This is a genomic window from Hoeflea sp. TYP-13 (genome assembly GCF_040932035.1).
Taxonomy (GTDB): Bacteria; Pseudomonadota; Alphaproteobacteria; order Rhizobiales; family Rhizobiaceae; genus Hoeflea_A.
In genome coordinates, this window is sequence record NZ_JBFRBB010000001.1 from 799,498 (window position 1) to 856,949 (window position 57,452).

The following is a 57,452-nucleotide window of genomic DNA, read 5'->3' on the forward strand; positions in this document are numbered from 1 at the left end:
AGTGCGTGAGCGGCACGGTCGGCACTTGGCTTGGTGGGACGGCAGTCTCAGCGGAGCCGCGGCACGGCTGACTTTGTTGCCTGACGCAAAGGCAGGCGTTGTGGTGCTATCGAATCTGGCAAATAACGAGGCCTCGTCTGTCGCGGGGAGACGGATCTTGGATGCATTGGTGCAGCCGCCATCCGTCTCTGTCTATGAACCCTTGGCGGAGGACCTGAACGGTTTGGCCGGCCTGTACCGTCCGCTTGACTTTGTCGATCCGGAGTACTGGTACTTGAACTACCTGATGGCATTTGAAATCAAGCGTCGGGGCGACAGGTTGGTACAGAAATCGCTCATCACTGGAGAGCGCACACTGTCACCTATCGGGCCCAACCGCTTTAGGATAACGGGCTCTATGTTCGACGACTCAACGGTTTTGTTCGACGGCGATACGATGTTTCTGGGTTACCTTAGCGCCAAGCGCATCCCAGTCTGGCAGTCGCCCATCGCGCTCGTTATTTATGCCGTTTTTGTCGTTCTGACGGTTTTTAGCTTGCTTGGTTGGTGGGCGTGGCGAGCGGTACGGCGGCCGCGGCAATCGCGCGCAGCAATACATCAATCGTAGTCTTATGAATATCCCGAAAGGTTCTGTGAAGCAGTCGCGGTTTCGGTTGTGGCGGCTCCGTCGAACCATTGTTTGGGCCGGGTGAAGAGCCAATCGGGCCGCAAGTTGGCAGAGGCGCTTTTTTCGACGTCGTCCAGTGCAGATTCGACGCAAAAAAATCTTGTACTAAACGGTACAAGAGATTATCTTATACCGATTGGTACAAGATAAAGGCAAAAAATCAGATGTCGTCAACATCCATACGAAATCCTCTGCCAATTGCTGCGGCCATTTTGGCGGTAACGTCGGTTGGAGCCGGTCTATCCCTCAGCATGCCACTCCTCTCGATGCTTTTTGAGCAGCGCGGCATTTCCGGTCACTGGATTGGTGTTAACACTGCGACGGCCGGTCTGGCGGCTATTGTCGCCGGGCCGACCATTACACCGATGGCCCAGAAATTCGGCGTTGTCCGATCGCTGACCACGCTTCTTGTCACTGCATCTGTCAGTCTTGTTAGCATCTACCTTGTGGACAGCTTTCTTGCGACATTTCCATTGCGATTTGTTTTCCATGCCGCCATTACCGGCATCATCATCCTGAGTGAATTCTGGATCAATGCCGAAGCACCGCCAGAGCGGCGGGGATTTTTCCTCGGGCTCTACACTACAATGCTGAGCATTGGCTTCGTGATCGGCCCCGTGATCCTGCAGGCGACTGGCATTGAGGGGCCGGTACCATTTGTGATCGGTGCGGCGGTGATTTTGGCGGCTGCGGTTCCTGTTCTCGCAGCTGCTTCCCATGCGCCACAACTTGGTGATGAACCGGAGGCCGCGTGGTGGAGGTTCATTTTCCTTTCACCCCTGGCAATGGGGGCGGTACTTGTTTTCGGAGTTGCCGAGAGCGGTCTATTGTCGCTCTTCCCGGTTTATGGATTGCGGCTCGGTTACACGCCGGAAATCGTCGCGACCTTCCTGATTGCGATGGGAGCAGGCAACGTTCTGTTCCAGATTCCGATCGGTCTGTTGATAGACCGGGCATCCAAGCGTGCGCTGATAGTTCTGTTTTCGCTGGCCGGTCTTGCCGGAGCTATCGCATTGCCGATTGCTACCGATAGCGTGACGGCGATGTATGCCGTGATCTTCTTCTGGGGAGGCGTCATTCCGGGCCTCTACACGCTAGGCTTGGCTCAGCTCGGAACACAGTATTCCGGTGCCAATCTCGCCGCAGCAAATGCAGCTTTTGTGATGGTCTATTCATTCGGGAATCTGGTCGGGCCGCCGTCGATCGGCACAGGTATGGAGATCTGGAATCCGCACGGTGCCATGTGGGTTATTGCCGCAGGTTTCGGATTGTTGAGCGTCTTTGCCATCGGGACTTCCGGGCAAAGAGCCTTGTCTCGGCGAACACGGGAGACCGCTTAGTATAAGGTCAGGGTAGACAGCAAAAGTCATCAGTTCAAATTTGAAACTGGAGCTCCCTCATCAAGAACGGTTGTTTTCCTGTTACCAACGAGCTGGGCCACATATCCGATTCACGGGTGTAACGGATTCTGAGACAAGCCCAGACGACAATCTACTGGCGCAGCGACGGGGTGTTGCACTTGCCACATCCCGCGCCGTTCCGGTCGCATCGATTTACAGCCCTTGACCTTACCCCAGCTGGAAGCCCTATCTTATTGAAATACCGAAGATAGAAAAGCTCAAGGCTTGCTTCTTGTTCGCAGGTTTCATGAGCAGCCCGGATTTCAGCAACGGTGCAGTCCATTCCGTCGACGGGCACACAACGGCCGGGCGGAATACAATAAGGAAGTGCCATGGCCAGTCACTCAGGGCATAACATGGCTCGGATGGGCGCCAAAACGCGCGCGTTGAAAATCTCGGCCTGGCTTACCGGGATTTATTTCCTCATCGAGATGGCCATCGGGATCTACACGGGGTCGATCGCCGTCATCTCTGATGCGTTTCACACATTCTCGGCGGTCGGCGGTGTCATATTGGCGCTTGTTGCGGCGCGAATTGCCCGGCGGCCAGCCGATGCGGCGCGCACTTATGGCTCATTGAGAGCTGAAATCATCGGCGCCCTGCTCAACGGTGTGTTCCTGTTCGCGATGGCAATCGTTGTTCTGGTGATGGGCTATATGCGGCTTCAGAATCCAATCGACCTTCCGACAACGCCGATGTTGATCGCGGCTTTCGGTGGCCTGATCACGGAAATCATATCGCTATGGCTGCTCTTTGGTGGCCAGAAGGGCGACCTCAATGTCAAAGGCGCATTTTGGCATGTAGTGCAGACCTTTGTGGGAAGCCTGTTGATTATCGTCACGGCGCTGGTTATCCGCTTCACCGGCTATTTGCCGATCGATCCGATACTCGGCATGACCTTCGGCCTCGTCCTGCTCTACGCGTCTTGGGGAATAATGGCCGAGACCGTGAATATTCTGATGGAGGGAACGCCGCCGGATATCGATCTCATGCGAGCGGTCGGGCGGTTGGAAACATTGCCGGGTGTCGTCGATGTTCATCACGTTCACGCTTGGACACTGACTTCCAATACGCACGTCTTTTCGGCGCACCTTCGTGCCGCAAGCAATGATGTCGCTCCGGCTGTGCTCAAGCAGGCACACGAGCTTCTGCGCAACGAATTCGGTTTCTATCTTTCGACATTGCAGGTCGAGACGATTTGCCTCGATGAAGATCGGGCAATGGCGGTTGATTTTTTGAACATCGGCTCAATGACGAAGGAGGCCTAGGGCAAAAAAGCGGGCATTCGATAACAAACATCGCCAAGACCGAACGCGGGGCATTGAATGCGGGCGCTCACGTCAGACTGGACAGCAGAACGGATGGCGCTTCGCAACCCAATCGAAAAGGAGCATGAAAATGATAGCGAGATTTGTGGGAACGGCCCTGATCACCGCCGGAGCCGTGCCATTGATGCAAACAATCGCGTTCGCTCAGCAGACGGACAGATATGATTTTGGTCCACACATGATGGGTTGGGGCGGAGGTTGGTTCGGTATGATTTTTGGTCCGATATTCATGATATTGGTTCTTGCGGTGGTGATCGCTGTGGCAGTTTTGATCGTTCGTTGGATCGGCGGGCCTTGGCAAAGCTCACATGGAACGCACCAACCAATGCGCACTCCGCTCGATATTCTGAAGGAACGCTACGCTCGCGGTGAAATAGACAAAGAAGAATATGAGGAACGGCGCCGTGTGATCGGGGACTAACATTTGATGGACGGGCCCGGCACGTTTGGTGACCGGGAAGCGGGTGAGCCTCAATAAAAATATCCAAAAATACGATCATAAGGTTCGAATACCGGTAAAGTGGCGAATTCCATACGATTTTGCAGAGCAACACTACCGGGGAGGGTAGGTTGGAAATGGATCATTGCGGCAGCGAACATCACTCGCCTGCCACGTCACACAGTACAATCGCATTTGTGGATCTGGCCGGATTCAGCGCGATAGCCGATGTTTTTGGCGACGCCCTGGCGATAGATATTCTGGATCGGTTCGAGGAATTGGTCAGGGCGTCGCTGGGAGACGAAGGCAGATTGGTCAAATGGATCGGTGACGAGGCGTTGCTTGAATTTGCCGGTCCCGACGCCGCAGTTCGGGTATTCGGGCGGCTGTTGCCGGCTTGTCGATCCGAAAGAAGAATTCCATTGACCAGATCAGGAATCAACCACGGCCCCATAATTCGCCGGGCGAATGACGTTTTTGGATCGACGGTCAATATCGCCTCGCGGATCACATCTCTTGCGGCGCCCGGTCAGTTCCTGGCGACTCGGTCCGTGGCGGAAGCAGCTGCCGCGCAGGGGGTTGCGTTCGAGGTGCTTGGCCCTCATTCGCTGCGTTCGGTCGCTGACAAGGTTCAGCTCTTCGAGATTAAGTTAACACCGTCAGCGGATCCTGCATGGATTGATCCGGTTTGCAAAATGTATGCGCCTGATTCAGTCGATCGCAGAGAACGCCCAAAAGCCCATTGGTTTTGCTCCAGCGGTTGCGAGAACGCTTTCTGGAAATCGCCCGAGACCTATTCGATCAGGATTAATAAATAGAAACCCAGGAAGCACCGGTCCATCAAACAGGACCGCCCCAGCATGCGATGTCTGATCGAATTCGTCGATTTACGAGAATTTCTCGAAAGCAATTGACACATATAGTTGGTTTCATTGCCAGTTAATGTTCTCCGTTCAAGGCCGGGGATAAGCTGTCGCGGAGATCCGACGGTCTTTGCGATGCGTTCAGGGACCTGCGAAAATCGTTGTTCAGGCGGTTCCGCGCCAGATGCGCCAAGTTTTACCGTCCGCCAGATCGAGCTGCGGCGCTGCGTTTCTGATTGCAGCGAAGAAATCGGCCGGTGCTGCCGACAGAATGCCCGTTTCGGCTTCGTTGAAGAACGACAGTACGGTTTGCTCCACATCGGCGAGCCGCACGCCCCGCAGGGCGGCCTCCAGATCAAAGACTGTGCGCGGCGGCGTGACGAAGAAATCCCCGGTAATGACCACCTCGCGGATGCGGTCCTGTTTCGGCCCTTCGAGACGGATATGGGCGGCGATGGTTCCCCCTTGTCCGGTGCAGCTTCCGGAAAGAACGCCGGCGCTCGCCTGCGGATCGTCGATCTCGTGAACGAATTCGTCGCTGCCGATTTCACTGTCGAAGATTGCCCGCGCCGTATCTTCCTCCATCGCGAGGATCCCGCCGGGTTCGGGAAGAATCCCCAATCGCTCCGAGAACCCCTCAAGCAAGGCGTCCTTCACCTCGTCGACCGGCGGCGGCAAACCGTCGAAGAGTTCCGTCAGGGTGACAATCCGCTGCGCACCGCTGGTCTGGTTGCGCTTTGCCAGTTTGGCCGCCGGGATGTTCAACAGCGCCGCCATTTTTTCGGCATCCATGTCCACCAGCGTCGTGCCCTGATAGAAGATGGTCGTGCCGTCGAAAAAGCCGCCGGTACCCGAAATCTTGCGTCCGTCGACCTCGATATCGTTGCGGGGACGGTAACGTGCGTCGATGCCCAGCAGCGATAGGCCTCGGGCTGCCGCCGAGCACAGTTCCTTCGCCAGATCGCCGAGATTGCGGATGCCCAGCGTGTCGCGGTGGAAGACCAGTTCCCAACCGAACTGGCCCTCGTCGAGATAGAGCGCGCCGCCGCCGGTGATTCGCCGGCCGATACCGACCCCGGCCTTGCGGCAGGCGGCAAGATGGAGTTCCTGGGAAAGCGCCTGATGCCGGCCGACGAGCACTGAAGGCGGGAATTGCAGGAAGCGGACCGTATCGGGGATTTTGCCGGCCCTGTGGTTGTCGATCAGCGCCTGGTCGAAAGCGATCTGCTCACGGCAATGGCGGATGCCTGTGTCGATGACGCGAAACTGTTTTCCCATCAGACCAACCTCAGTTCTCAGTCGTCGAACAGATCGAATTCGTCACCGGGCTCATAACGCTCGCCGGGCCGGTCCATCGACAACTGGCTACGTACCTTGCGAATATCGACATCCTTCAGCGCGAACGGATAGCTGGCGATGTCGGAAGGCGGCGAATCGCCGTAAGGCCGGTCGCAGGCGGAAATGTCTTCCGCGAACTTGCCGGGGCACCCGGATGTCCTGAAAGCGATGCCGGAATCGATCACTGCATCGAGTTCTGCCGACGGTATGCCGAAATCGATGACGCGCCCGGCTTCGTCGAACCGCATATGGTCGGCCCGCACGTCGCAGTAATCGATCAGATAGCGCGCCAGTTGAACCCGTCGCCACTGGTCGCGCGGCGTGGCCGGCAAATGATCCATCAGCGAGCCTTTTTCCGGGAAGAAGCAGAACATGTGCGAGTGGCCGCCGAGGTCGACGATCTCCTGAACAAGGTTCAGGACCTCCCATTCGGTCTCGCCCATGCCGACGATGATATGGGCGCCGAATTTTCGGCTCCCGAAGATGTCCTTCGCGTCGAGCAGGATCTCCCAGTATTTTTTCCAGTTGTGCGGCGATTGCACGCCCTTGCCGCGCGTACGGTCGAAAATCTCCGGCGTCGCTGCGTCGAGCGCGACGGTAAAGATGTCGGAACCCATATCATGCAGCCGCGCGACATCGCCGCGTGTCATCGTCGTCGGATTGGACAGGATGGATATGGGGATGGCCGACGGATCGATCCGGTCGGTCCAGCGCTTCAATACCGTAACGGTATCCTCGTCCGAATTGGGGTGGGTGATCATCGATATGCACATGCGGTGGAAGGGCGAGGCCTCGCCGTCGCGGGCGACGATATCGACCACTTCCTCCATCGGCACGGCGGGCCAGTCGACGCGGATGAAATTGCGGTCGGCATAGTCGCGTTCGGCTTCGCGATGGCGGGCAAGTCCGCAATAGGCGCAGTTGGCGCGGCAGCCCTCCGGATAGGTCAGCAACAGGTTCAGGCACCGGGTACAGCCGCAGCGATGCATTTTGCCGGGGACCAGGCCCAGGGTGATCGCCGCCGCTGTCGACATCTGCACATAGTCGGGCGAGCGCATGTTCGGCGTCATGATGTTGTATTTCGGCCAGTAGAGCCCGTCCGGCGCGACATCATTCGCCTTGACCGGCCCGCCGTTGCGTGCTGCGGCGGGTGTCGCACCGGGTTCGCGCGGCTGCATGCGGGAGAATTCGTTGTAGTCAAGTTCGCCGATGCCGGCCTTTGCGGGTTGGATGCCTTCCGGCTTCAAACAGGTCATACCATCTCCCTCGCCTTGTCGCTTTTCGCTGCTGCGCCCGACTGCTGCCAGTATTGCGGAAAGGCAATCCAGCCGTCCCGCAAATCGCGGTCTTCCGGCAGGCCGTTGTCATAAAGTCGCATCAATTCACGCCGCTTTCGTACCGAATGGGCAATCGACCGCGCGAACAGGCTTTCGACCTCGGCGCGATAATCATCCGCCGCGTCCGCGTCGCCAGCAGCCATTCGGCCGGCCGCTTCACCCGCAAGGCGCCCCGAGACAACCGCTGAGTTGATACCGGCGCCGGTCACGGCATTGGTCAGCCCGGCGGCATCGCCGCAAATGAGCGCCGGCGCGGCTCCGATCTTGCCGGTAAGGCCGGAAATGCCGCCGACCGGGATGAGACCTCCGGTGCTTTTGTGGATCTCCGCACCCACGCGGCCTTCGCCCACAAGCTGCCGGTGCAGCTTCTCAAGCAACGGTTTCAGATGGTGCTTGTAAGCCGGATCGACTCCCAAACCGACATTGCAGACGTCGCCCTTGGGAAAGAGCCAGGCATAGCCGCCGGCGATCTTGCGATGCAGGAAGATATCCGTGGCGTTGTGCGGCACGCGCAGGTCGACGGTGATCTGCCGCGTTTCGACGAAATCGCGGTTGCCCAAGCCGGCCGCCAGGGCAACCGGCGAACGCGGTCCATCGGCGCCGATGATCACTTTGCAGCGGATGGCCATATCCGGTCCCGCGTTTGTGGTGCCGTTGTCGCCGATGCCCCGCAGCGGCGCGGCGAAATGGCACCGGGCGCCAGCCTGCATCGCGCTCTCGATCAATCTCTGATCGAACAGCGCACGATTGATGATATGGCCGCGAAAATCCGGCATCGTTTTGGCGTTTTCACCGCCGACGAATGTGCGCATTTCACGGATGTCCTGGACACTGGACTTGCTGACGTCCGGCAGTTCCGAGCCGAGCATCATCGGTACGAATTCGGCGCATTGCACCGGCAGGCCGGGGCGGGCATTGCGTTCGATGGCGATCACGCTGGCGCCGGATTGCGCGGCCGCGCGGGCTGCGGACGCGCCGGCGGGGCCAAGGCCGCAGACCAACACGTCGGTTTCGACGATGTGGCCTAAGCCGCGCATGAGCGCCTCGCCATGCCGCTGCGCCCGGATGTCCGGTCGGCGCCGATCTTGATGGAGCAGCAGGCATGTTCCTGATGATAGTCCCGGCCGATGGCCTCACACACGGCCACCGCCCCTTCGGCGGGAAAGGCGATCCCGTCGAGGCCGGCCATCACGGCATAGGCGTCGACAACGCGCTTGTGCATGCCCGGCGGCCGCGCGCAGCCGAGCAGCACCTGCTTGCCGGGCAGACGGTTGCGCGCCTCGAGGAATATGCGCCCGACATCGCTGGTTTCGGGTGTTTTGAAGGTTCCGGGTTTGGCGTAGAACGGCATGATCACCACCAGCACCAGCGCATTGATGTCGTGACGCGCCACCATGTCGAGTGCGTTGGTTTCGCCAAGGATCTCGCCGTAGTGCAGGCCGATTACGATATGGGGCGAGACCTCCATGGACGTGGCGGTCAGCGCGGCCAGCGTTGCCTCGAAGTCCCCGACGCTCCGGTCGAGGTGGTAGATGTTGTTAATCGTCTCCTCGGCGCCGATGACATCCATCATCGCCGTGTCTATGCCGGCTGCCTCCATGCGCCGGGCGCCGCCTTCATCGGTCAGCGCCGTATGAACGGCGATCTTGAGATTGGGAAAGTCGCGCTTCAGATCCTCGATGACCGGGTAGAACCGTTCGTAGCGGATTTCGTTGCGCCGGTTCGATCCGCCGGAAAGAAGAAAACCCTGGAGATCCTGCAACAGGATCAGGTCGCGGACCTTGCGGTCCAGGACCTCCGGCTTTGTCGCTGGGATCATCGGCTCGAGTATTTTCGCCTGGCAATGATCGCAATTGAGAGCGCAGGCGCCGCCGGTGATCGAAAATGCCGGAAAGCTGTTCTTGCCGCACCCCTTCAGTTCGGTGCTGTCATATTCCTTAAAAGTCGGCGTGGAAAAACGAATCGGTTCCGGTTTGCGCCGGTTGAATGCCTCCTGCAATTCATTGACGAGGGACGCGTCGAATTCGGCGTCTTCCAGATCCTCGATCCCGGCAATGTCATCGATCCATGCGGTCAATGTCTCGTTTCCTCTTCCGTCGCCATCGTCCTATTGCGCCGCCGTCACCGCGTTGGCGATTTCCGTGATGCGCGGCCGCACCGCGCCCGAATTGCGCGGATCGATCAGCGTTGTCGTCCAACTCGGCGAGCGCTCGTCTTCATCTACGAGATCGCAATCCAGCGATTCCAGCAGCGCGCGGCTCTCGGCCGGCAAGGCCGGCGTAATTCGATGGCCGGACAGGCGGCCCCACAATCCGGTCCAGCAGCGCGCCACGGTCCAGGGATTGTATCCACCGCCTCCCAGCACGACGGTCGGCAGGCCGAATGCGCACAGCGCCATGACTGCATCCCAGAGACAGCCATTGCTCAGCGCCATTGTCGAAAGCGGATCGCCGGCCAGCCCGTCGGCACCGCAGGTGATCACGACGGCGTCAGGCCGGAAATTCCGCGCCAGCGGCAAAATGGCATTGGCAATGAGATAGTCGAGCTCGCTGTCGTTGAAGCCGCTCGGCACCGGCATGTTGCGGGCATTGCCGGTGCTTCGGTCTGAAAGGCCGCCGGAATGGGGCCAGCGGTCCTCTTCATGAACGGACATAAGCAGGACGCGTCCATCGTCTTTGAACGCCGCTTCGACGCCGTCGCCGTGATGGGCGTCCAGGTCCACATAGAGCACCCGGTCGAAGCCGAGTTCGAGAAAAGTCAGGACCGAGAAGACCGGGTCGTTGAAGAAGCAAAAGCCGCTGGCGCGTCCGGCCATGCCGTGATGCGTGCCGCCCGAGGGGTGATAGGCAATTTTGCCTTTTGCAGCGAGTTCGGAAGCCCTGATCGAGCCGCCGACCGAGGTACTGGCGCGCCGGAACAGTCCCGGGAATATGGGATTCTCCATCGTGCCGATATGGTATTTCCGCCGCACTTCGGCCGGCACCGCACCATTCAGCTCGGCCGCCTGAAGCGCTTCGACATAGTCGCGGCGATGGAATCTGCAGAGCTGTTCAACGGTGGCCTGAGGGCTGTTGACATAACCGCCTTCGCCGGTTCCGGCCAGCCAGCCGAGCTGTTCGCATAAAGTCAGCACCGTTCCGACGCGCTGGATCGCCAACGGATGGTTGCCGCGGTAGCCGGTCTGCCGGTAAATCTCGCTCGACACGAAACAGCACTGCCTGTCAGCGTCACTCACGACCGGAAAGTCCCGCTGTTCCGTTTCCACCGGTCTGCTTGTATGTGGGATTGGAATAATGTCCATGGTCGACCTGGTTCAAAAGGAGACGAGATTGGCGATGCCGGGAAACCGGCTCTCGTGCTTTGCGCGCAGTTCCGCGGGAAACTCGACAGGCAGACGGGATTTTCGGTCCATCACGATCGAAACGGCGCTGATGGAAGCCAGTGGATTTCCATCAGGAACTGAGATGAGCTGGTTGGAAAGCGGCAGCATCTTGGCTGAAATCCCGGGCACCCACGAGACGATGGCATAATCGACATCGGCATGAATTGGCGCATGGTGCGTCAGTTTCATCTCCACAGCCGCGCCGCCATAGTCATTGTCCTTGAACCATAGCGGCTCGAATCCGGCATACGCCCAAAGCTGGGTTGCAGATTCAAAAAAACGGGCGACCAGATCGCCATCTGTCATGATGCCGTCGCCGGTGCATTCCGAGGCCAAAACCCGGTTGCGGTGCGCCACAATTGCCTGCCTCATTGAAAGCAGTGCATCGGTGTCCACTGGTTCATACCTGCCTGCTGTGATACCCCGCGGCTTTGCCTTTGAAGGCGGCCCGCCACGCGTTACCGGAAGCCGCTCCGGCAAACATTCGAAATCGCTGTCGATGCAGGTGGCGGTAACGGTGTTGCGGTCGGCGTCCTGCATGACATGGAGGACTTGTCCACAGTGGTCGCCTGCGCCGATCTGTACGGACAGAACCAGCGCGCGGGAATCGGCCTCCATCTCGCGATGAAATCGGAAATGCCGGTTTGCCGGATTGTACCGAATCGCGTTTGCGCCGTGCATCGCAAACAGATTCTGACCCGCCTCGCTGAAGCGCCGCACATAGTTCGCCACATTCATGTGAGCATTCGCGTCACATTCAATGTGGCCTACGAGACTTTTGTGCGTTTCGATCATAACATTACGCGTGTGCGGGCAATTGGCCCGTCCTTCGGGTTCGGCGTCAAGCGAACGCCTACGACCGGTCACAAGCGCCGGAAAGCGGAAACATCCACCACCGGTCGAATGGGCTCAGTCCTCAGGCGGCGCGCTTGATCACGAACCGGTAGACATCGGCTTCCTGGCTTGAATCCATAAGTTCGTTGCCGGTCGTGCGGCAAAAGGCTTCGAAGTCCTTGACCGCGCCGGGATCCGTCGCCAGCACTTCAAGCGTGCCGCCCATTTCAACGTCCTTGAGCGCCTTTTTGGCTTTCAGGATCGGCAACGGACAGTTCAATCCTTTCACATCGAGCACCTGATCGGCCATTTTCTGCTCCTTGGTTGCAAGTTTGTTCGTTCAGATGAACAGATTGATGTCACTCTTCGTGGCGTTCTCGATATAGGTCGCAGCACCGCCCAGTTCCGGACCTTCGATCATGTCGTCCATGGAGTATTCGAACAGGTCCATGGTCATCTGGCAGGCGATCAGCTGAACATCGGATTCGACGGCCGCTTCGCGTAGGTCCTCAATCGATGCCACGCCCTTTTTCTTGATCAGGTTTTTCATCATCGCGCTTGCCGCGGCATCGACGCCCGGTATGGCGGACACGACATTGGGCATTCCCATATGCATACCCATCATCGGCATCTTCATTGCCGGATTGCCGAGGGTCGTTACCTGTAAGTCGAGCTTTTTCTTCAACAGCGTCAGGCCGTAAAAGGTGAAAAACATCGACACGTTGAGCCCCATCGCCGCGGCGGTGGTCGCCAGGATGAAGGGCGGATAGGCCCAGTCGAGCGATCCTTTCGTCACGATCATGCTCATGCTTTTGGTGTTTGAGACTGCTTCTTCCACAGAAGTTCTCCTTGTGCCTTGGGCGTCCTGTTCCCGTGCCCGGACGCCTGGTCGTTCTTTTGATGCACGGTTGGGCTATGGCGCACAGCCCTCAAAAGAATCTGCATCCATTTTTGCTTCATAGGGCTCGGCGACTTCCGTTCCCGGTGTCAGTCCCGGGCTGGCGACACCCCAGTCGTCGGGTTTAACTTTGACCATCCAACCCTTGCCGTAGGGATCGGCGTTGGCGAGCTTCGGATCGCCGGACAATTCGTCGTTGACCTCGACAACCTCCGCTGCGAATGCGATTTTCGCCGGCCCGACCCATTTGCCGGATTCAACCGTCGCGCAGGATTTGCCTTCCTTGACCGACCTGCCGACTTTTTTCGGCGTAAAGGCGACCAGCGGTCCGGCCATCGCCGCCGCGACGGCGGTCATACCAAGCGTGACGGTGCCGTCCTGATTGTCCTGGTACCAGATGTTGTTGTCGACATCGTAGAGAAGCTCGTCCGGCAGGTTGCAGCCGCGGATTTCAGGCATGGTCTTGCTCCTGTTCGATAGGGTCGGGTTCCGCCGGCCGCTCCGCCGAACGGATCGGGCGCGACGAACAGCAGAATTCGCCGAGGCCTGAGTTTTCAAGCTTGCCGTCGATGAACAGCTCGAGATGCCGGGCAACCATTGCCGCCATTCGCAGGTTGCGCGCGGCACCTTCGTTGGTCTCGTCAAGGCAAACGCAGTTGTACAGATAGATAAGTTCGCGGCAGGTCTCGCGGCAGGCGTTGAAACTGGGGTCGCCCTTGGCACCCTGACGATGCAGGCCCAACAGCCGGAAACCCTCGACAGGTTTGTCGGCCGGTTGGCGGCCGGCGGCCAGCAGCCAGCGTTCCAGGGCCGACTCGCCGATTTCCAGCAATTCGGTTGCCAGCGCAATTGAATTTGCGGCAATTTCCTCGTCGGACAAGGCCAGGATGCCGTCCAGACGACTATGAACGCCTCCCTCGGATAGGATCCGGATGTCTTGAACCGCCGGGGTCATGCCAGCCCCTTCTCCGCCAGGAAATCGCGCGAAGGGGACAGATTCTCATGGACGCCGACCTTGCGCGCGGAAAGTCCGAGCGCCACCCCGAGCAACTGGGTGAAATAAAGAATTTTGACCGAGGTCATTTTACCGAAGACCTTTTCCGCCCGCATCTGGTGCATCTCCAGCCCGGTGTGGCAGGTCGGACATTCCGTGGCGATGACGTCGGCGCCGCAGGCTTCCGCCGTCGTCAGCAGATTGAGCACCAGTTTGGTCGACATATCAGAATCCGACAGTGTATGCGCGCCCCCGCAACAGGCGGTCTTCAGCGGATACTCGACGATCTCCGCGCCGGCGGCGGCGAGCAGATCGTCCATGAAATGCGGCGTCAGCGTCGATTCCGAACCGGGACCCTGGTCCTTTTCAGGGAAAATATGGCGCGGACGCGTATACATGCAGCCGTAATAGCAGGCCACTTTCACGCCACTGAGCTTGTTCTTGACCCTCTCCCTCAGACCGTCTTCGCCCATCGCATCTTTTATCCAGTCGAGCGCGTGAATGGTGTCGACCTTGCCTGCCTTGTAGTTTCCATGCCCCGCCTTGCCGGCCAGCCTTTCATTGACATCCCGTGACGCCTGGTCGTTGGCGAGGTCATATTCCGCTTTTTTCAGATTGTGATAGCAACCGTTGCAGGGCGCCATGACGGTGTCGAAACCCATGTCGTCGGCTATCTGCAGATTGCGGGCCGAAAGATAGGTCTGGAGCTTGGGGTCTATGTTCTTGACCTCCATCGCGCCGCAGCAGTTCCAGTTTTTCAGCTCCGCCAGTTCAAGACCAAGTGCCTTTCCGACCGCCTTGGTCGACCGGTTGTAGGCATGGGCCGTTCCTTCGAGTGCGCAGCCCGGATAATAGGCGACCTTCTTGTATTTTTGCGTCATTGGCGGGCGCCCTCCGTTTTCAGTCCGAGCGCCCGGCGGTCGGCACGTTCGCGTTCTTCGACATAGTCTTCCAATGCCTTGCTTGCCGCGCTCCAGCCCCTTGTGCGGGGGTGAAAGACAGTCGATAGTCCGAGTTTCATCAGCAGCCCGACCGGCAGACGGCTCAACAGCGACCGCATGAGGGCGACCAGCCAGTCCTGCAGCAGCGGCTGGCCGGTATGGGCGAAAAACCGGCGCATGATCGAGGATTCCTCGATCTTGCCTTTGGCGAAGACCTGATTCGAAAATTCCTTATCGAAGATGGCGGCAGGCTTGGGCTCGGTGTGCCCCTTGAGCTCAAGCCAGTGGGCCGTCGCCTTCATGACGCCTTCGGGATTGACGTCGCGGGGACAGGCATAGGTGCATTTGTTGCAGGAAACGCATTGCCAGATGATATCCTTGTCGCGCAGCAACTCCTCTTCCATGCCGCAGCGAATTAGATAGATCCAGTAGCGCGGATTGAAATCCGGATTGATGGCGTTGACCGTGCAGGCATTGGTGCACGAGCCGCATTGCCAGCACCGGTGGATGAATTCACCGCCCGGCAAAGCGGCGATCTCGTCCTGCATCGCCTCATTATAGTCCGTGACCGACCGGTTCTCGATGAAGGTGCTCCAGTGACCGGAGACATCGATTCCATCGATTTCCAACTCTTCATTGGTTCGAAGGTTCTCCGGGCGGATTAGCGATTTTTCGTGAATAGGCATGGTTCCGCCCCGTCAGTGAAGTCTGGGCGTTTCGCCCAGCACGTGAGCCCGCCCATCCATCAGTTTCAACCTTGTGCGGCCGGTCTCGGTGTCGACGGCATCGAGTCCAAGCATGCGCCGCGTATGCATCATCCCGCGCTCGTGATCGCCACAGAAATCGGGCCGCAGATACTGGCCGCCGCGGTCGTTGATGTAGCCTGAATAGACATGGGCGCAGAGCATATCGACGTAGTAGTCCAGGTCCCGAAAGACGCCATTGTCCCGCAGAAAACCGCTCAATTCCTCGCGTAGTGTCAGATGGGTCGCCAAATCATCACCGACCGTGATCTCAGCGCTGTCGACATCATCGGCGTGCCAGATTTCCCGCAATACGCCGGAGCCGACCCGCGCATCCCAAATCCACCGGGTCATGAGCGGATACCTATTGGGCGCGGTAAAATGGAGAACCTCGGCGGCGAGATCGCGCACCCAGCGATGTTCCCGGTCGGACGGAAAGCGATCGCAGAACTCGGCGATCCGATCATCTGTTGTCGATAAGTCGCTCCAGCCGGTCAGTAGGGTCTCCAGCCATTTGCGCAAGAGTTCGAAGCGGTTCTCGGCAAGCCAGGCACCGATCCTGCGCCGGACCGGTGCCATGAATGCAGCGAGATCGAGAAGCTCGGTCTCAGACAATTCGGTGACCCGCCCCTTGCCGAGGATTTCCTCGAACAGGGAGGCCTTCAGCGACAGCACGGTGACGTAGCGCTCGACGCCGCCTGTCGGCTCGGCCGCCTCAACCAGATGCTCAAAGGCCCGGCGCAATCGCGGCCCCGACAGGTCCAGAACCGGACCTTCCTGCACGATTGGCGTGTCCCTCGATTTCAGCAGTCCGAACATCATTCCGCCGCTTCCAGTTTTGCCGACTGGCAGATCGTCAATGCGGACATGGCCGCCGAACGTCCCTGCGCAATCGAATCGTCGATTGTCTCCGGCCCGGTGGCGGCTCCGGCCACGAATACGCCGTCACGGGAGGTGCCGGACATTCCCGAGTAGCTCGACGCCTTGTCGATATAGCCGTGCTGTTGAAGTGCGATGTCGAATATTGCCGACAGTGTCATGTTGTCGACATTGGGGTCCATGCCGATGGCGTGCACGACCATATCGAAGGGGATGGTGATGGGGCGCTTGACCAGCGTGTCCTCGCCCTTGACGATAAGGCGTTTACCGTCAGATGTGACTTCGGCGATACGCGCCTTGATATATTTGACCCGGTGCTTTTCCTGGCTGTCCCAGTAATATTTGTCTTCGTAAAGGCCGAAGGTGCGGATATCCATGTAATAGATGTAGACATTGCAGTTCGGCAGCTCTTCGCGGATCTCCATCGCGATATTGGCCGATACCGTGCAGCAGATTTTCGAACACCAGGTCCTGCCGATCTGGCGGTCGCGCGAACCGACGCAAAGAAGGATCGCCACACGCTCCGGCTCGCGGCCGTCGGACGGGCACTTGATTCCGGACCTGGATGACAGCATCTGCTCGACCTGCGTGGTGGTCACCACATCGGGGTAGGCGCCGAAGCCCCATTCGGGCTTGTTGACCGAATCAAAATGCGTAAAGCCGGTCGCCAGGATCGCCGCGCCGGCGTTGATCTTCTTTCCGCCCGCTAATTCGGCTGTGAAATCGCCGGGCGTACCGGAAAATTTCGTGACGGTCTCATTGAGATGAACCGTGATGTTCTTCTGCTTTTCGACGCGCTCGACCATGCCGCCGATGGCATCCTTTGCCCATTCGCCGGAAGGCACCAGGCGAGCATATCCGGACAGGATCGGCGCGCCTCCAAGCTGCTCGGCCTTTTCGACGAGTTCGACCGGTTGACCGACTTCGGCAAGTGCCTGGGCTGCAGACAGCCCTGCGGGTCCGCCACCGACAATCAATACAGGCTGGGTCATTCTATTTGCCTCCGCCGCCGGCGATTTCGGCCGGTTTCACATAGCCTTCGCCGGAGGTGATCGCCAATCTGGGATCGTAGAGTGTCTCGATCTTCCCGGCTTTGACTTCTTCAAGATATTGCTCGAACTCCGCCTTCGCCTTTTCCCAGTCGATGCCGATTTTTTCCAGCAACGTTTCGAACGGCGATGCATGCCAGTGCAGTTGCGCCAGCTTGTAGGGATGGGCGCCCAGTGCCAGTGCCGCGAACTGGCAGTCGGCCATGATGGGCAGCGCGTAGACCTTGTCGACCGCCCGGCCGATCCATTGATTCTTGTCGAGCGTTGTGATGCAGCCGGTATCGTGGCCGATCATCACGTCGGCCCGCGCTTCCTCAACAGCCACCTTGATCTTGCGGTCGATTGCGAAGGATCGGGTAAACTCGCGTTCGCCGATAATGTGGCGGAAGCCAAAACCGCAGCAATCATACCACGTCGAATAGTCGATGACCTGAACGCCTAGCGTATCCAACAGACCGGTCGAAACCGCGACCCGGTTGCCGTCAAGAACCGTTTCGTCATAGATCGCGTCTTCCGGCACCATTTTGTAGACGTGGCAGGCGGGATGAACCGTGGCGCGCACGCCGGACATGTCGATCTTCTGACGGTCCGCAATGCGGTCACGCACCACGTGCAGCCATTCCGAATAGTGGACGATCTCCTCGGGGATGAGCAGTTTTCCATCCACCAGCCGGTCAAGTTTTTCCAGGATCTTTTTGACTTCGGCCCGCAGTTCCGCCGAATGCATCAGGAAGGTGCGCATCTCCTTGTAGTTGCCGAATGACGTGCCGCAATGAACCAGCGGATAGTAGGTGCCTTCGGAAAGTCCCCTGGCTTTGGCTGAGACATAGGCCTGGTGGAAATTGCGCAGAAAGACGGTCGCCAGGCTGACGACGTTGCCAATGCCCGAACCGTGATAGTTCCACGCCGTGCACGACGTCTGGTCGGTTTCGTCAAGATAGCTGATGTCCAGTTCGTTCATCAGCCACAATACGCTCGAGGGATAGCCCGGAATGTTGCCGCACTGGCCGCAGGATTTGTGGTGCCACAGATTGTTTGTGGGAACCTTTTTCTCCCAGCCGTAAAGGGTTCTGGCGGTCACCGGTGCGTGTCGGTCATCGACGCGGTGGACGACGATTTCTCCGTCCTTTTCCAGCTCCCACATGGCATCGCGGACGTCTTCGACGCGGTCCTTGTCGGTCAGCATCGATCGGCGGTCGATTTTTGCCTCCACCCAGTCGGTTGCCCGCCGTGCATCGGCCGGCGTCAGGTTGGAAGGCCGCCATTCATCGCCAAACCCGGTATAGCCCGGTGATTTATCGCCCGATCTGCTCATCTATTCCTCCAGGCAAAAGCCGCGGGCGGCTTATGCATCTTCTTCCTGTTCTTCGAGCCATTCCTCGTATTCTTCGCGCTTTTCCTCCATGACATCGCTGACGACGTCGAAGAGGTTCTCGTCGACCTGCTCGAGCTGGTCGAGCACGCCGGTCTCTTCCCAGATCGTGTAAAGTTCGATCGAAGTCTTCAGGTTGACGATCCAGGCGGTGTCCATCGTGTGCATGGTCGGAACCGGTATGGCCTTGCGCAGGATGTTGAGCGGTGCATCGACCTTGGAGACGTTGGGTCCCCAATCCGGAAAGGCTTCACGGGTGATCATGTTCGGCGCCAGCTGGTTGCCGGTGGAAATGACCTTCAGCAGCACGCGCGAGAACGGCCGCAGAACCTCTTTTGCCGATTCCATGCCGTGCTTGATCGCGGTTTCACGCATGATCATCACCAGCCCGCCCGGCGAATTTTCGAACGGACAGCGCGCCGCGCAGGTGTAGCACTGGGCGCAGGCCCAGATTTTTTCCTGCATGGCGTCGTAAATTCCTTCGAGATTTTCCGTCCACAAAAGCTGGACAATCTCGCGCGGCGAGTAGTCGTAATACTGGGCAGACGGGCAGGTTGCCGTGCAGATGCCGCAATTGAGGCAGCCGTGCAGTTCATGGTCGTAAAGAATGTGCGAGCGGATATCCTCGAAGATTTCTTCGAGAGTTTCCTGCGGAACAGGGGGCTGCGCTGAGATCGGATCGCCTATCGCCGCGTGATGATCGGTCATCACCGTCTCCAGTCAATAGGTCAGCACACGCACCTCATCGTCTTCCATGACAGTTTCAATGACGTGCGCGCCGCCGACAATACCTTCACATTCCGGGATGAGGTCATCCTCGGTCATGTCGAACAAATCGAGATTGGGAGAACAGCAGTAGAATTTCACTCCGGCCTCGTGGGCATCGGTAATGAAATCATACACGGATTTGGGGGAGCCTTCCTTGACGTAGAGGTTTTCCGCCACGCCCCTTTTCATCAGTCGCCCCGCCGTGGCCGTGCATATGACGTCCACCTCGTAGTCCATGGCGGCCGCGACGGTTGCCTGGAAAATGGGCGCACCGAGTTCCTCGCCGTTGCGCGGATCGGTGTTCACCATGATGATAACCAGTTTCTCGGCCAGAGGACCGTCCTCCTAGCAGTCCTATCTGCCGCCGGTTGCGGCTTATATTAGATACTGCTATATCAGTATATTCGAATTTTTATATATAATGCAAGCCAAAAAACTATCAATCCTGATCGGACCGCTTATCGGTCATCCAGCCGGTCCACGAAATAATGAACCGCATTATTGTGGAAAGGGTTCCGGCAATTTCCGCCTGTATCCGCCGCAGTTCCCGCAGTTTCTGCGCTGTGTCGTCCGGCGATTCGGCAAATTCAATTACAAGATCTTCGATGATACCGGATTTCATCCCGGGATGCCCCAGAAAGCCCAGGACTTTTTTTCCGATTGTAAATACTGCCGGCGTTCCGTCTTCGAATTCGGCAAGGGTAACTGCCTCGTCGGGCAGAACGGGAGAATCACGCAAGTATGACACCATGGCAAACCGCTCGGGAAAATCCGCTTTCGTGGAGCTTTCTGGGCATCGAATCGCCATGTCGATGTTGAAGCGCAGCGGTGCTTCATCAGCGCCACCGCCGGCGGCGACTGCGACAAGGATAGCGCCGAAACCAATGCCGATCACCGGCAGGCCCTTGTCGATGAAGTCCTTGGCCAGTCTCAATTCGGGTGCAAGGCTTGGCACCAGGTGACCGCTTACGATACCAAGCGGGCCGGCGCCCAGCACAATGAGCCCGTCAAATCCGAATGAACTCTTCGGCACGCCCCCGCCGGCCGTGAACGGTCGGAAGTACCTGAAACGAATTCCCCGGCCTTCCAGATGGTCTTCCATAAGGCCCAGATATTCCGCTTCCACGTGCTGCAATACACAAACAGTTTTCATCGTTTGACGCATATACGAGTTCAGTTGCACCGCATTATACAGAACAATGCCGGAAACCTGTCCATGCAACGGCATGAATTGCGGAACGCAAACTGTGTTCGGTATACGGGCAGGGGTGCGCGGCAATTTGTGGCCCGCCTTCAACTCTTGTCGGATTGTTGTGGAATTGAGAGTATTGCCGAATTCAGAAAATCGTATGCGGTAATTTCCAGCAGATCAGCATCCCGGTGAAACAGCGGGAGAAGAGTGTTGAGACTTCCCGCAACCGACGCTGTGACGGTTGAAGCGGAGGCCAGCTCACTTTTTGTGTTCCTGTCGTCGCCGAGCGAGCAATAACGTCGAACACGCGGCCGGTATCGAATGGACAGACAAGATGGGAGCTTCAGACACACTGGGCAGGGGCCTGACCAATTTGTGTGCATCGAATCTCCACAGGCTTGTTGAACTGCAATTGAAAGAAAAAGTGTCTTATTTCAACATCTTAGTATTTTGACGGTATTCCTGACGGTACGCGCGAATTGTCGCAGATAAATTCGTAATGAAATCAGAGGCTTATCCACCCCATTGATCATCGAGTGGGAGTGAGGAGCGGTGGTGCGCAGCACCAAAAAACACCAACGATTTGGTGTTTTTAGCGTCCAGCGCGCGGAGCCAAAGCGGAGCGCTGAAGCGGCATTTGGAGCGGATAGAACTCCACAGGCAAAGTGCATGCAGCGAACGCCCTGTTGGCCGTACGCGAGTAGCAGGGCCAGCGGCGTATATCCCTTTGCAATGGGCAATTCGTACCGAGAAAACGAAGGGCCTGGAATCGATTTAGCAGAATTCGCCACTCGACAAAGCCGTATTCGGCGGCACAGCGTTATTGAGGGCCCGTCACAAGCCACGCGGCGAACGCCGCGTGGATTTCGCTCAGCCTTACACCGGCCTAAAATCCTGCCTTGATCTTCTCAAACTCCGCGATCATTTTTTCACGCAAGTCGGCCGGAATCGGCGACTGCCACAGGGTGTTTTCGCGCAGTTTTTCGGTGCTCTCCAAACCAACTGCTTTAAGGGCATCGGCGTCCATTTTGTTCATCGCGGCCGCGTTCGCATGCCCGTAGCCCCACTGGGTCACCAGATAGTCGGCGCTGGCCGGTTCCAGCCAGGCATTGATGAAGTCGTAGAACTTGTCGTCGGAGCCTTCACCGTCCTTGAGCTTTACATATCCGCAAACCCAGCTGGATGCGCCCTCGTCGGTGCCCCGTTCCATTGCGATCGGATTGCCGGCACCGCTCATGGTCGAGTAGGTCTCGTTCCAGGCCCAGGCCAGATAAACCTCGCCGCTTTGCATAAGCTGCGACAGCGAGGCGCCATCGGCCCAGTAGGCACGGACGTTCTTGTGAACCTTGCGAAGAAAGTCGGATGCGGCCTTGAAGTCCTCATCCGTGGCCGTCGACCAGTCCTTCACGCCGTTGGCAAGAAAGGCGAGTGCATAGGCATCGTCGACACTGTCGCCGATGGACACACGGCCGGCATGTTTCGGATCGGCAAAAGCCTGCAGCGAGGCAACGTCCGCTTCGTTCAGCATGTCTGTCCTGTAGGTCGTGGCGGTGTTCCCCCAGTCCAGCGGGACAAAGTAGTATTTGCCGTCTACCTGATAGGCCTTGATTTCGCGGAATGACTCATTCAGTTCGCTCCAGCGTTCGATGCGGGAGGTGTCAAGCGGCTCAAGAAGCCCGGCCTCTATCCACTTCGGTATGGATTGGGAGCAAGGGTGCGCGACGTCCGCGCGGAAACCGGACCGCAGTTTCTGGAACGCTTCTTCCTCGTCACCGAAAAAAGCAAAGGTCGGTGCATCGCCGTTTTTTTCGACATAGTTCTTGAAAAAGGCGGGGTCCTCGTAACCGGCCCAGTCGAATACCACCAGCTCCGAATCCGCTGACAGCGCCACGCCGGTCGTTCCGCCCAACAATGCGACCGCCGCCATCGCCGTCTTCATTCTCCCAAAAGTCATAATTGTGGTCTCCCAATATATCTGTGTCTTTTCCAGCCGCCGGTATGATGGCAGCAAAGAACCTCCGCTTGGGGCGTAGCCCGTGCTGGCATAAATTGCCGATAGCAATGAGCCTAATTGCAAATTGATGTTGACACAAGTTTTTTTGAGCGCTCAAATAAATTTAGTTGAAACCACAGGTGAGCATATGCGAGACGCGCGGCACGATATTCTATTTGAACCCCTTCAAATCGGCCCTGTTACAACAAAAAACAGGTTCTACCAGGTACCGCACTGCACCGGCATGGGCTGGCAAAGCCCGAAAAAACTCGCGGCCATGCGCGGGCTCAAGGCGGAAGGCGGCTGGGGCGTGGTCTGTACAGAGTATTGTTCGGTCCATCCGACCTCCGACGATAGTGCCTATCCGCTCGCCACCCTTTGGGACACACAGGATATCAAGGCACAGGCTCTGATGACCGAGCGTGTCCATGAACATGGCGCCCTTGCCGGGGTCGAGCTTTGGCTGGGCGGCGGGTTCGTAGCGAATTTTGGAACGCGGATACCGCCGCTCGGCCTGCAGGACCGGCCGCTGACAAACCCTTCTGTTCTTCACCCGGTGCAATGCCGGCGTATCGACAAGGACGATATCCGTGATCTGCGCCGCTGGCATGCGGAAGCCGCAAAGCGGGCGGTAACGGCCGGATTCGACATCGTCTATGTCTACGCCAATCACGGTTACCTGCTGTCGCAGTTTCTGAGCGCCGAGACCAATGAGCGGACTGACGAATATGGCGGTTCTCAGGAAAACCGCACCCGTATCGTGAGAGAACTGATAGAGGAAACACGCGAAGCAGTAGGCGGGGAAATCGCCGTTGCCACCCGTTTCAGCATCGATCCCAGTGATAGTGAAACCTATGACGCACTCGGTCTGCTCGCCGAATATCCCGATCTGTGGGACCTGACAGTATCGGACTATGACATTGAAATGGGCGTTTCGCGGTTCGTCAAGGAGGGCGCGATGGTCGACGCCGTCGCACAGGCAAAATCGCTGACCGGCAAACCTGTCGTGGCGGTGGGCCGTTTCACCTCGGCCGATACCATGGCCGCGACGATCCGGTCCGGTGCTCAGGACCTGATCGGCGCGGCACGCCCTTCGATCGCGGATCCCTTCCTGCCGAACAAGATCGATGAGGGCCGCTCGGATGAGATTCGCGAGTGTATCGGCTGCAACATCTGCTATGCCCACAATTCGATCGGCGTTCCGATCCGCTGCACACAAAATCCGACGATGGGAGAGGAGTGGCGGCTGGGCTGGCATCCGGAGCGCGTCGCATCCGCGGAAACGAAAGAAAGAATCCTGGTCATCGGTGCGGGTCCGGCGGGGCTTGAAGCCGCGCGGGTGCTGGGCGAACGTGGTCATGATGTCATGCTTGCCGAAGGTGAACGCGTGCCCGGCGGCAGGGTTACACGCGAGAGCAAGTTGCCGGGGCTTTCCGAATGGGCGCGCGTCAGGGACTGGCGCATGGGCCAGATCGAAAAACTGCCCAATGTGGCACTCTACCCGGAAAGCAGGCTCAACGCGGAGGAAACCCTTGGTCTTGAAGCCGATCACATCCTGGTGGCAACCGGCGCGCGATGGGCGACGGACGGTATCGGCAGACACCGCAACAGCGCTTTAGAGTGCAGCGAACCGACAGCCGTTATCAGTGCAGATACCGTCATCGACAAATTGCCGCTGCCGGACGGCAGGGTGATGATTTTCGATGACGATCACTACTATATGGGGCCGGTCCTGGCGCTGGCGCTCAGGAAACGCGGACACGATGTCATTCTGGTCACGCCCGCCGGCCGGGCCGGCGCCTGGGGCAGCTACACCGAGGAAATCTTCGCGTCCAATGCGGCGCTGATAGAGGCCGGTGTTGAGATCCAGACCAATCAGGTGCTGGAGTTCTTCGGCAAGGGCAGGGCAATCTGCTCCTGCCTGTTTTCCGGAAAGGTAAGGGAGTCTTCCGCCGATCTGATGATTCCGCTGACGCGGCGCATTCCCGACGACAAGCTTTTCATGTCCCTGTCGTCGGATGCCGGCCGCCTGTCCGAGTCAGGCGTCGGTTCCGTGCGGCGAATTGGTGACTGCGAGGCGCCGGGAACCATCGCCGCCGCCGTTCATGCGGGCTACCGCGCCGCCATGGAACTCGGTTCATCCGCGACACTGACAGAGACATTCGGCAGGCGCGAACATCCGGTGCTGTGACACCGGACTGCGCGCTTGCCGCCGCCCCGACTGAGTTACCCTGTTCTAAACCGGATCTGCTCTAAAAGCCGAGTTCCTTGCTGACCTGCTCCAGGGCTTTTTCCAGAATGTCGAACATCTCATCGATCTGTTCGCGGGTAATGATCAGCGGCGGCGAAAACACGCACATGTTTATGAGCGGCCTGACGAGTAGGCCGAGTTCCTCGCAAGCAGCGTCAAGTTTTGCGCCGAGGTCGCGCTCGGCTTCAAGTGTCGAGCCCTCACGGCCGGTCCGCCCCTCGATACAGCCAAGAAGGCCCATGCCGCGTGCGTCGCCGACAATCGCGAATTTGGAAAGGGCGGAAAGGCGCTCCTGGAAATAGGGCGCATTGTGGCGCACCCGCTCGAGGATTTCCTCCCGTTCGATGATCTCGATGTTCTTGAGCGCGGCAACGCAGCTCACCGGGTGCGCTGAATAGGTGTAGCCGTTGGAAAACAGAACATTGTCCGGCCCGCTCATCTGCTCCATGATCCGGTCGGAGATGATGCAGGCCCCAAGCGGCAGATAGCCGGAGGTCAGGCCCTTGGCGCAGGTGATCATGTCCGGTTCGATGTCAAAGACATCCTTCGATGCGAACCAGTGACCGAGCCGGCCGAACCCGGTCACGACCTCGTCGGATATATAGATGACATCGTATTTCCGGCAGATCTCCAGTGTCCGCCGGTGATAGCCGGGCGGTGGAACAATGACGCCGCCGGAGCACAGGATCGGCTCGGCGATGAATGCCCCGACCTTGTCGGGTCCGACTTCAAGGATGGCCTTTTCCAGATCCGCGACCTTTTCATCGCACCAATCCTCGACGCTCGTGCCGTCGGGGCGCATATACGGATTGACGTTCGGGATGAAATGAACCAGGCGCTTTTCGACGTCAAACCGCGTCTTGTCCCGCTCCTTGCCGCTGACTGTTGCAGAAAGATATGTCGAGCCGTGATAGCCCTTCTCCCGCGCTATCACGACCTTCTTGCCGGGCCGCCCAAGCCGGTTGTTGAGAAAATGAACCGCGCGAAGTGCCGTATCGACGGCAGTGGAGCCGCCAGTTGTGAAAAACACGTTGTTGAGATCGCCGGGCGCCAGTTCGGCGATTTTTTTCGCCAGAACCGCACTTGGCTCCGTCGTCGTCGTCCATGGCGAGGTGTAGGGAAGCTTCATGACCTGGTTAGATATGGCATCGGCCATTTCCTGCCGTCCATAGCCAATCTGGACGCACCACATGCCGCCCGGGCCGTCGATATAGCGCCGTCCGTTGCTGTCCCACAGATAGATGCCGTCGGCACCGTCGACAAGCATATGGTCGTGGCTGGCCGAAGTGTCCATGGAGGCCCAGGGATGCAGGAAATGTTCCCGGTCCCAGCTCTTCAGCGTCTCGGCGGACGGTTCGTTTGCGCCTGGATTGCGATTTTCGGTCAGCATGGTTCAAACTCTTTTCTGTTGCTGGCTTCAAAAAGCCGCTGGGGGTGTTGCTCTGGCACGGGCGTTCTTGAAAAACGGGCCTTTGATGAAAGAAATGCGCTTCATGCGCCGGTCCCACACGCCCTCGTGGTTGACAAAGATCTCAGCCCACAGGTCTTCGAATTTCTCCACGCCGAACGGTGCCTTGAGTTCGGCGAGAGCGATGTTGCGCTTTGTCGTCGGCGACCAGGCCGCCGATGTGACGTGGCCGACCTCTTTTTTCCCGCGGTAGTAGATAAGCGCGTCGTCGGCGGGTTCAAATCCGTCGATATCGAGGCGGACGAGCTGATAGCGCGGGCCTTTTTTCATCTGCTCGAGCAAGGCCCGGCGGCCGTTGAAATGACCCTTTTCGAAATCGACCATGCGGCCGAAGCCGAGCTCCATCGGCGTGCGTCCGCGGCCGAGTCGCTGGGCTATGTGGACAGGCTGGAAATCGGCACCTGCCGCGATGAAGCCGGCCTCGAGACGGGCGATGTTGAGGGCCTCGTAACCGATGGCGCGAAGCCCCCAGGTCTGGCCAGGCCCCCAGAGCCGGTCCCAGATCTCCAGCGCCGTTGATGCCGGCATCCAGATTTCGTAACCGAGATCTCCGGTAAAGCCGGTGCGTGAAATCCACAGATCCTTCTCGATTTCAGTGAGATCGAAGGGATTCATATTGCCGGCGGCTCCCAGTCCGGCCGCCTGCAGGACGGAAAATGAGGTCGGCCCCTGCAGTGAGAGTGCCGCGATTTCCTCACTCTCATCAGAAATGTCGACATCAAATCCCCAGGCGACATCGAGAAGCCAGGAGTATTGCGGCTCCTGGCAACACAGGCGCCAGTCGTTCTCGCCAAAGCGGAAAACCGTGCCGTCGTCGATCACCATGCCTTCTTCGTCGCACCACATGGCGTAGCCGACGCGTCCGATGCCGATCTTTTCGGCATTGCGGGTAATCAGGCGGTTCACCACACGGGCCGCATCGGGTCCGGAGATCCGGTATTTGTGCATTGGCGAAATATCAAAAAGCGTCGCTTGGTTGCGAATGGCGAAATACTCGAATTCCAGCGTGTCGAGCACGAGCGGGGAGATGTATCCGGCCCAGCCGGTCCAGCGCTTTGCTTTGCTGAGAGGCGCCAGCCGGTCGTGGAACGGCGTTGGCACGATGCCTTCGGGAACCGCACCCGCAAATGCTTCGGCATGTATATCCTTCATGATCACGGTCATGATGCAACTCCGTCCTTGATGGCCTGCAGGGCGCTGTTGCGTCCGGCAGCTCCCGTCACGTCCCCGCCCGGGTGCGCGGAGGCACCGCAAAGATAAAGGCCGCCAACGCCGAAATTGTAGCGCGAGAGCCGGTTGACGGGACGCACCGTCAGGAGTTGATCGAAGCTCATCTCGCCGTGATGCCAGTGACCGCCGGGGGCGCCCGTTTCGGCTTCGATATCGGCTGGTGTCAGCGCGTCGGCATGGGCGACGAGGCTGCCGAGACCCGGAGCGTATTGTTCAAGCGAATCGATGGTGAGCCGCACCAGCTTTTCCCGCGCTTCGCCGGTCCAGCCGCCATTCAGTGTGTGCGGCACGTATTGAACGATGGCTGACATCACATGTGCACCGGCCTCGGAAAGAGCCGGATCGGCCAAGCCGGGGATGACGGCCTCGATCACCGGGTGGGTGGACATGTCGCCATATTTGACAGGGTTGAATGCCCGCTCGACATAGGTGACGGACGGCGCGACGAGCAGCCGCCCGGCACGCTGATCGGGCTGTAGTCCGGCAAAGACAGGCACATCTTTCAAGACCAGGTTGACTTTGGCGGCCGTTCCCTTGTGACGGATGTTGCGAAGCCTTCTGACGGCTTCGGCATCGAAGTGTTCGGCGCCCGTGAGCATCATCGACTGAAAGGCGCCAATGCTCGACATAACGGTTTTTGCAGTGATCGTGCTTCCGTCTTGCAGGACGACGCCACGTGCCCGATCATGCTCGATGATGATTTTTTCGACGCTCGTGCGGGTATTTATTTTGACTCCGTAGTGGCGTGCTGCTTTTGCGAAGGCGTCGGCAACTGCACCCATGCCCTCGATCGGCAGCGCCACATCCCCGCCTTGCGCCAGCCGATACATCAGCGAAAATACCGTTCCCGGGGATCGCGGACCGCTGCAGCTGCCGCGAACGGCATCGGCGGCAAGCGATCCGGCGAGCGGTCCGTCCTCGAGTTCGTCAAGCAGTACGTCGTTGGCGTTCGACAGAATTATCCGCATGAACTCGCGCATGTCTTTCTTGCCTAAGCGTTTGGCATCCAGACCGAGTGCCGCCAACGCACCCAGCTCTTTCAGGCCGGACATGCTGGACAGCCCTCCGGAAAGATCGGGCGGGGACATGGTCGACAGCCTTCCAAGGAGCTGCGCAAATTTGTGCAGCCGGCTGCGCAGCGCGGCATAGGTCGCGGCTTCAGGGTGCGCCGATCCGTCGGCATATGCCGGTGTGCCGTCGCGTATGACAACGTGGCGGCCATCAGGCGAAAGCGTGACTGTCGGGATCACGCGGGTGGCCAAAGGGGAGGAAGCGCTGCCGATGCCGAGCTCTTTTGCCACCACCGGGTTCAGATTGTAGAGCAGATGCGCGATACGGGAGGCACGCACGCCTTCTGAAATCTCCGAGGTCCGGGACATGCCGCCGATCTGAGCGGACTGTTCCAGCACGACGACCCGCAACCCCTTGCGGGCCAAGGTGGCTGCCGCCGCCAGACCGTTGTGTCCGGCGCCGATGACGATGGCGTCGTATTCGGGATTCGTTGAACTGACCACAGAACTCTCCCTATGCCGCATGAGAGGGCATTGCTTTGCCCCTGCCGTTCCGGCGCAAAATTTCGCGTGCCGCATTGGCGCCGGGCGCCGCCATGACGCCGCCTCCCGGATGCGCGGACGAGCCGACGATATAAAGACCGTCAATCGGCGTGCCGTATTGCGCGTAGCCGGGAACCGGGCGGTTGAAGATCAACTGATCGAAGGTCAGTTCGCCCTGGAAGATATTGCCTTCCGTCAGGCCGACCTCGTTTTCGATGTCGAGCGGCGTGCGGATCTCGGCATGCAGGACATGCTTGCGGATATCCGGGCAGCCGGTTTCGATCTTGTCGAACACGGTGTCGGCGAATGCCTTGCGCTGCGCATCGCTCCAGTTCTGGCCGCTGCGCACGCCGTCGACCTCGAGATCATAGGGCGCATACTGCACGAACACCGTCATCATGTGGCTGCCGGGCGGCGCCAGTGTCGGATCGATCTGAGACGGGATCAGCATGTCGAAATAGGGTTCCGACGACCAGCGTCCGTCCTTCCAGTCGTCATAGGCCCGTTCCAGCTCTGCGAGGCTGGTGGAACAATGCAGGTCTCCGCGCATGAAGGAGGCGCCCTTGGGGATAGCCGGGAAATTCGGCAGGGCGTCGAGCGCGATGTTCAGCTTGCCGCTGGAGCCGCGGATCTTGAAGCGCTCGACCGCGGTAACGAAGTCGTCCGGCAGTTCGCTACGGCCGACATGTTTGAGGAAAGTCCGCTTGACGTCCATGTTCGACGCGACAATGGGGGCCTCGAATTCATCGCCGTTTTCCAGCGCGACACCCCGCACCTTGCCATTTTTGACGAGGAAACGGTCGACACCGGATCCCGTCCGGATCTCGCCGCCGGCTTCCTCGAATGCTGCGGCGAGCGCCTTTGAAATCGCACCCATGCCGCCACGGGCAAAGCCCCAGGCGCCGATGGCGCCGTCGACATCGCCCATATAGTGATGCAAAAGAACGTAGGCCGTGCCGGGGGAATAGACGCCCAGCCCGGTTCCGATGATGCCGGATCCGGCTATGTGCGCCTTGATAAGGTCGGTTTCGAAATGCTCGTCGAGGAAATCGCCGATGGACATGGTCCAGAAGCGGATGGTTTCCCCGAGTTCTCTCGCCCCAAGGTCATGCATCTTGCGGATCAGGAACAGCATTTCGTTCAGATCACGGGGCTTGAGAGATGTCGGATCGACAGCATTGCGCAGTAGAAACGGACGGATGAAGCGGCACTGGCGCACAACGGTCTGGCTGAAACGCTCATAGGCGTCGACGTCTTTTTTGCTGTGGCGGCCGATCTCCGGGCGCAGTGCGTCATGATCGGAGAGATAGGCGAAATAATTGCCGTCCGGCGTCAGCGTTGCGCCGCCTTCGTAGGGGATGACCTGCAGGCCGAACCGGGGCAGTTCCAGGTCGCGCACGATTTCCCTGCGCAGCAGCGAACAGACATATGAACAGTTGGAATAGGTCCAGCCCTCATGCAGTTCCCGGCTGACCGCGGCACCGCCGATCCAGTCGCTTTTTTCAACAACCAGGACCTTCAAACCTGCTTTTGCCATGTAGCACGCGGCGGTCAATCCGTTGTGACCGGCCCCGGCAACGATAGCGTCATATTTACTGTGTTTGCCCATTCACGGCCTCCAATGATGACCGGACTGTAGCCGACGTGAGTGAGGGCGTAAAGTTTTTTTGAGCGCTCAAATAAATTTTTTGACACGGGTGGTAAAGCTATCGAATAACCACTATGAATCATTCCAAAATCAGATGATGCGACATGAATCAATCAACACAGAACAAGCCCAGGCCGCGCAGGGAACGCAAAGACAATGCCGACAAGCGCCGCCTTCAATTGATCGACGCCACCTTGCGCTCAATCGTGGCAAACGGCCTCGCCAAAACGACACTTGCAACGGTGGCGAACGAGGCGGGTTTGTCCCAGGGCGTGGCCGTTTTCTACTTCAAAACGAAAGACGGCTTGCTGGCCGAAACCCTCAGAACCCAGTACAGCAGGTACCAGGACAACTGGATGCGGGAGCTCAACGAGGCGAACAGCGATCCGGCGAGCAGGCTGATTGCGCTGATCCGCGCGGATTTCGCGCCGGCGGTATGCAATCCGGAAACCCTGTCGATCTGGTTCGCGTTTTGGGGGGAGCTGAGATTCCAGCCGCACTATGCCGAAATCTCGAGGGAGTTCGATCAAAAGCGGGGAGCGGCGATCCAGGAGATATGCGCCGAACTCATGCCGGGCGCCTCTGAGGCCGAGGTCGAAATGACGGCCACGAGCATCGATTCGCTGACGGACGGCCTTTGGCAGAAACTCTATATCTGGCCGGAGACACTGGATCTGGACAGCGCCCTCGATGTCACCATCAGGACTGTGCAGAAGCTGTTGCCGGGACACACCGCCGGTCTGGTGCGCTGATCCTGACAAATTCTCCGTCACCGTATCCCGCTGTCTTCTTACCGGAAATATCTGCCGGCGCGTAGTCTCTGTCGCCGCTGGGAAATCGTGATCGGACGGGATGTGCGTTTGGCAGCCGGTTGTGCTGCGGCCGGAAAACGCCGCTATGTTCATAATGCTATGCCGGGTACACATTTTTCCCATGCGATGGGCAAAACAAACTATTGCAAATCGGTTCGCGATCTGTATTTTTATTTGAGCGCTCAAAAAAATTTAAGAGGGTGACAATGACAACCAACACGTCTGAATCAGTTAAGGACCGGCCAGTTTCCAGCGTAAATTCCGCGGACAAATACCCGCCGGAAGGATGGGATCGCAGCGGCCTTCCGGCCTGGAGCTACTTCAGTGAGGAGCTGCTTCAGCTGGAGAAGGACGAGCTGTTCAGGAGCCATTGGCAATGTGTCTGTCATGTCGCAGACCTGCCGAACAACGGTGACTATATCGCCTGCGATCTCGTCGGCGAGAGAGCGCTGGTCGTGCGCGGATCGGACGGCGTGGTGCGGGCTTTTCACAATCTGTGCAGACACCGCGGTTCGCGAGTTGTGGGCGAGGACAAGGGAACCTGCCGTTCGGCAATAATCTGCCCGTTCCACGGATGGGCTTACAATCTTGACGGAACCCTGCGCGGTGCTTCACAGCCGGCAAGCCTTCCCGATCTCGACAAGGTCAAATTCGGGCTCAAACCGCTTGAATTCGAGATCTGGAACGGATTTGTGTTCGTCCGTTTCAAGCCGGGGCCGCAGCCTTCCGTCAAGGAACTGCTGGGCCGGTTCGATGCGGAGCTCGAGCAGTATGGCATGGCCGGTCTTGCGGCAGATGGCAGGGGCATGTGGACGGAGACCGTGGATGTCAACTGGAAGTGCATCCGCGACGTGGACAATGAGGGCTACCACGTTCCGATGGCGCATCCAGGGCTGAACGACCTGTTCGGCAGCAACTACTATGACGAGCCGTTCGAGGCGGGGGCAGCGCGTTCATTCTCCGCGTTTCGCGGCGGCGAGGGGAGTCTGTGGAGCGTTCGCCACTACATGAAAATGCTGCCGGAAATGGCCAATCTCGACGGCGAACACAAGCGCGCGTGGCTTTATATCGGCGTGTTTCCGAACCTCGTGTTCGGCATTTATCCCGACTCCGTCATTTTCTATCAGGAGTTCCCGGTGGCTGTCGGGCAGTCCATCCAGCGCGGCGCAGCCTATCGCAGGCCGGATGAAGACCGGCGGCTTCGCGCGGCGCGGTATCTGAGCGGGCGTATCGACCGGCTGACCAGCCGCGAGGACGAACTGCTCACCAAGTGGACCTGGGAGGCGGCATTTTCCAGCGCCTATGACGGTATAATGCTTTCCGACAGGGAGTATGGCGTGCGCAGCTACCATGACGCCCTGCGTGAACGCTTCCCTGTGCTCAACGGTGATGAACCGACGGCAGGCAGGCTTGCCGCACGCAATGCCGAATTGAGGCAAAGCCCGGTAAATAAAGGCAACTAGCAGTGCGTCGGATCGGTCAAAGGTTCCATAAAGCAGGTCATTCAGCCGCAACCACGGGGATGTATGCATGCGAATAGGGTTGAACCGGGAGGGCGTTCAGGGACTGACGCTCATCTCTCCGACACTGATCTATTCGATACTTTTGCTCGCGGCGCCGCTGCTCATGGTGGTCACGCTCAGCTTCTGGACGCAGGACTATCTGGAAATCGACCGGACGCCGACCATCGAGAATTACAGGGTGGCCTTTAGCGATCCGCTTTACCGCCTGCTGATGATCCGGTCATTGGCCATTTCCCTCGTGGTGACCGCCGTAACGGTCCTGCTGGCCTTTCCTGTCGCCTACTACATCTCGTTTCACGTGCAGAGCAAAAAGGCGCTGTGGCTTTTCCTGATCACCATCCCGTTCTGGACCAGCTATCTGTTACGCGTGTTCCTGTGGAAGGTGATCCTCGGTTACAACGGCGTGCTCAATACGGCCCTGACGGGACTTGGCATAACCGAGGAACCGTTGAGCTTTCTGCTCTACAATGCCAATGCCGTCGTCATCACGCTGGCCCATGCGTGGGCGCCCTTTGCCATCCTGCCCATATTCGTTGCGCTCGAAAAAATAGACCGCAACCTCCTGGAAGCGGCGGAGGATCTGGGCGACGGTCCGTTCCGCCGCTTCCGTCGGATTACATTGCCTCTGGCAATGCCGGGGCTGGTTGCAGCCACTTTAATCGTGCTCATTCCGACCATGGGCGACTTCATAACGCCGCGGTTGGTCGGCGGAACAAACGGCCTGATGATTGCCAACATGATCCAGATCCAGTTCGGAAAGGCCAACAACGCGCCACTGGGTGCCGCGCTCGCCGTTTCTTCGATGTTCATCATCGGCGCCGTCAGCCTGGCGATTGTTTTGGCCAGCAGGCGGTTCAGCGGGGGAGCAGGCCGATGAACACACCCGGTGTCAGGTCAGGACGGTTCAACTGGCTCGCCGCCTATGCGATCGGCTACATGGTGTTTCTTTATGCACCGGTCGTTTTGCTTCCGCTGTTTGCCTTCAACAATTCCACCATCGTGGCCTTCCCGTTGCAAGGTTTCACAACCAAATGGTTCCAGACGCTGTGGACCACCGAAGCGCTTCACAGCTCCGTCGCCAACAGTATGATCGTTGCCGTGTCGACGGCGGTGATCAGCACGATTCTGGGAGCCTGTGCGGCGCGGGCCGGAGCCCGCTACAGGTTTCCGTTCAAGAAAGGCATTGTCGGCTTCATCATGCTGCCGCTGGTGCTGCCGGAGATCATTGTGGCCGTTGCGCTTCTGGTCCTTCTGGTGCAGCTCGGCATGGGATTGTCGCTGTGGACCGTCGTCATCGGCCATGTGCTTATCTGCATGCCGTTTTCCGTGGCGGTTCTGAACTCGGCTTTCCAGGGGCTCGATGTGAGCCTGGAAGAGGCGTCATTTGATCTCGGCGAATCGCGATGGGGCACGTTTCGCCGCATAACGCTGCCGCTGGTCCTGCCGGGCGTGATCTCAAGCCTGCTGATCACGTTCACGATTTCGCTGGACGAATTCCTCATCGCCTTCTTCCTGACCGGTACCGATGTGACCCTGCCTGTCTATATCTGGAGCCAGTTGCGCTTCCCGACCAAGCTGCCCGGGGTGATGGCGCTGGGCACCATATTGCTGAGCGCGACGGTTCTGCTTCTGATTCTCGCAGAAATGTTCCGGCGCCGCGCCGCGGCCCGTCAGGGCAAGGACAATACACCTGCTGGAGGCCTCGTTTAGAATTGACCCCTGAAAACAACAACGACCGGCGTCAGATAGTCGCGCTGAACGATGTGACCAAACATTTCGGTTCCGTCGTTGCATTGGGCGGTGTTTCCGCTCACATCAACGAGGGCGAGTTTTTCTCACTGCTGGGGCCGTCGGGCTGCGGCAAGACCACATTGCTTCGCATGATCGCCGGCTTTGAAGATCCGACGTCGGGTTCCATCGAAATCGATGGTAAGCCGATGACTGGAATTCCGGCCAACCGGCGGCCGACCAACATGGTGTTCCAGAACTACGCGATATTCCCGCATCTGTCGGTCGCCGAAAACATCGCCTACGGGCTGCGCCAGAAAAAGCTGACGAAGGCCGAACTGGCAAGGGAGGTCGACGGGGCACTGGAGATGGTGGATCTGGCGGGCTACGGCGGCCGGGCATCGCACGCGCTTTCCGGCGGTCAGAGACAGCGTGTGGCTCTTGCGCGCGCGCTGGTCATGAAGCCTAAGGTGGTGCTTCTTGACGAACCGCTGTCGGCGCTGGACAAAAAACTCCGGGATCAGATGCAGCTCGAACTGCGCAATCTCCAGCGGTCGATCGGGATCACATTCGTGCTGGTGACCCACGACCAGGAAGAGGCGCTGATCATGTCAGACCGCATCGCCGTTATGTTTGATGGTCAGGTCGCGCAGCTCGCCACACCGGAAGAACTTTATCGCCGGCCCGTAAATCGTCAGGTGGCATCGTTTATTGGAGTGATGAATTTCCTTGGCGCACAGATGTCCGAAGAGTCCGAAACAAGCATAACGCTCGATGTCGCCGCGCTCGGGAGCGTTGAAATTCCCAAGACCAGCGTTCCCGCCGGCCTGACGCCGTCGCAGATCAGCGACGTTGGCGTCAGGCCCGAGATGCTCACCGTCCTTTTCGATGAAGCCGAAACGGCCGAACGCGTTATCGAGGGGCAGGTGGAAGATACGTCCTATTACGGCGACATGACCTATTACAATGTCGTGCTGCCGGGCTTGTCGACACCGGTCAGCATTTCGATGCGCAACACCGCGGGCCGATCAATTTTACAGCCGGGAAGCAAGGTCCGAGTGGGATGGGCAACGGATGCGATCGTGCTATTCAAATAGCATTTGCGCAAACTTGACCGCCTGACGCGCTGGTGTGTCATTGGTTGCCGCCCGGGAAAAGTGCCTTGATGCAAGGCGCCTCTTTCGCGAAGGCCAGTCACAGGCCAAAGCCCATACCGGATTTCAACTTAGGAACCGGACCAACCAAAAGGCCCCGCCAAAACCGGTCATCTTTGCGATTGACCGGTTGCGCGCACGGCAGTCCTGAGTGCCGCTTACCGCGCAAAAACGATTGATGCAATGTTTGTGTGTCGTGCAGTGAAGCATTCAGTTCATCCTTACAAGATCCCCCATCAATGTTGGAACCAGTTCCGAAACTGTCGGATGAATATGGGTTGCCCGTTGAACCACCTTGTACGATGCACCGGCATACATGACGTCGGTGAGCGAGTGGATGACTTCATCCCCGCCGATGCCCAGAATGGCGGCGCCCAGTATTTTTTCGCTCTCAGCGTCAACCAGAACCTTCATGAAACCTTGTGTTTCGCTTCGCTCGCGCGCCCTGCCGACGCGCTCCATAATCATTTTGCCTATCAACGCATTTCGCCCGGACCCGCGCACCTGTGCTTCGGTCATGCCGATCCTGCCCAGCGGCGGATCGATAAACAGCCCGTATGTCATGATGCGGTCGGATACCCGCCGCGGATCGTTTTCAAACATGTTCGCTGCGAGGATTTCGTAGTCATTGTAGCTGGTATGCGTGAAGGCACCGCGACCGTTGACATCGCCCAGTGCCCAGATGCCGGGAACATTGGTGGAAAGCTGATCATCCACGGTAATGTAGCCACGGGCATCCGTTTCCACACCGGCAGTATCGAGGCCCAGGTCGTTCGTGTTGGGTTTTCGCCCGACCGCCAAGAGGACATGTGACCCGATAACCTCTTCAGGGCCCGGTTCACAGCTTGCCGTGACGGCTACACCCTTTTCATGGTTTGCCAGCCCGATGCAGGTTGCCTTGAGACGAACGTCAACGCCTTCGGCTTCGAGGATCTCCTGGACAGCCGCCGATATGTCGGCGTCTTCTCGGCCGATCAGGCGGTCGCCCATTTCGACAACCGTCACACGGCTGCCAAAACGCCGGTACATCTGCGCGAACTCAAGCCCGACGTAGCTGCCGCCGACAATGATAAGATGATCCGGCAGAAAATCCACGTCCATCATGTCGCTGCTGGTCATATGGGCGACGTCATGAATGCCGGGCATGTCCGGCAGGACCGGGCGTCCTCCGACATTCAAGATGATTTTATCGGCTTCCAGCAGCTCTCCATTTACCCGGACTGTTTTCGCACTTTCGAGCCTGGCATGGCCTTCGTATACGGTCAGATTGTCGATTGAGTGAAGCCATTTCGTGACGCCGGTGTTTGATTGTTTAACGATCGCATCCTTGCGGGCTTTGACCTGCCGCATGTCGATATTGATGGGACCACCAACAACGACACCAAAGTCAGCACCCCGACGGGCCATGTGTGCTGCCCGCGCGCTGGCCACCAAAGCCTTGGTTGGAATGCAACCGACATTAACGCAGGTTCCGCCAAACAACTTGCGCTCGATGATGGCGGTTTTCATGCCTTCTTTGCTCATCCGCTGTGCCAGTGACGGTCCTGCTTGACCGGTGCCGATGATGATTGCGTCGAAAGTCGTCGTCATGTGTCTGCTCCCTTTGGCCGCCAATTTCTGTATCCGTTGATCCACGCACATGTCTGCGACCGGCACGCGTCCACCGTTTCAGGTTGATCTTGCCTGATAGCGCCGACTCTGGCGATATCGTGCCGCATCTCCACCGGATCCGAAGTGGGCAGGGCGACAATGTAAAAATGGAAGACCTGCCCAACCCCTTCAGCCAGCAAAGCCGCGCCGAACGCGTCCGCCGCGGCGCTTGCTGGCCCGGCCTTGAAGTCCGGATCAGTTGGTTTCGGCGGTTTCGATTCCTGCCAGGAACTTTAGCATGTTCGCGGCGATCTCCGGGCCATATTCCTCAAGCGCAAAGTGACCGGTATCAAGGAGATGGAACTCCAGATTTTCAAGGTCACGCTTATAGGGGTATGCGCCCTCGGCCGGGAAGATATGGTCGTTTTTACCCCAAACCAGCAACGCCGGCGGCTGATGTTTCCGGAAGAGCGCCTGCCATTTGACATATTCAGGAACGTTGGTGCCGTAATCCAGAAACAGTTCCAACTGGACTTCCTGGTTTCCAGGACGGTCGAGCAGGTACTGCACGTGCCAGAAATTGTCGGGGCTGACAGCCTCCGGATTTTGCATACCATGAGTGAACTGCCATTTGGTGGCATCGAGCGACAGGAAACCGCGCAGCTTGTCGCCATTTTCTCTGGACGGATCGGCCCAGTAGGCCTTGATCGGATCCCAGAACTCCCGAAGCCCCTCCTCGTAGGCATTGCCGTTTTGAATGATGAATGCAGATACCCGCTCCGGATCGTCGGCGAACATGCGGTAGCCGACCGGAGCACCGTAGTCCATCAGATAGACGGCGTATTCATCGACACCCTTTTTGTCGATAAGACTGGTCATGAGACTGGCGATATTGGCAAAAGAATAGTCATAATCCTCCGCTGCCGGCATATCGGAAGCACCGAAACCGGGATAGTCGGGAGCGAGGACATTGTACTTCTGCGCCAGTACCGGAATGAGATTTCGGAACATGTGTGAAGATGTTGGAAACCCGTGCAAAAGCAATACCGTCGGGCGATCCCGATTTCCGGCTTCGCGATAGGCGATCTTCAATCCGTCTATCATCTCGCTCCGGTATTGCACACTATGGCTTTGTACGGGCGCAGACATATCAGCCGCTGATGAGGGCTGAGACGGCGCCAGTACAAACCATGCGACGAGTGCAACAATGGTCGCGAACGGTACATGTCTGCGGACGGCGCTCGTTAACGTGACAGTCTGTAACATCAGTGTCTCCATTCAGTTGTGTGGCGGCGCCGCATCTCAACGGCGCCCACAATTACGTTTTTTAGATCCCGGGTTCGAGCCGGGCAGGCAGATCAGGACGCTGTCTGGATTTTTGCGACTGCATCGCTGGTCCACCAGACGGTGCTGGCGACGAAGCGAAAGTTGATCAGGGCGGCGAGATAACCGTCACCCTCCGGCACTTTTGCACCCGCTGTCGCATCCCGAACGACCGCAACTTCGAAGCCTTGCTCAAGCAGTTCGTACAAGTGGGCCTGCACGCAAAGATTTGCGGACATGCCGGCCAGGATCACCTTGTCCACGCCACGCTTGCGCAGTTGCAGATTGAGGTCATTCTGCTCCGGTCCGTAGACCTTGTGGGGCGAGGTGATAATGGTCTCACCATCGTTGATGTATTTCTTGTACTGCGGCAGCCAGTCAGCACCCGATCCCTCGAACCCGGTCGTGTCCAGTGCACCGGGACGGTCGAACATCGAGATATCGTGCATGACTTTCTCGAGCACGCCCTCGAACTTCCACTTGTGATCCTGCGGGTAGTAGTAGTGGGGGGACACAAAGACCGGCATGCCGACCGACTTGGCGGCAATAAACAGCTTCTCGATGTTGTTCACCGTATTCTGCTCGGTAACGCTTTCTCCGACGACTCCCCAGGTGGCACCGTCGGGCGAGAGGAAGTCGTTCTGGGGATCGGTGACGACCAAAGCGGTGTTGGACAAATCGATGTCGAACGGCCGCACGGGAAGCGCAGGATTTTCCGGGTCTGCATAAAGCTCCGTGCCGGCGATGGCGCTTCCCGGAGTCGCGGCGATTACACCCGCGGCGGTCAGCGCCGCGGCCCCGGTCGTCAGGATCCGGCGACGCGAGGGATCGATCTCCTGGTGTGAGCAGTTGCAAGAATGTTTTGTCATCTGATTGTCTCCATGTGTTTCGATTGAACGGTTGGGTTTTGCCTGTCGGCTTGCACCGGCTGAGACCGGTTTGGGTTTATCAACCGGTCGGTTCGCTCAGGTGATGTCCCTGTAGGCGTCGCCGGCGATCCAGAGCGCAGCTCCAAAGATCGCAATGTCCTTGAGGAGGAACTGGCCAGGGACAACGGACAATGCCGGAAAGCCGCCGAGGCTCGGCTCCCAACCGGGTGCAGAAAAGAGAAACGATACCGTTGTTGCCGTCGTTGCGAGGACAATCGCCGCACCGGCAATTCCGGCACGTGGCGACCATGGCCTGGCAAATAGCAATATGGCTCCGCTGATTTCGATGACACCGATAAGCGCTGCGGCGCCACGTTGACCAAGGATTGGGTAGAGCCATGAGACAAATGGACTTGAAGCGACCAGGCCTTCTATTGCGGCTGCCTCATAGGCCGTGAACTTCATGGCGCCGATCCACACGAAGATCAGTGCAATAGCGTAAAGCGTTATGTATTTGCCGCCCGTGCACAGATTTGCGGACAACGCGCCGTATGAGCGCGCCGCATCGCCGGACGTTATTTCTGATGTAGTCATGGTTCTTGATCCCTCATCGATTGAAATGGTGCCGCGTCAACGCGCCGGCGCTGCGTCCCGCAGGACCGGGTAAAACTGGGTGAACACGAAGTCCGTGTCCGCGCTGGCTTCATGGCAGGCGTTGCAAGCATCAGCAGGAAACGCGCTGGAGGTCTTCGCGTAAGGCGGTGCGTGATGGCCGAATGAAAAATAGGCCCAGCCACCAGGCATATCGGGAAAGCGGGCAGAGTCTTTTACGGTGAGTTCCAGGCCACCGAATTCACCCTGTTGATATCCGCGACCGGAGACTTCTGTTGTCGCACCGACTTCATCATTGTCGTTCTCACGCACACTCACCAGTTCCTTGACGATTTGCGTGCCTTCCGCCCATTCGCCGGTTTGCGCAAAATGGGCGAATGCCGATGGCTCGACATAGACGTTGTGAAATTCCGGAAATGGAGCCTGTCCACCGTTAAGTGCGTTCGGTGTCAGCGGTGCACCGACAAATACCCACTGCCGATAGCCTTCGGGCAAAGTGGCTTCGTTGTTCTCAGTGAACACCGCGGGCTGTACGTTGGATTGCGATTGGGCGATGGCGCCGACCGAGAGGACCAGTGCTCCGGCCATCAACGCTGCTATGGGTGCTTTCATCATCTTTTTCTCCTTTGAGTCAGTCTTGGGGGTGAAAAGGGTTGTTGTCGGAATCGGCCGAAGGTTGTGCTTGAAGCGGCTGTCCGGGACATGTGTCATTCAAAGCCGTCATGATCGGCTCAAGCGACGGAACACATTCCATTCGCCGTTTCATTGTTCGGCTTTTCCAATGCGGAAAATGCGGCGCATACCAGTCGCCATTCGTTGCGAAGAATGACTTCAGGCGCATCCAGTTCGATCAGATGTTCAAGGCGCGAAAGCCGCCTGAGGGCAAGGGTCCACTGTCGCCGTTGAACCAAACCGGTTTTGTCCGGTGAGGCTGGGTGTGCCGATCCGGATACCATCCGCTCGTTTCGTGACGACAACGAATGAAAGTGCAGTGCCGCCAGCCCTTCAGCGGAGAAAAATGTGCCAGATTCAATCCTGTCCATGTCCATACCTCCCGCATCGGACCTGCGACACGAAAGATGGCATCAGGGGGAGATTTACTCTTTCAGTTTACGGCATTTCAGAATCGGACATTTGTCTGACAGGCCGATTGCCTATGGGCAGGTGCCGGAAGCTCGGCGCGAATTAATCGGAAATGAGACAAGCCGGGCGGCGTTGTTATTGTCCGGTTCCCTTCTTCGAAACCGCGTTGCGCAATTCGACCTTTCGAATTTTGCCGGTCGCCGTTTTGGGAAGGTCCTGAAAGACAAATCTTGTCGGAACGGCGTCCGCGGGCAGTTGGGACCTGCAGAACGACATCAGTTCATCCTGCGATATAGCGCGCCCATGCGTTGTTGTGACAAAGGCACAGGGAGACTGGCCAGCCGATGCGCTTGGCTGTGCAATCACGGCAACCTCGAGAATGTCAGGATGACCGTATAATATGTCCTCGATCTCGACGGATGAAACGAACACACCGTTTGACACGATGGCATCGACTGCCCGGTCTTTGATCTCAATGGACCCGTCCTTGTGCCAAAGCGCAATGTCTCCAGTATGAAACCAGCCGTCGTCCAGAACATTTTTGGATGCGTTTTCATCGCCAATATATTCGAGCATCACCGTGTTTCCGCGAATGAGCACTTCGCCCAGGGTTTTTCCATCCTTTGGAACGGGCCTAAGGGATGCATGTTCTGCGACCATCAGATCGTCAACCGCCGGGGTCGGCGTGCCCTGGCGGCCCATCACCTCCCGTTTTTCGACGCCGAACAGCCTGTCAATCTCAGGCCTGTGCATGCTTACGGTGGCCGGGCCGTGGCACTCGGAACTGCCATATTGATGGACAACTGTGATCCCCTGCTTTTCAAGCCTTTGTACAAGACTGGACGGCGGCGGCGCGCCGCCCGTGATGCATTGAATGCGGTTGAGATATCGCTGGCCGCTTGATGTGAATTCCCCGGCAAGCAGATGGAGCAGGCTGGGCGGCAGGCAGAGATGACTGACCCGGTGGCGGAGAATTTCCTCCCGGAGATCTGCTGCTGAGACTGACCGCAGACAGATATGCGTTGCTCCAACGGCTGTCACGGTCCAGACAAATGACAGTCCGTTGCTGTGGTACATCGGCCAGGTCCAAAGGTGAACCGAATTGTGCGTCACACCGAAGCTAATGGCATTTGACAGAGCGGACAGATAGGCACCGCGGTGGGAATAGACGACGCCTTTTGGACTGCTCGTGGTTCCCGACGTGCATAATATGCACAGCGGTCGCCGCTCGTTGTCGATGCGATGCATAGGACCGGCGTCCGGCGCGCCGCCGATAAAGTCTTCGTAGTCCTGCATGCCTTTCAATTTGGCGTGGCCGGCTTGTTGATCTGAAATGACGACAAGCTGAACCGTGCACTCGGCTTGTTCGATCGCCGCGTTTGCAAGCGGCAGGTATTCCTGGTCGCAGATCACAAGGGCTGTCTTGGTGTGAGCCCATTGCCGGGCAATCACTCCGGGTTCCAGCAGTGGATTCTGTGTGAACAAAACCGCACCTGCAAGAGGCACCGCAAAATGACACTCGATCATCGCCGGAATATTGGGTGCCAGAACGGCGACGGCCTGATCGGGTTTGAGGCCGGCACTGCCAAGGGCGGAAGAAAGATGTCTTACCCGTAAATACAGGTCTTCATAGGTTGTCTTTTTGCTACCGTAAATAATTGCGGGGTGCCGGGAGAAGAAATTTGCACCTCGCATAAGAAAACTGAGTGGCGTCAACGGTACGTAATTTGCCTCTGAATGGTCTTCGATCATTACGAAACCGGTATTTCACAAGATTTGTGCGCCTACGGAAGTAAATCTTTTCAAAAATACAACAAACACAGGCGCCGACCAAATCAAAAGGGTGATTTGGTGTGGCGTCTTTGGGTTAGGTGAGCATGGCAACTTGGATAGGTGGGACGGTCAATCCGCCACATGAAACGGAGCGCGGGTCCGTCGTTTTACCTTGTCTGGTCGAGCGCGACTTCAGCGGAACGGCTTGTTACCCAGTTTGCATTTTTGATGTGGTTTGACATTAATATTTACAGGTTGAGGTGCTTGTAATTCATGTCCAACAGTATGAATCAGACGATGAACATCATGGCTCCGCCGCGTGGCGAATTGCCGTGTTGGGGCAAGCGGGTCGATCTGGGCAATTTTTTCGTGGAACTGGTGGAAGCCGGTTCTCGCCGCATCAATGTTCGCCTGTCCAAGTGTTTTGCCAGCATCAGCTTTGATTCCGACGAGGGCCACAGTTCCCTGGCCGGCGACCGGCTCCGGCGCTATGAACGGCGCGCCTATGAGTTTATCGTCGCACCGCCCGGTTTCCCGATACGCGGAGAATCCACTTCGGCACCCGAAGTTCTGGTTTTTGTGTTTGATTTTGATTCCATCCGGCAGGATGTTGCAGCTGCTCTTCAGGTTTCACCCGACATTCTGGAACCACGCGTCATCATTGATGGGCCGAAGGTGCTGACCACCGAGCTGGCGCAAAGAATACGGCGTCACATGTTGCGCGGGGATATATCGAAGGACTATTTGCGGGCGCTTTGTATGGTTCTGCTGGTCGACATGATGCGGCTTCCGCAAACGCACGCACGTTCGGGGCGGGGCCAGATACTCGATGATGCGCTGCTGGAATCCGTTCTCACCTTTATTGATGCCAATCTCGATTCAGACCTTGCGATCGAGAACCTTGCCCGTCTGTGCGGTGTCGTTACCCATCGGTTTGCAAGGTCGTTCAAGGCAAAAGTCGGCGAGCCTCCTCACAAGTTTGTCCTCAATCGCCGTATCAACCAGGCCCGGCGGCTTTTGGTGAGCACGGACCTCCCGATCGCCGAGATTGCGTACACATCGGGCTTTTCCTCGCAAAGTCACATGACAACAACGCTTCGCCGCCAGCTTGGACTGACCCCGGCGCAGCTTCGCGATCCGGCAACTTGAAAGGCGGCGGCCAATTTGCAGCAGTTTGATGCCGGCATGCGGCAGGATATCCTGAAATGGTTCCTGGTCCGGCTCCATCATGATGTTGTCATCAGGAAATCGTCAACCAGCCGCGTCACCTCATCAGGTGCGTCTTCCGTGCTGTAATGTCCGGCCTCCGGAATGATCTTGATTGGAGCTGTCGGAAAGAGCTGACTGAACAGGGGCAGGAAATGTTCCGGATGCAGCGTATGGTCTTGCGCGCCCCATATGGCCAGGGCCGGTTTTTCCAAAATGGCTGCCTTTGCGGCGGGAGCCGGCACCTCAAATTCATGGGCCCCGATGGCAAAGCCCTTTGCCCAGCTGATTGCACCTGCTGCCTCAACCGCAGTGGGAAACGGTAGGCTGTAGGCCCGGATCCAAGTGTCGGTCACGATATCGTTGCGCACGAAACCATTCAGCTTCATCGTGGAGAGAATGTTGTAGTCGAGGTGACCCAGCACCTCTTCGAGACTGCCATTTTCTTCAGCCTTCACAATCCATCGGAACCAGGGTGAGACGCCGGCATTTGCTGATATCCGGTCAATAAGGTCGGACTGGCCGAGTGGAGTCGGCCCGTTCGCCGAGGTGATCCGCCTGATCCGGTCCGGTTGTCGGGCTGCCAGGCCCATGCCGACGGGACCGCCAAAGTCATGCATGATGAGCGTGACATCGCGCAGGTCCAGGTCCAGAACAAATGTTTCCATATTGTCGATGTGATCCTGCAGCCAATAGGTTCTGTCTTGCGGCGTCGCGCTCTGGCCAAACCCCATATGGTCCGGTGCGATAACGCGTGTGTTTCTTGACCAATGGGAGATCTGCTGACGGAACAGGTAACCCCAGGTCGGTTCACCATGAAGAAGCAACAGTGTGTCCGGCCCGATGCCCTCATCGATGTAGTGCATCTTGAAGCCGGCCACATCTGTTTAGCGGGCACGGAACGGCCAGGTACCTTCAAATGTCTCAGTGGCCGGGACTACCGGGTGTTTATTACCGGCTGTTGATTTTGTCTGCTTAACCTGAACTGTCTGCGCCATGTGGTTTCCCTTCGCTTGGTGTGAACCGGCTGGACGACAATTGGCTGGAGCCACGGCATCCACGCGAGAAATGCTGCTGCCTGTTTATCCAACGGGTCATGTCCCGCGCTTTCAGATTTCGCGGTTTCAAAATCACACAGGTTGGAAAACGCCGGGCGAAGAGCACCATAAATACGTTGATGTCGGTCGGCATCGACATTGGCAAAGACACATTCCATCTGGTCAGCTTCGATGAAGGGGCTGGTTTGCCTTGCGCAAGAAGATCAAGCGGTTTGCATTGAAGGCGGCTTTCGAGGGACTACCGCGTTGGATTGTCGGTATGGAAGTCTGCCTCAGTGCGCATTTTGTGAGCCGAACGCTCCGCACACGCCGCGCCTGGTTGTATTCCTTGGAGGGTCGGCCAATTATCCACAAAATTGAAATTACGATTCTGAGAAAAAAACCCTCAAATTCGACAGCTTAAGAAGTTGGCGGTTTTTCCGACGGTATGCGCGAGTTGTCGAAGATAAATCCGTCAACAAATCAAGGACCTATCCGCCCTGAAATCTGCGCTCGAAGGGCAGTGCTGCGAAACTCCCCTGCATTGCCAACACCACGACAGCTGCCCGTCAAATTCTGTTGACGGTACTTTTGTTAGAGCAAAACGGTGTGACGTATCTGCGTTGCCCTAACGCTCTGTTGTCCAGAGCCAGCCACACACCAGGTGTTTGTGTAACAATGCCGATTGTCCACATATTGTCTGTGGGAGTGCCGGGAAGTGGGGCTTAAATGACGCCAGGCGTGTCAGTGAGTGGGGCCATCGCCCGGGCGATCACATGGCCGCCAGTGTGTGCTCCAGGCCTTTTTCGATATGTATTTGAAGGATTTCTGCAGCCTTGTCGGCCTGGCGGGCGAGCGCGGCTTCGAACATTTCCCGATGTTCGTCTACAGCTTCCTGACCGCGATAGGTCAGCACCAGCATCTGGTATCTGAGGTACTTGTCGTAAAGGATTGAATGCAGCGATAGAAGATTGCCGGACCCGCAGGCCTCGATCATGGCGAGATGAAACTCCCAGTCATAGCGCTTCCAGTCTTCTTTTAAAGAGGTGTCGCCTGCAAGCATGCGCTGTTCCATCAAATGCAGTTTGTGATGCGCAGCCACTAGGTTGCCCTCCCAGTCAGTGTCGCCGTTCTGGATTGAAAGCCTTGCCGCGTGACATTCCAGGAGGATCCGCAGGTTGGAAATCTCGATCAGATCTTTCTGAGATACGGCCGTGACAAAAAAACCGCGCTGTTCTTCTGAAGAAACAAATCCTTCACTCGAAAGGCGGCTGAGCGTCTCCCGCAGCGTTGACATGCTGGCCGAATAGCGTTCGCGCAATGCATCGAGTTTCAGCTTCGATGCGGGTGCGAGATTGCCGAAAATGATGTCCCGCTTGATGCGCTGATAGGTCGAAGAGCCGACCGTGTTGCCTGTCTTGTCCATGGTTTCTGCCGTCTGATTTTTCCGCCATTGTCATGAAATTCAAACATATACGGCCTTCTCCAAAAAAGAAATATAAATCTGCATATCATAAAAATATCAGATGATATTGATAAACTCAGATAAAAAATATACGTTGTGCCACCTGACGAACACGAACGAGAACGGGGAGAGCATGTTCCATGCCTGACGTCACACGCATCGCTGTTGTTGGCTTTGGTCTGGTTGGCAAACGCCATGCTGAATCAATCCGGCGCCTGCCGGACCTTCGGTTGGCAGCGATCGTTGAGCCGGATGACGAAGCGCGCGCATCGGCGACTGCCATGGGCGCTCCGTGTTTCGCCACGCTGGATGAGATGTTCGACAGGACTGAAGTGGACGGGGTTATTCTTGCGACGCCAACGCCTCTGCATGTGGAGCAGGGGCTCACCTGCATCGAAATGAAGTGCCCTTTGCTGGTCGAAAAGCCAATTGCGGTCACCGCGCAAGAAGCCAGGGTGCTGGTCGATGCGGCAGAAGCCGCGCAGGTCCCGTTGCTCGTCGGCCATCACCGACGGCACAACGGCATGGTTCGCGCGGCAAAGTCCGCCATCGCAGCCGGCGCCATCGGTGAACTGAGGGCGATACAGGCCACATGCTGGTTCTACAAACCCGACCACTATTTTGAGGCAGCGCCCTGGCGCATGCGCAAGGGCGCCGGACCCGTTTCGGTCAATCTGGTGCATGACGCCGACCTGCTTCGTCATTTCTGTGGAGAAGTTGCGCGCGTTCAGGCACAATCCGTTCCGTCGGCGCGCGGGTTTGAAAATGAAGATCTTGCGGCAGCCTTGCTGACGTTCAAATCAGGTGTTGTCGCGACAATTTCGGTTGCCGACACAATTGTTGCGCCATGGAGCTGGGAACTGACGGCGCGGGAAAATCCTGCCTATCCGGCCACCAATGAGAGCTGCTACCTGGTTGGCGGATCGCGCGGTTCGCTCTCTATCCCGGACTTGCGGGTCTGGAGCCATGAAAACGAGCCGGACTGGTGGTCGCCCATCTCAGCCAAAACCCTTGTTGCCGGGACGGGCGATCCGCTGTCGGTACAGGCGGCACATTTTTCGAATGTGATTTTGGGACAGGAAGCCCCACTTGTTTCGGGCCTGGACGGATTGCGGTCGCTGCAGATTGTTGAGGCAGTCCAGCGCGCCGCCGAAACGGGAAATCCCATTGAAATCAACCCGATGAAAAATACGGATTCGCAAGTCGAGTCTGATCGAAAGGCTATATTGATTTAATCAGGCGGAGTTTAAAAATATCAGATATTTTCTAAAATATCTTGCAAATTAGATAAAATCTGTCAATAGTTGAAAAGACCTCAATACGACGTCCGATCCATGGGAGGAAAAGGAATGTTCTTAAACGTCACACGCCGCGCAATCTTATCGGCGATAACTGCAACCGGCATTGCAGCGACGATGGCAATGCCAACACTTGCGGCAGACAAGATCAAGCTGCGCCTGGCCACGTCCGGCTCTGAAACCGACGCACGCTCGGTCGCCATGGCCGAGGTTTTCGGTCCGATGGTCGCCGATTTTGCCGACTACGAGCCAGGCTATAATGGCACCCTGTTTGCGCAAGGGACCGAGCTGGAAGCCATTAGCCGCGGTAATCTTGAGATGTCGATCGCATCGGCGCAGGAACTGGCACAGTTCTTCCCCGAGTTCTCAATCTTTACCGCCGGCTATGTTCATCAGGATGCTGCACACCAGGTTGCGGTCTTCAACGATCCCTTGATGGATCCCTTCAAGCAGAAGGTGGAAGACGAACTGGGCGTGAAGCTTCTTTCGGTCATGTATCTTGGCCGCCGGCAGGTGAACCTGCGGCAGTCCAAGGACGAATTGGACGTTAAAACGCCGGCCGATCTTGCCGGTGTGAACCTGCGCATGCCCGGTACCGACTCCTGGCAGTTCCTCGGCAAGGCACTTGGAGCGTCACCCACCCCGATGGCATTTGCCGAGGTCTATACCGCACTTTCCACCGGAGCCGTTGACGGTCAGGATAATCCGCTTCCAACCGTCGTGGACGCAAAATTCTACGAGGTGACCAATCAGATCGTACTGACCTCGCATCTCGTCGATCTCAACTATATCGCTTTTTCAAAAGCGGTATGGGACAGCTTGACGCCTGAGCAGCAGGCCACCGTGCAGAAAGCCGCAGATGCGGCGGCAGAATCCGGTCGACAGAAGCAGCTCCAAAAGGAGGCCGACCTTGTCGCTTTCCTCGAAAAGCAGGGATTGGCGATTTATGAGCCCGATCTGGCCGCGTTTCGCGATCAGGTGCAGTCGATGTACCTCGAAAGCGAGTTTGCCCAGTCCTGGCCTGATGGCGCGTTGGAAAAGATTAACGCGCTCGGCAAATAAGCTCTAGAAAACCAGCCACGGGAGGGCCAGATGACTGGACCAATCAAATGGTTTACACGTGGCGTAGAGTTCATCGCCGCCGCCATGTTGGCGGCGATGTTCATCACATTTCTCTTGCAGATTTTCTCGCGTTACGTCCTCTTGACGCCTTTCGGATGGACGCTGGAGCTGTGCCTGACCCTCTGGGTCTGGATCGTCTTTTTCGGTTGCGCATTCATGGTTCGCGAAAGAGATCACGTGACATTCGACATATTCTATCTTGCCGCACCGCGTCGCATTCGACAAATGCTCGCGTTGATTTCCGCGGCGGCGATCGTGATCGGCATGGGTTGGGCGCTGTTGCCCACCTGGGATTACATCGACTGGATGAAGATTCGAAAGACCACGACGATCGTGAACCCGTTCACCGGCGTCAAGATCCCCATGCGGACGATCTTCTCGATTTACGCGATCTTCATGGTCGCACTGATTGTTCGCTATGCCTGGCGGTTCATCGACGTTTTCCGCAATGGCCCGCCCGACGAAGACCACGAAATCCCGGGGCATGAATCCGAACCGCCGGCTCTGCGCCACGGGGAGGATGTGGTATGAGCATTGAACTGGCTGCCTGCCTCTTCACCCTGTTTGCGCTGGCCGGCATCGGCACGCCTATCGGATACTCGATTATCCTAGCCTCGGTGGTCTATCTGGGTCTTGCCGGACTGGATGTGGCTCTTGCGGGCGAAAAAATCCTGCAGGGTCTTTACAAGAGCTTCGTTCTGCTCGCCGTGCCGCTGTTCATCGTCGCCGCCAACATCATGAATGCCGGAACGATCTCGGACCGGCTGCTGAATTTCTGCGTCGCCGCAGTCGGCCGCTTCAGGGGCGGACTCGGTCACGTCAACGTCGTTGCCTCGCTTATCTTTTCCGGAATGTCGGGTTCGGCCGTGGCTGATGCCGCGGGTATCGGCAAGATCATCATCGAGATGATGACCAAAGACAACCGCTATAGCCGCGGCTATGCGGCTGCGATTACAGCAGCCACCGCCACAATCGGTCCGATCATTCCGCCGTCGATCCCGATGGTGCTATATGCGCTGGTATCGAACAGTTCAATCGGCGCCCTTTTCCTTGCCGGCATCTTGCCCGGACTGGTCATGGGAGGTGTGCTGATGGGTATGAACACATACATCTCGACCAAGCGCGGCTTCGCGATGGAAGATCCGGTGCCGCTTGTTGAACTGCCCAGGATCACCGCCAATGCCTTTCCGGCACTGCTGATGCCGGTTATTCTGCTCTACGGAATTTACGGTGGCGTGACGACCCCAACCGAGGCCGCTGCCGTGGCCGCATTTTATGCGCTCTTGCTGGCTGCGGTGTTCTACCGTGCCTTGTCGGTCAAGTCTCTCTACAAGATCCTCGTGGAAAGCGCCCGTTCTTCGGCGGCGGTCGGCGTGGTCATCGGCGGGGCGCTGATCCTGAATTTCATCGTCGTGTCAGAGAACATCCCGGGCATGATGTCAGATGCCCTGGTGGGCATTGATGTACATCCGCTGGTCTTCCTGCTGGGCGTCAACCTGCTGGTCCTGGTCCTGGGCTGTGTGCTGGACGCAACAACGATCATCCTGGTGATCGTTCCGCTGTTCATTCCCGCCTGCAAGGAATTGGGGATCGATCTGGTGCATTTCGGCGTACTGGTGGTCGTCAACTCGATGATCGGGCTCATCACGCCTCCCTACGGCATCCTGCTTTTTGTGATCAATGCCGTGACGGGCATTCCGCTGAAGGAAATCATCGGCGAGGTGTGGGCATTTCTCGGCGTTCTGATCGCGGCTCTGCTGTTCCTGATCCTCGTGCCGGATGTGGTTCTCTGGCTGCCGCGAGTATTCGGATATCAGGGTTGATGCGGCTGACAATCGCGACCACCTCTGTTCCCGGCGACCTGCCGACCAAGCTTGAGACAATCGCCGGGGCAGGCTTTCACGGCATCGAACTCTACGAACCGGACCTGACCGGGTGCGCGCACTGCCCGGCAGATGTGGGCAAACTGGCAAGAGAGTTCAACCTGACGATCGACCTGTTTCAGCCGTTCCACGATTTTGAGGGATTGGCCGGCACCTCGCGCGATCGGGCCTTCGACCGGCTGGAACGAAAACTCGATTTGATGCAGGAAGTGGGCGCAACCACGCTCCTCGTCGGCACGTCGACCCATCCCGATGCCAGCGGCGAACGGGGACCCATCCTTACAGACCTTGCGGAGCTGGCGGATCGCGTCGGCAAGCGGCAGATCCGGGCGGCTGTGATCGCGCTGCCGTGGGCAAGGCACATCCAGACGGAGATGCAGGTGCTGAATCTTGTCGAACAGGTGGACAGCCCGCATCTTGGAATTGCCGTCAACAGCTTCTTTTCGCTCGCGGACGGTTCAATGCCCGCCAGGCTGAGGGATATTCCGGGCGCGCGGATTTTCCACGTGCAGCTGTCGGATGCGCCAGCGCTTGATTTTGATATCCGTAAACTGAAACGCTTGTTTGGAATGCTGCCGGGTCAAGGAGGGCTGAACCTCGGCGGGTTTGTCCGCGTCCTTGCCAAAGCCGGGTACAAGGGACCCTGGTCCCTGGCACGCATTCACGACAGTGCGCAGATAGGCGGAGGCACATTCGCCCGTGACGGCTACCGGGCTCTGGTGACCGTGCTTGATGAGGTGTCCGCTCAGGAGCCCGCCCTACCGGCCCCGGTGCCGGACCTTCCGCCGCGTGTCTACCCCACGGGATTTGAATTCATAGAGTTTGCCGCCGACGCGGAATCCGGAGCTAGGCTGAAAGACATGCTCGGCGCGATGCATTTCAGAATGGAGCGGAAGCATATCGCTAAATCGGTGGAGCTTTGGCGTCAGGGCGCCATCAACCTGGTGGTCAACACGGAAACCGAGGGATTCGCCGCCGAAGCATTCGCGAACCACGGTCCATCGGTGTGCGACATGGGTCTAAGGGTGAAGGACGCCGGCCAGACGGTCGCCCGCGCGACCGCGCTCGGCACGCCGCAGTTTTCGCAGCCGGTCGGCACCGGCGAACTCGATATACCGGCGATCAAGGGCGTCGGGGGAAGTGTTGTCCATTTCATCGATGAGAAGTCGGACCTGCACCGTGTGTGGGACATCGAATTCGACGTGGTGCCGAAGGCCGAAGCCGTTCAGCCGGCGGGCCTCAGGCGCATCGACCATGTTGCCCAGACGATGCGGTACCAGGAGATGCAAAGCTGGCTGACCTATTACACATCGACCTTCGAGATGCGGAAAAGCTCGGTGGTCGATGTTGCTGATCCGTCCGGTATCGTGCTGAGCCAGGCGATCGCCAGTCCCGAAGGCGAGGTGCGGCTCAATCTCAACGGGGCTGGCGAGCGACGGACCTTTGCGGGCGCTTTCCTGGCAGATCGCTTCGGAGCCGGAGTCCAGCACATCGCGTTCCTGACCGACAACATCTTCGAGACATCGGATCAACTTGCGGCAACCGGTTTTGAACGGCTGGCGATCTCACCCAACTACTATGTCGACCTGCAGGCGACCTTCGGTCTCGATGACGCGTTCGTATCGCGCTTGGAAGCAGGCAATATTTTATATGATCGCGACGGATCTGCTGAATATCTCCAGATCTACAGCGCGCCGATTTTCGAAGGATTCTTCTTCGAGATCGTCGAGCGACGCAAGGGTTACCAGGGCTACGGCGCGCGCAACGCACCGATACGGCTGGCAGCGCAGATGCACCATCAACAATACAGGCTAAAGACATGACCGACGGCGACGACACGGCTGCCATTCGCAACTGGTGGCGGACTTCCATCATCGACATGAAACCCGGCCGCATAGCGTTTCGCGGTTCACCGATCGAAGAGCTGATCGGAAACGTCGGTTTTACCCAGATGATCTGGTTGATGGTGTGTGGTGATCTGCCGAGCAGGGAACAGGCCGACCTGCTGGAATGCGCGCTGGTTGCGGGTGTCGACCATGGGCCGCAGGCCCCGTCCATTGCGGCCGCCCGAATGGCAGCCACCTGTGGCGTGGGTTTGAACAATGTCATGGCGACCGGCGTCAACATGCTCGGCGATGTGCACGGCGGTGCAGGGGAGCAATGCGCTGAGCTTTATTTCGATATAGACGGCCGCATCGGCCAGGGCCAGCAACTGAACGAAGCGGTTGCGGATGCGCTTGCTGCCTGGCGCGAGGTTCACGGCAAGATCGTTTCCGGCTTCGGACACCGGTTTCACAAGCCGGTCGATCCGCGGGCACCGCGCTTGATGGCATTGGTGCGCCAAGCCGCGGATGCCGGTACGGTATCGGGACGATTTGCTGACATCGGAGAAGCGGTACAAGCGGAAATTGGCCGCCAAAGGGGCACGCCGATCGCCATGAATATCGACGGGGCCACGGCGGTGATCTTTTGTGAACTGGGTTTTCCGGCGCCCCTGTCGCGCGGTCTCTTCTGTCTGTCGCGCTCGGTTGGAATCCTCGCTCACGGATGGGAGCAGATGCAACAGGGTGGGCGGAACAAGGGACCGATGCCGCCATCATTCCTGCCGTTTTATCAGGCCGATCGGGTCGATTGAGGGGATCTTCTGCAGCTTGTGGAGCATAATATGCAGCCGCTGAGAATAGGCGTTATCGGCTGCGGCCGTATCAGCGACATCTATTTCACCACCCTTGCCAGGTACGACGCCGTCAGGATCACCGCCTGCGCCAGCCTGGACATGGAAGAAAGCCGATTGAAGGCGGTGCAGTACAACATTCCGAAGGCCTGCACACCGCAGGACATTTTCGCAGATCCGGATATCGATTGCGTCCTGAACCTGACAATTCCCACCGCGCATGCCGAGATCAGCCTTAAGTCGCTTGAATCAGGCAAGCATGTTTATTCAGAAAAGCCGTTTGTATCCGATATGAGTGACGGGCGGTTGGTGCTGCAAAAGGCGGCTGAAAAGGGTCTCATGGTCGGCAATGCGCCCGACACGTTTCTTGGCGGCCGTTGGCAGACAGTGCGCAAGCTCCTCGACACCGGAGCAATCGGCAGACCCACTGGCGTAGCAGCATTCGTCGGGTCGCACGGCACCGAACGCCATCACCCGAATCCGGATTTTTACTATCGCAACGGCGGCGGCCCGATGTTTGACCTGGGACCGTATTATCTGACCGCCATGGTTTTTTTCCTTGGCCCGATCACCCGGGTGGCCGGTATGTCGAACCGCGCATTCGACAAGCGCATGATCGAAAACGGGCCACGAAACGGCGAATGGATGCAGGTCGACGTCGACACGCATGTGCAGGGCATGCTGGAATTCGCCTCCGGCGCCATCGGATCGATCACTATGAGCTTCGACATCTGGGACAGCGAAATGCCCCGCCTGGAGATTTATGGAGAAAACGGCACGATATGCATTCCGGATCCTGATCCAGTGCATGGCGCGAATGTTTTTGAAGGTGAAGTGTTGTACCGCACCCGCGAGACCTCTCGCTGGTCCCACAAACCGCGGGCCACCGGGCGGGAGAGCTGGCAGGTCGCCGAAAACGGCCACGGGCTGAATGAAGACAACCGTGGCATCGGCCTTGTCGACATGGCCTATGCCATACACGAGAACCGTCCGCCGCGTGCTTCCGGTGAACTGGCGTATCACGTGCTTGAAGTCATGACCGGCATTCTCGACAGCCATGGAGCCGGCCGGTTTGCACAAATATCAAGCCGCTGTGCAGTGCCTGAGCCGCTGCCGCAGATTTTTCCCACGACAAAAGCTGAGAATCATGCCCGTCCAGAGCCTTGATATCGCCGAACCGTTTTTTTCCGTCAGGGTGATCGAAAACGTAAAAAGCCATCCGATAACCGGCAAAACCATCGTCCTCAATCTGTCGGAATCCCCGATCGCCGTGCAAAAGCAGACACTGGCGCATCTGCAGTCTGCTATCATTGTCGATACGGTTATCGAGCCGGTCGATCATGCGGTTGTGATAGAGCGGATTGCCGATTACGAGGACGAGGACGCGCTGTTTCAACGGGTCAGGGAAACCTGGCCGTCAGCTTTTAAGGTGCGCGGCGAGGAACGGTTGCGCGGCGTCAGCCACTACATGTCGCCAAAGGTGTGGATCGGCAAGTACGGTTTCACCTTCTACCATTCGGGATCGGTACCGTTGAACGTCGGACTGCACCGCGACCACGCATTTTGCCCGGTACCCGGCTTCCGCGAGGTGCATACTCAAATTGTCGGTTTCGGCAAGATGCAGCAATGCCGTGAACGCGACGTTGACACACTCTATCTGGAGGAGCCGATGGCGCCGGGTGCGACCCACCGCCCGATGTATGACGCGAACGGCAATTATCCGTGGCACCAGTTCGAGACCATAACGCCAAGCATCTTCATGGCAGTGGAGATGTTGCCGGATGGTGCGATGCCACCGCAGGGAGTTTGAAAATGACCGGCACACTGCTTCCCGAAATGCTTTTTTTTGACGGACCGTTTCCACGCATTTCTCGGCGTCTGCGGCTCGGGATCGTCGGTGGCGGTCGCATTTCCGGCATGCAGGCAACCGCTGCACGCCTGACCGACCGGTGGGATGTGGTTGCAGGCGCACTGTCGTCAGATCCGGGGCAGGCGAAGGCGAGGGGTGCCGAACGGTATCTTCCGCAAGACAGGTGCTACGCGTCGTTTGAGGAAATGGCCATAGCCGAAGCCGCGCGGCCGGATGGCGTTGACGCGGTCATGATCACAACCCCAAACCATCTTCACCACGCCGCGGCCAAGGCATTTCTGAACGCCGGCATCGATGTGCTGTGCGACAAACCGCTGACCAATGAGATGTCAGAAGCCAAGGAACTGGTTCTGCTGGCGGGCGAGACCGGTCGCGTCTTCGGTGTATCCTACACCATGTCCTGCTTCCCGATGATCCGGCAGGCCCGTGAGATCGTGGCGGACGGACAGATCGGACGGATCAACCAGATCCATGTCGAGTTCATGCAGGACTGGATGATTCCCGATTCAGTTGCTGACGCGCCGCATGTCAAATGGCGGCTTGATCCGTCAAAGTCCGGGCGCACGAGTTGTACCGGTGACATAGGCACCCATGCGGCTCATTTGGCGAGCTTCGTATCGGGTCTTGCCATGACCCATCTTCGTGCCGAAATGCATGTCTGCGGGGCGCCGAAACCCCTTGAGGATACTGTGTTCATGATGACGCGGTATGAAGGCGACGTGCCGGGAACGCTGATGGCGACGCGTCTGGCGCCGGGAAACCGCGGCGGGCTTCGATTGCGGGTGTTCGGATCCGAAGGCGGGCTGGAATGGGACCTCGAAAAGTCCGAAGTCCTCAAATTCAACCGTTTTGGCGAAGCCGACCGGATCATCAGCCGCGGCCACGGGCACGGCGTATCGGCGCGAACGGAACGCCTGGTACAGACCGCCAGGGGTTTTCCGGAAGGGATCATTGAAGCCTGGGCCAATCTTTACACCGAGTTCGCTCTGGCTGTCGCGGCGAGGCGCGATGGACTGTCTGTTCCTGACGACTGGCTCGGCATGCCACGTGTTGCCGACGGCGCCAGGGGAGTCCGCTTCATCGAAGCGACGGTGCGATCGCACAATGGCGGCGGTGCATGGGTTGCCGTCTAACGGTCTGCCATCCAATCTGTCCCACAAATATTCACTTTATTCCGTCTGCACTGGTTGCCGGTTTGAGGCCGCCCGCAAGATTCCGGGTTGATGTTTTTAATAATATCTGATATTTTTTATTTTATAAGTTGATATGGATAATATCCGGCCTTTTGCCAGGGGATTCAGAAATGCTCAACAGCCGATCAGAGCATGGTGATCAGCCGCTTTATTCGCTGGCACACCTGACCCTGATCGGATGCACCCCGCCCGAACTTGTCTACATTGCCGCGCGCGCCGGATATGACGCAGTGAGTCCCCGTTTCATTCCGATGAATGTACCGGGGGAATTCAGCCAGTCGCCGATTGACAAATCACAGGTGCAGGCAACCAGGACAGCGCTCGAAACGACCGGCCTGAAGGTGCTCGATATCGAGCTGGCGCGCATCACGGAGGATTGCGATCCGCGCAGCTTCGCGCCGGCACTGGAACTGGGCGGGAACCTTGGCGCTGAACGCATGATCATGAGTGCGTGGACCAATTCCCGGGACGACCGCAACTTTCTGGTCGATGTCTATGCCGAAACCTGCGATCTGGCCGCACCGTACGGTTTGACGGTGGATCTGGAGTTTCCGTCATTTTCGCGGTTGCGTACCCTGGACGAAGCGTTGGATATTGTACGTGCCGCGGACCGCCCGAATGCGGGAATTCTTGTCGACACGCTTTATCTCCATCTCAGCCGCGTGGACAT

General features: G+C 58.0%; 54 protein-coding genes and 1 pseudogene (2 of these 55 only partly in view). 23 read left to right on the forward strand and 32 right to left on the reverse strand.

Going from position 1 to position 57,452, the window contains the following annotated elements; all coding sequences use genetic code 11:
* The 5 genes from ABVT35_RS03695 to ABVT35_RS03715 all read left to right on the forward strand — a co-directional run.
* Positions 1-607, forward strand: the final stretch of a protein-coding gene (locus ABVT35_RS03695; RefSeq protein WP_368464926.1) for a serine hydrolase domain-containing protein. The gene continues 878 nt to the left of window position 1, outside the view; the window shows 607 of its 1,485 coding nt (coding positions 879-1,485); its start codon lies off the left edge, out of view; its stop codon occupies positions 605-607.
* Between the two features lie 224 nt (positions 608-831).
* The gene (locus ABVT35_RS03700; RefSeq protein WP_368464927.1) at positions 832-2,007 is read left to right on the forward strand and encodes an MFS transporter; all 1,176 of its coding nucleotides are present in this window, start codon (positions 832-834) and stop codon (positions 2,005-2,007) included.
* Positions 2,008-2,399: 392 nt separating this feature from the next.
* Positions 2,400-3,335: a cation diffusion facilitator family transporter gene (locus ABVT35_RS03705; protein ID WP_368464928.1), complete on the forward strand. Its 936-nt coding sequence runs from the start codon at positions 2,400-2,402 to the stop codon at positions 3,333-3,335.
* Positions 3,336-3,459: 124 nt separating this feature from the next.
* Complete coding sequence (locus ABVT35_RS03710; protein ID WP_368464929.1) at positions 3,460-3,816, forward strand: SHOCT domain-containing protein; 357 nt, start codon at positions 3,460-3,462, stop codon at positions 3,814-3,816.
* 155 nt (positions 3,817-3,971) lie between these two features.
* Positions 3,972-4,652: an adenylate/guanylate cyclase domain-containing protein gene (locus ABVT35_RS03715; RefSeq protein ID WP_368466267.1), complete on the forward strand. Its 681-nt coding sequence runs from the start codon at positions 3,972-3,974 to the stop codon at positions 4,650-4,652.
* A gap of 210 nt (positions 4,653-4,862) precedes the next feature.
* On the opposite strand, the gene ABVT35_RS03720 is transcribed toward ABVT35_RS03715, so the two are convergent.
* The 19 genes from ABVT35_RS03720 to ABVT35_RS03810 form a co-directional block, all read right to left on the reverse strand.
* Positions 4,863-5,975, reverse strand: a complete 1,113-nt coding sequence (locus ABVT35_RS03720; protein ID WP_368464930.1) for a hypothetical protein — start codon at positions 5,973-5,975, stop codon at positions 4,863-4,865.
* 17 nt (positions 5,976-5,992) lie between these two features.
* Complete coding sequence (locus ABVT35_RS03725; RefSeq protein ID WP_368464931.1) at positions 5,993-7,291, reverse strand: radical SAM protein; 1,299 nt, start codon at positions 7,289-7,291, stop codon at positions 5,993-5,995.
* On the reverse strand, positions 7,288-8,409 hold the full coding sequence (locus tag ABVT35_RS03730) for a geranylgeranyl reductase family protein (protein ID WP_368464932.1): 1,122 nt from the start codon (positions 8,407-8,409) through the stop codon (positions 7,288-7,290). The genes ABVT35_RS03725 and ABVT35_RS03730 overlap by 4 nt, the downstream gene beginning before the upstream one ends.
* Positions 8,397-9,449 carry a radical SAM protein gene (locus ABVT35_RS03735; RefSeq protein ID WP_368464933.1) on the reverse strand — a complete coding sequence of 351 codons (1,053 nt, stop codon included), beginning with the start codon at positions 9,447-9,449 and terminating at the stop codon, positions 8,397-8,399. Before ABVT35_RS03735 ends, ABVT35_RS03730 begins: the two co-directional genes overlap by 13 nt.
* Positions 9,450-9,479: 30 nt before the next feature.
* A complete protein-coding gene (locus ABVT35_RS03740) occupies positions 9,480-10,607 on the reverse strand; it encodes an acetoin utilization protein AcuC (protein WP_368464934.1) in 1,128 nt (375 codons plus the stop codon).
* Positions 10,608-10,685: 78 nt separating this feature from the next.
* The gene (locus ABVT35_RS03745; protein WP_368464935.1) at positions 10,686-11,549 is read right to left on the reverse strand and encodes a thioesterase family protein; all 864 of its coding nucleotides are present in this window, start codon (positions 11,547-11,549) and stop codon (positions 10,686-10,688) included.
* 121 nt (positions 11,550-11,670) lie between these two features.
* Positions 11,671-11,898, reverse strand: coding sequence for a sulfurtransferase TusA family protein (locus ABVT35_RS03750; protein WP_368464936.1), 228 nt, complete (start codon positions 11,896-11,898; stop codon positions 11,671-11,673).
* 30 nt (positions 11,899-11,928) lie between these two features.
* Complete coding sequence (locus ABVT35_RS03755) at positions 11,929-12,426, reverse strand: DsrE/DsrF/DrsH-like family protein (RefSeq protein WP_368464937.1); 498 nt, start codon at positions 12,424-12,426, stop codon at positions 11,929-11,931.
* 75 nt (positions 12,427-12,501) lie between these two features.
* Complete coding sequence (locus tag ABVT35_RS03760) at positions 12,502-12,945, reverse strand: glycine cleavage system protein H (RefSeq protein WP_368464938.1); 444 nt, start codon at positions 12,943-12,945, stop codon at positions 12,502-12,504.
* Entirely contained in the window at positions 12,938-13,441 is a 504-nt protein-coding gene (locus ABVT35_RS03765; RefSeq protein WP_368464939.1) for a hypothetical protein, read from the reverse strand. Before ABVT35_RS03765 ends, ABVT35_RS03760 begins: the two co-directional genes overlap by 8 nt.
* Entirely contained in the window at positions 13,438-14,361 is a 924-nt protein-coding gene (locus ABVT35_RS03770; protein WP_368464940.1) for a CoB--CoM heterodisulfide reductase iron-sulfur subunit B family protein, read from the reverse strand. Before ABVT35_RS03770 ends, ABVT35_RS03765 begins: the two co-directional genes overlap by 4 nt.
* Positions 14,358-15,107, reverse strand: coding sequence for a 4Fe-4S dicluster domain-containing protein (locus tag ABVT35_RS03775; RefSeq protein ID WP_368464941.1), 750 nt, complete (start codon positions 15,105-15,107; stop codon positions 14,358-14,360). The genes ABVT35_RS03770 and ABVT35_RS03775 overlap by 4 nt, the downstream gene beginning before the upstream one ends.
* Positions 15,108-15,119: 12 nt before the next feature.
* Positions 15,120-15,986 carry a hypothetical protein gene (locus tag ABVT35_RS03780; protein WP_368464942.1) on the reverse strand — a complete coding sequence of 289 codons (867 nt, stop codon included), beginning with the start codon at positions 15,984-15,986 and terminating at the stop codon, positions 15,120-15,122.
* Positions 15,983-17,035, reverse strand: a complete 1,053-nt coding sequence (locus ABVT35_RS03785; protein WP_368464943.1) for a CoB--CoM heterodisulfide reductase iron-sulfur subunit A family protein — start codon at positions 17,033-17,035, stop codon at positions 15,983-15,985. The genes ABVT35_RS03780 and ABVT35_RS03785 overlap by 4 nt, the downstream gene beginning before the upstream one ends.
* A gap of 1 nt (position 17,036) precedes the next feature.
* Positions 17,037-18,407: a heterodisulfide reductase-related iron-sulfur binding cluster gene (locus ABVT35_RS03790; RefSeq protein WP_368464944.1), complete on the reverse strand. Its 1,371-nt coding sequence runs from the start codon at positions 18,405-18,407 to the stop codon at positions 17,037-17,039.
* A gap of 30 nt (positions 18,408-18,437) precedes the next feature.
* A complete protein-coding gene (locus ABVT35_RS03795; protein WP_368464945.1) occupies positions 18,438-19,172 on the reverse strand; it encodes a 4Fe-4S dicluster domain-containing protein in 735 nt (244 codons plus the stop codon).
* 12 nt (positions 19,173-19,184) lie between these two features.
* Entirely contained in the window at positions 19,185-19,541 is a 357-nt protein-coding gene (locus ABVT35_RS03800) for a DsrE/DsrF/DrsH-like family protein (protein WP_368464946.1), read from the reverse strand.
* A gap of 130 nt (positions 19,542-19,671) precedes the next feature.
* Entirely contained in the window at positions 19,672-20,385 is a 714-nt protein-coding gene (locus ABVT35_RS03805) for a hypothetical protein (protein ID WP_368464947.1), read from the reverse strand.
* A 925-nt stretch (positions 20,386-21,310) separates the two neighbouring features.
* Positions 21,311-22,378: an extracellular solute-binding protein gene (locus tag ABVT35_RS03810; protein ID WP_368464948.1), complete on the reverse strand. Its 1,068-nt coding sequence runs from the start codon at positions 22,376-22,378 to the stop codon at positions 21,311-21,313.
* A 187-nt stretch (positions 22,379-22,565) separates the two neighbouring features.
* Here ABVT35_RS03810 and ABVT35_RS03815 point away from each other — a divergent pair, with 187 nt between their 5' ends.
* A complete protein-coding gene (locus tag ABVT35_RS03815) occupies positions 22,566-24,608 on the forward strand; it encodes an FAD-dependent oxidoreductase (protein ID WP_368464949.1) in 2,043 nt (680 codons plus the stop codon).
* Positions 24,609-24,669: 61 nt separating this feature from the next.
* On the opposite strand, the gene ABVT35_RS03820 is transcribed toward ABVT35_RS03815, so the two are convergent.
* From ABVT35_RS03820 to ABVT35_RS03835, 4 genes are read right to left on the reverse strand one after another with little or no spacing between them, the layout of a single operon-like run.
* The gene (locus ABVT35_RS03820) at positions 24,670-26,058 is read right to left on the reverse strand and encodes an aminotransferase (RefSeq protein WP_368464950.1); all 1,389 of its coding nucleotides are present in this window, start codon (positions 26,056-26,058) and stop codon (positions 24,670-24,672) included.
* Between the two features lie 27 nt (positions 26,059-26,085).
* Entirely contained in the window at positions 26,086-27,300 is a 1,215-nt protein-coding gene (locus ABVT35_RS03825) for an aminomethyltransferase family protein (protein ID WP_368464951.1), read from the reverse strand.
* Positions 27,297-28,880 (reverse strand): phytoene desaturase family protein, encoded by a 1,584-nt coding sequence (locus ABVT35_RS03830; protein ID WP_368464952.1) that lies wholly within the window; start codon positions 28,878-28,880, stop codon positions 27,297-27,299. Before ABVT35_RS03830 ends, ABVT35_RS03825 begins: the two co-directional genes overlap by 4 nt.
* Positions 28,881-28,890: 10 nt before the next feature.
* Positions 28,891-30,528 (reverse strand): phytoene desaturase family protein, encoded by a 1,638-nt coding sequence (locus tag ABVT35_RS03835; protein WP_368464953.1) that lies wholly within the window; start codon positions 30,526-30,528, stop codon positions 28,891-28,893.
* A 143-nt stretch (positions 30,529-30,671) separates the two neighbouring features.
* Here ABVT35_RS03835 and ABVT35_RS03840 point away from each other — a divergent pair, with 143 nt between their 5' ends.
* The 5 genes from ABVT35_RS03840 to ABVT35_RS03860 all read left to right on the forward strand — a co-directional run bounded on the left by ABVT35_RS03840 (position 30,672) and on the right by ABVT35_RS03860 (position 35,727).
* On the forward strand, positions 30,672-31,319 hold the full coding sequence (locus tag ABVT35_RS03840; RefSeq protein ID WP_368464954.1) for a TetR family transcriptional regulator C-terminal domain-containing protein: 648 nt from the start codon (positions 30,672-30,674) through the stop codon (positions 31,317-31,319).
* Positions 31,320-31,585: 266 nt separating this feature from the next.
* Entirely contained in the window at positions 31,586-32,842 is a 1,257-nt protein-coding gene (locus ABVT35_RS03845; RefSeq protein ID WP_368464955.1) for an SRPBCC family protein, read from the forward strand.
* Between the two features lie 67 nt (positions 32,843-32,909).
* Positions 32,910-33,779: an ABC transporter permease gene (locus tag ABVT35_RS03850; RefSeq protein WP_368464956.1), complete on the forward strand. Its 870-nt coding sequence runs from the start codon at positions 32,910-32,912 to the stop codon at positions 33,777-33,779.
* Complete coding sequence (locus tag ABVT35_RS03855) at positions 33,776-34,612, forward strand: ABC transporter permease (protein ID WP_368464957.1); 837 nt, start codon at positions 33,776-33,778, stop codon at positions 34,610-34,612. The genes ABVT35_RS03850 and ABVT35_RS03855 overlap by 4 nt, the downstream gene beginning before the upstream one ends.
* 2 nt (positions 34,613-34,614) lie before the next feature.
* Positions 34,615-35,727: an ABC transporter ATP-binding protein gene (locus ABVT35_RS03860; RefSeq protein ID WP_368464958.1), complete on the forward strand. Its 1,113-nt coding sequence runs from the start codon at positions 34,615-34,617 to the stop codon at positions 35,725-35,727.
* A gap of 267 nt (positions 35,728-35,994) precedes the next feature.
* Here the strand turns inward: ABVT35_RS03860 and ABVT35_RS03865 are convergent, their stop codons facing one another.
* The 7 genes from ABVT35_RS03865 to ABVT35_RS03895 form a co-directional block, all read right to left on the reverse strand.
* The gene (locus ABVT35_RS03865; protein ID WP_368464959.1) at positions 35,995-37,374 is read right to left on the reverse strand and encodes an FAD-containing oxidoreductase; all 1,380 of its coding nucleotides are present in this window, start codon (positions 37,372-37,374) and stop codon (positions 35,995-35,997) included.
* A gap of 255 nt (positions 37,375-37,629) precedes the next feature.
* The gene (locus ABVT35_RS03870; RefSeq protein WP_368464960.1) at positions 37,630-38,640 is read right to left on the reverse strand and encodes an alpha/beta fold hydrolase; all 1,011 of its coding nucleotides are present in this window, start codon (positions 38,638-38,640) and stop codon (positions 37,630-37,632) included.
* Positions 38,641-38,732: 92 nt separating this feature from the next.
* The gene (locus ABVT35_RS03875) at positions 38,733-39,566 is read right to left on the reverse strand and encodes a cysteine hydrolase (RefSeq protein WP_368464961.1); all 834 of its coding nucleotides are present in this window, start codon (positions 39,564-39,566) and stop codon (positions 38,733-38,735) included.
* 96 nt (positions 39,567-39,662) lie between these two features.
* Complete coding sequence (locus tag ABVT35_RS03880; protein ID WP_368464962.1) at positions 39,663-40,160, reverse strand: YkgB family protein; 498 nt, start codon at positions 40,158-40,160, stop codon at positions 39,663-39,665.
* 36 nt (positions 40,161-40,196) lie between these two features.
* Positions 40,197-40,793, reverse strand: coding sequence for a cytochrome P460 family protein (locus tag ABVT35_RS03885; protein ID WP_368464963.1), 597 nt, complete (start codon positions 40,791-40,793; stop codon positions 40,197-40,199).
* Between the two features lie 116 nt (positions 40,794-40,909).
* Positions 40,910-41,221, reverse strand: coding sequence for a hypothetical protein (locus ABVT35_RS03890; RefSeq protein ID WP_368464964.1), 312 nt, complete (start codon positions 41,219-41,221; stop codon positions 40,910-40,912).
* A 175-nt stretch (positions 41,222-41,396) separates the two neighbouring features.
* Positions 41,397-42,956, reverse strand: coding sequence for an AMP-binding protein (locus ABVT35_RS03895; protein WP_368464965.1), 1,560 nt, complete (start codon positions 42,954-42,956; stop codon positions 41,397-41,399).
* A gap of 351 nt (positions 42,957-43,307) precedes the next feature.
* Here ABVT35_RS03895 and ABVT35_RS03900 point away from each other — a divergent pair, with 351 nt between their 5' ends.
* Complete coding sequence (locus tag ABVT35_RS03900) at positions 43,308-44,183, forward strand: helix-turn-helix domain-containing protein (RefSeq protein WP_368464966.1); 876 nt, start codon at positions 43,308-43,310, stop codon at positions 44,181-44,183.
* 77 nt (positions 44,184-44,260) lie between these two features.
* On the opposite strand, the gene ABVT35_RS03905 is transcribed toward ABVT35_RS03900, so the two are convergent.
* A complete protein-coding gene (locus ABVT35_RS03905; RefSeq protein WP_368464967.1) occupies positions 44,261-45,106 on the reverse strand; it encodes an alpha/beta fold hydrolase in 846 nt (281 codons plus the stop codon).
* 311 nt (positions 45,107-45,417) lie between these two features.
* Here ABVT35_RS03905 and ABVT35_RS03910 point away from each other — a divergent pair.
* Positions 45,418-45,602 (forward strand): annotated as a pseudogene (locus tag ABVT35_RS03910) (IS110 family transposase); the annotation flags it as partial.
* A 447-nt stretch (positions 45,603-46,049) separates the two neighbouring features.
* Here ABVT35_RS03910 and ABVT35_RS03915 read toward each other — a convergent pair.
* Entirely contained in the window at positions 46,050-46,703 is a 654-nt protein-coding gene (locus ABVT35_RS03915) for a GntR family transcriptional regulator (protein WP_368464968.1), read from the reverse strand.
* A 179-nt stretch (positions 46,704-46,882) separates the two neighbouring features.
* On the opposite strand from ABVT35_RS03915, the gene ABVT35_RS03920 reads away from it, so the two are divergent.
* The 10 genes from ABVT35_RS03920 to ABVT35_RS03965 form a co-directional block, all read left to right on the forward strand.
* Positions 46,883-47,977, forward strand: a complete 1,095-nt coding sequence (locus tag ABVT35_RS03920; protein WP_368464969.1) for a Gfo/Idh/MocA family protein — start codon at positions 46,883-46,885, stop codon at positions 47,975-47,977.
* A 114-nt stretch (positions 47,978-48,091) separates the two neighbouring features.
* Positions 48,092-49,102: a TRAP transporter substrate-binding protein DctP gene (gene dctP / locus ABVT35_RS03925; RefSeq protein ID WP_368464970.1), complete on the forward strand. Its 1,011-nt coding sequence runs from the start codon at positions 48,092-48,094 to the stop codon at positions 49,100-49,102.
* A 30-nt stretch (positions 49,103-49,132) separates the two neighbouring features.
* Complete coding sequence (locus ABVT35_RS03930; RefSeq protein ID WP_368464971.1) at positions 49,133-49,693, forward strand: TRAP transporter small permease; 561 nt, start codon at positions 49,133-49,135, stop codon at positions 49,691-49,693.
* The gene (locus tag ABVT35_RS03935) at positions 49,690-50,985 is read left to right on the forward strand and encodes a TRAP transporter large permease (protein ID WP_368464972.1); all 1,296 of its coding nucleotides are present in this window, start codon (positions 49,690-49,692) and stop codon (positions 50,983-50,985) included. Before ABVT35_RS03930 ends, ABVT35_RS03935 begins: the two co-directional genes overlap by 4 nt.
* Positions 50,985-52,868, forward strand: a complete 1,884-nt coding sequence (locus tag ABVT35_RS03940) for a bifunctional sugar phosphate isomerase/epimerase/4-hydroxyphenylpyruvate dioxygenase family protein (RefSeq protein WP_368464973.1) — start codon at positions 50,985-50,987, stop codon at positions 52,866-52,868. The genes ABVT35_RS03935 and ABVT35_RS03940 overlap by 1 nt, the downstream gene beginning before the upstream one ends.
* Positions 52,865-53,680 carry a citryl-CoA lyase gene (locus ABVT35_RS03945; RefSeq protein WP_368464974.1) on the forward strand — a complete coding sequence of 272 codons (816 nt, stop codon included), beginning with the start codon at positions 52,865-52,867 and terminating at the stop codon, positions 53,678-53,680. Before ABVT35_RS03940 ends, ABVT35_RS03945 begins: the two co-directional genes overlap by 4 nt.
* 30 nt (positions 53,681-53,710) lie before the next feature.
* Positions 53,711-54,886 (forward strand): Gfo/Idh/MocA family protein, encoded by a 1,176-nt coding sequence (locus tag ABVT35_RS03950; RefSeq protein WP_368464975.1) that lies wholly within the window; start codon positions 53,711-53,713, stop codon positions 54,884-54,886.
* Positions 54,867-55,529, forward strand: a complete 663-nt coding sequence (locus tag ABVT35_RS03955; protein WP_368464976.1) for a hypothetical protein — start codon at positions 54,867-54,869, stop codon at positions 55,527-55,529. Before ABVT35_RS03950 ends, ABVT35_RS03955 begins: the two co-directional genes overlap by 20 nt.
* A 2-nt stretch (positions 55,530-55,531) precedes the next feature.
* Positions 55,532-56,722: a Gfo/Idh/MocA family protein gene (locus ABVT35_RS03960; protein WP_368464977.1), complete on the forward strand. Its 1,191-nt coding sequence runs from the start codon at positions 55,532-55,534 to the stop codon at positions 56,720-56,722.
* Between the two features lie 170 nt (positions 56,723-56,892).
* Positions 56,893-57,452: the 5' portion of a sugar phosphate isomerase/epimerase family protein gene (locus ABVT35_RS03965; RefSeq protein WP_368464978.1), read on the forward strand. 319 nt of this gene lie beyond the right edge of the window; only the first 560 of its 879 coding nucleotides appear in the window; its start codon is at positions 56,893-56,895; its stop codon lies off the right edge, out of view.

Excerpts from the sequence above, each read along its gene's own strand:
- ABVT35_RS03700 (WP_368464927.1), top strand. The coding sequence starts at position 832 with ATGTCGTCAACATCCATACGAAATCCTCTGCCAATTGCTGCGGCCATT.
- ABVT35_RS03705 (WP_368464928.1), top strand. The coding sequence starts at position 2,400 with ATGGCCAGTCACTCAGGGCATAACATGGCTCGGATGGGCGCCAAAACG.
- ABVT35_RS03710 (WP_368464929.1), top strand. The coding sequence starts at position 3,460 with ATGAAAATGATAGCGAGATTTGTGGGAACGGCCCTGATCACCGCCGGA.
- ABVT35_RS03715 (WP_368466267.1), top strand. The coding sequence starts at position 3,972 with ATGGATCATTGCGGCAGCGAACATCACTCGCCTGCCACGTCACACAGT.
- ABVT35_RS03720 (WP_368464930.1), bottom strand. The coding sequence starts at position 5,975 with ATGGGAAAACAGTTTCGCGTCATCGACACAGGCATCCGCCATTGCCGT.
- ABVT35_RS03725 (WP_368464931.1), bottom strand. The coding sequence starts at position 7,291 with ATGACCTGTTTGAAGCCGGAAGGCATCCAACCCGCAAAGGCCGGCATC.
- ABVT35_RS03730 (WP_368464932.1), bottom strand. The coding sequence starts at position 8,409 with ATGCGCGGCTTAGGCCACATCGTCGAAACCGACGTGTTGGTCTGCGGC.
- ABVT35_RS03745 (WP_368464935.1), bottom strand. The coding sequence starts at position 11,549 with ATGATCGAAACGCACAAAAGTCTCGTAGGCCACATTGAATGTGACGCG.
- ABVT35_RS03750 (WP_368464936.1), bottom strand. The coding sequence starts at position 11,898 with ATGGCCGATCAGGTGCTCGATGTGAAAGGATTGAACTGTCCGTTGCCG.
- ABVT35_RS03760 (WP_368464938.1), bottom strand. The coding sequence starts at position 12,945 with ATGCCTGAAATCCGCGGCTGCAACCTGCCGGACGAGCTTCTCTACGAT.
- ABVT35_RS03765 (WP_368464939.1), bottom strand. The coding sequence starts at position 13,441 with ATGACCCCGGCGGTTCAAGACATCCGGATCCTATCCGAGGGAGGCGTT.
- ABVT35_RS03770 (WP_368464940.1), bottom strand. The coding sequence starts at position 14,361 with ATGACGCAAAAATACAAGAAGGTCGCCTATTATCCGGGCTGCGCACTC.
- ABVT35_RS03775 (WP_368464941.1), bottom strand. The coding sequence starts at position 15,107 with ATGCCTATTCACGAAAAATCGCTAATCCGCCCGGAGAACCTTCGAACC.
- ABVT35_RS03780 (WP_368464942.1), bottom strand. The coding sequence starts at position 15,986 with ATGATGTTCGGACTGCTGAAATCGAGGGACACGCCAATCGTGCAGGAA.
- ABVT35_RS03785 (WP_368464943.1), bottom strand. The coding sequence starts at position 17,035 with ATGACCCAGCCTGTATTGATTGTCGGTGGCGGACCCGCAGGGCTGTCT.
- ABVT35_RS03790 (WP_368464944.1), bottom strand. The coding sequence starts at position 18,407 with ATGAGCAGATCGGGCGATAAATCACCGGGCTATACCGGGTTTGGCGAT.
- ABVT35_RS03795 (WP_368464945.1), bottom strand. The coding sequence starts at position 19,172 with ATGACCGATCATCACGCGGCGATAGGCGATCCGATCTCAGCGCAGCCC.
- ABVT35_RS03800 (WP_368464946.1), bottom strand. The coding sequence starts at position 19,541 with ATGGTGAACACCGATCCGCGCAACGGCGAGGAACTCGGTGCGCCCATT.
- ABVT35_RS03805 (WP_368464947.1), bottom strand. The coding sequence starts at position 20,385 with ATGAAAACTGTTTGTGTATTGCAGCACGTGGAAGCGGAATATCTGGGC.
- ABVT35_RS03810 (WP_368464948.1), bottom strand. The coding sequence starts at position 22,378 with ATGACTTTTGGGAGAATGAAGACGGCGATGGCGGCGGTCGCATTGTTG.
- ABVT35_RS03815 (WP_368464949.1), top strand. The coding sequence starts at position 22,566 with ATGCGAGACGCGCGGCACGATATTCTATTTGAACCCCTTCAAATCGGC.
- ABVT35_RS03820 (WP_368464950.1), bottom strand. The coding sequence starts at position 26,058 with ATGCTGACCGAAAATCGCAATCCAGGCGCAAACGAACCGTCCGCCGAG.
- ABVT35_RS03825 (WP_368464951.1), bottom strand. The coding sequence starts at position 27,300 with ATGACCGTGATCATGAAGGATATACATGCCGAAGCATTTGCGGGTGCG.
- ABVT35_RS03835 (WP_368464953.1), bottom strand. The coding sequence starts at position 30,528 with ATGGGCAAACACAGTAAATATGACGCTATCGTTGCCGGGGCCGGTCAC.
- ABVT35_RS03840 (WP_368464954.1), top strand. The coding sequence starts at position 30,672 with ATGAATCAATCAACACAGAACAAGCCCAGGCCGCGCAGGGAACGCAAA.
- ABVT35_RS03845 (WP_368464955.1), top strand. The coding sequence starts at position 31,586 with ATGACAACCAACACGTCTGAATCAGTTAAGGACCGGCCAGTTTCCAGC.
- ABVT35_RS03850 (WP_368464956.1), top strand. The coding sequence starts at position 32,910 with ATGCGAATAGGGTTGAACCGGGAGGGCGTTCAGGGACTGACGCTCATC.
- ABVT35_RS03855 (WP_368464957.1), top strand. The coding sequence starts at position 33,776 with ATGAACACACCCGGTGTCAGGTCAGGACGGTTCAACTGGCTCGCCGCC.
- ABVT35_RS03865 (WP_368464959.1), bottom strand. The coding sequence starts at position 37,374 with ATGACGACGACTTTCGACGCAATCATCATCGGCACCGGTCAAGCAGGA.
- ABVT35_RS03870 (WP_368464960.1), bottom strand. The coding sequence starts at position 38,640 with ATGTTACAGACTGTCACGTTAACGAGCGCCGTCCGCAGACATGTACCG.
- ABVT35_RS03875 (WP_368464961.1), bottom strand. The coding sequence starts at position 39,566 with ATGACAAAACATTCTTGCAACTGCTCACACCAGGAGATCGATCCCTCG.
- ABVT35_RS03880 (WP_368464962.1), bottom strand. The coding sequence starts at position 40,160 with ATGACTACATCAGAAATAACGTCCGGCGATGCGGCGCGCTCATACGGC.
- ABVT35_RS03885 (WP_368464963.1), bottom strand. The coding sequence starts at position 40,793 with ATGATGAAAGCACCCATAGCAGCGTTGATGGCCGGAGCACTGGTCCTC.
- ABVT35_RS03890 (WP_368464964.1), bottom strand. The coding sequence starts at position 41,221 with ATGGACAGGATTGAATCTGGCACATTTTTCTCCGCTGAAGGGCTGGCG.
- ABVT35_RS03895 (WP_368464965.1), bottom strand. The coding sequence starts at position 42,956 with ATGCGAGGTGCAAATTTCTTCTCCCGGCACCCCGCAATTATTTACGGT.
- ABVT35_RS03900 (WP_368464966.1), top strand. The coding sequence starts at position 43,308 with ATGTCCAACAGTATGAATCAGACGATGAACATCATGGCTCCGCCGCGT.
- ABVT35_RS03905 (WP_368464967.1), bottom strand. The coding sequence starts at position 45,106 with ATGCACTACATCGATGAGGGCATCGGGCCGGACACACTGTTGCTTCTT.
- ABVT35_RS03915 (WP_368464968.1), bottom strand. The coding sequence starts at position 46,703 with ATGGACAAGACAGGCAACACGGTCGGCTCTTCGACCTATCAGCGCATC.
- ABVT35_RS03920 (WP_368464969.1), top strand. The coding sequence starts at position 46,883 with ATGCCTGACGTCACACGCATCGCTGTTGTTGGCTTTGGTCTGGTTGGC.
- dctP (WP_368464970.1), top strand. The coding sequence starts at position 48,092 with ATGTTCTTAAACGTCACACGCCGCGCAATCTTATCGGCGATAACTGCA.
- ABVT35_RS03930 (WP_368464971.1), top strand. The coding sequence starts at position 49,133 with ATGACTGGACCAATCAAATGGTTTACACGTGGCGTAGAGTTCATCGCC.
- ABVT35_RS03935 (WP_368464972.1), top strand. The coding sequence starts at position 49,690 with ATGAGCATTGAACTGGCTGCCTGCCTCTTCACCCTGTTTGCGCTGGCC.
- ABVT35_RS03940 (WP_368464973.1), top strand. The coding sequence starts at position 50,985 with ATGCGGCTGACAATCGCGACCACCTCTGTTCCCGGCGACCTGCCGACC.
- ABVT35_RS03945 (WP_368464974.1), top strand. The coding sequence starts at position 52,865 with ATGACCGACGGCGACGACACGGCTGCCATTCGCAACTGGTGGCGGACT.
- ABVT35_RS03950 (WP_368464975.1), top strand. The coding sequence starts at position 53,711 with ATGCAGCCGCTGAGAATAGGCGTTATCGGCTGCGGCCGTATCAGCGAC.
- ABVT35_RS03955 (WP_368464976.1), top strand. The coding sequence starts at position 54,867 with ATGCCCGTCCAGAGCCTTGATATCGCCGAACCGTTTTTTTCCGTCAGG.
- ABVT35_RS03960 (WP_368464977.1), top strand. The coding sequence starts at position 55,532 with ATGACCGGCACACTGCTTCCCGAAATGCTTTTTTTTGACGGACCGTTT.